The sequence below is a fragment of the Candidatus Limnocylindrales bacterium genome (assembly GCA_035571835.1).
Lineage (GTDB): Bacteria > Desulfobacterota > Binatia > UBA1149 > CAITLU01 > DATNBU01.
The window spans coordinates 1-56,856 of the sequence record DATNBU010000038.1; the positions used below are offsets into that span (position 1 = coordinate 1).

Here is a 56,856-nt window from a genome sequence, read left to right on the forward strand (position 1 = left end):
AACGCTGGAGGCGCGTATTTTGCCAACGCAGACCTTTCCAGCGCGATTTGCACCAATGCTGATTTTGAAAGCACCACGCTCGACGGCGCGAATGTTGCCGGAACCGATTTCACAAATGCCGACTTCTCACTCGTCCACGCGATTGGTATCGTCGGGTGCCCCGCCGCGTTGCCGTCCAATTGGGTTTGTTTATCGGGGATGCTCGTCGGTCCGTTCGCCGGACTGAACTACGCCAACTTGTCGGGGGTCGATTTTTCCGGACTGAACCTCGATTCCATCGTGCTCGTGCACGCCAATCTTACGGGTACGGTGTTTGCCGGCACCAACCTTTCGTACGCGAGGCTTGATCACGCCAACCTCACGAATGCGGACATGAGCACTGCGACGTTGACGCGGGTCTCTGCAAGCTCACTCGCCGGGTGCCCCGCGGCTCTGCCGCCGGGGTGGGCATGCATCGCGAATACTCTCGTCGGTCCGGGTGCGACCATGGAGGACGCCGATTTTACCGGCGTCAACTTTGCAGGTTTCGATCTCACGGGAGCGACCTTCCGTGACTGTAACATCTCGGACGCGACGTTTGCCGGCGCCAACCTGACGGGCGTCGACTGGTACTACAGCATCTGTCCGGATCACGAGCAGTCTTACAACTACATCTCGTGCTGCAGCCATCTCATCGACGTGCCGGCGTCGTGCGGACCTTAGAGCTGGGACTCACGCAGCTGATGTCCACCGGCATCCCTCCACGGCCCTTCTCGTCGTGGAGGTTTCCATCAGCACGGTGGCGCAGGATCGATTGTCGAAGACCCGGATCTACGCCGCTGCAGGAGTGAACAACTACTGGATCGTCAACCCGGCGGAAGAGTGGGTAGAGGTCTATCGCTCAGTGAATCCCGAGCTTCGCGTGTACTCGGATATCCGGCGGTTCGCATCCGGCTCGATTCTCGACCTTGACGCAGCGCCGGACGTAACGGTGCCTGCGGACGCATTGTTCCCCTCCCGCGCGGGGCCGGGCGTAGCCTGACGCTGGCATCCGCCACTTTTCAGGCCGAAACTCCAGCCCCATGAACACGAGGACGACCGACCGCCCCCTCTGGCACAGCAAGCTCAGGATCGAGATGCCGTCGCAGCTCGACCTTTACGAGAAGACCAAGCTCCTTCAGTGGAACGCGACGAGCGAAGTCGACTGGTCGCGCCCGATCGTGAACTTCTCGGAAGCATCCTACGCGCCGTACGCGTCGAGCATCTCGCGCGAGGACTTCGACCGCATGGCCGCCGAGCGCCGCGCGTCCACGTTCACGCAGCTGTTCTTCGGAGAGCAGGCGGCGCTCGCGCTGTCGGCGCAGCTCGTCAACCAGTGCGACGAGCTCGAGGCGCGCATGTGCCTCGCGGGCCAGATCATCGACGAGGCCCGCCACGTGGAAGTGTTCGGCCGCTATCTCGACAAGCTCGGTGTCGACTCGCCGATCGATCCGATGCTCGAAGGCATCGTGCACCGCATCCTCGACAGCGACTTCTACGGCGAGAAGATCGTCGGCATGCAGATCTTTCTCGAGGGCATTGCGGTCGGCCTTTTCCAGATCTTCCAGAACGAAAGTCCCGACCCGCTGCTGCGCGACCTCATGCGCGGCGTGCTGCGCGACGAATCGCGCCACGCAGGCTTCGGCGTGATGTACCTCGCGAACAAGTTCGAGCACGCGACCGAAGCCGAGAAGAAACGCACCGAGGAATTCGTCGGCGACCTTCTGCGAGGATTCGGCGCGCTGATGGGCGGCGGAGCGTTCCTCGGCTCGACCTTCAGCGACATCCGCCACCGGCTGAAGCAGATCGGCCTCGATCCGCGCTAGCGGATCGTTGGAAGGGTCCGCGCTACTCGGCTGCTTTTCCCTTGAAACTCCCGTCCGCATTCTTGCGGACTGTCGTCGAATCGACTTTCGATTCGAAGCACGCGCCGCCCCGGTCGATCGTTGCCTGAATTCGAAGCGGAAGATCGAAGGGAGAAAGCGGAAGGCCGCTGCCGGGAATGCCGTATTCCGGGTCGATCCCGGAGCCGAGACCACCGTTGTATGCAGAGATTTTGAGCTCGCTCTGTTTGTCGGCGCCTGGCTCGATCGATACGCGTTCCTTCTTTAGCTGTCCGCCGGGGGTAAAGACGGTCTGGCTGAACGAAACCCCGTCCCTGGTATCCCACCCGCGATCGTACGGATTCCAGTAGGCCCGGAACAACACATTGGAATTCGCATCGAAGATGCAGACCTGCAGGCCGCTGCCGAGCGAAAGATCCCCGAGCATGCGCGATGGCACGGCGGCCCCGTCCGTCCACTGCCACGTCAGCCGCTGCTTGTCCGGATCTGCTGCAAGGATCTGTAGCTTGCTCCGCGCGGGATCGAGCGAGTGGAGGCAACCCGGACGCGGACCGGGCACGCATCGATTCGGAGCGTTGCCCGTTTGGCACGGCGGGCATTCATCGGGCACAACGAGGCATTCGCCGTCGGCGCATCGATGGGCAGTCTGTGAGAACGCGAAGTCGCCGCCGCACAGACCGGGAAACGCCTGGTGCAGGATGACCTGAATGGTCGTATTGCCCCCGGATCCCGAGCCGCTGAATGTCTGGCCATCGGCACTGACCGTGCCCGCAAGCGACACGTCACAGCTTCCGATCGCTTCGTTGAGGGACGAGTAGAAGTACGGCGCGTCTCCGTAAAGTACTGCGCCGGAGAGCTCGAGACTGCGCGTTGCCTGGTCGAGCGTCCCGACTTCCGCGCCGCCGGTCGTGGGTCGGCTGAATCGAACGATGCCGTCGCGCTGCTCGACGTCGCGCAGGTCTTCGAGGAGAAAACCAGGATTTCCCCCGGAGGTTTCGACTTTCCAGCGGCCAGTCATGTCGATGCAGGAAGGTACGGTGGTGCCGCCGCTGCAGACGCCGGAGCTGCACGTCTCGCCGCTGGTGCAATCGTGGTGATCGCTGCATGCGGCGCCATCTCCGAGCGGCGTGCAGATGCTCGGCTCACCTTCGCAGGAGAAGCACGGCTCGACGCGGCAGCGCGCATCGCAGCCGTCGCTGTTGGTGGTGTTGCCGTCGAAACATTCGCAGCGCGTCGCCACCAGGCGAATATTCCCCGCATTGAATCCGAAGATGAGTGGAAGATTTGCGTCGATTACGCCGTCGCCGGCAAGGACGCGTGCCCGGAACGGGAGGCCTCCGTACTGGCCCGCCAGCGTGCTTCCGCTGAGCGTCGAATCCAGGGTTCCGTAAGGGAACGCACTGTTGAAGGCGGGCATCGGTATCGAGACCGCGTCGCCTGTCTGGGAGATCTCGAACAGCGTTCCGCGGTCGTTAACCCAATGTCCACTCAGGTCCGTCGCCGATGCCTGCGACCGGAACGCCGCGAGGCACACAACCGTGACGAGAAGGCGGAGTCGGTTCACGAAACCCTATACGGGCCTGCCCACGGCCGAGTCAACGACCGCTTCGTCCGAGCGACGTCATCAGCGACCCGGCAACGACCAGCATTGCGCCTGCAATCCCTGCGTGACTGACCGGCTCGGCCGTGAAGATCACCGGATTCACGAGCGACGCGACGTGCACGGCAAGAAGCGTCCCGAGCGGCGTGATCGCAAGAATCGCACTCACGCGCGTGGCCTCGGCGTGCGCGAGCGCCTCGGAAAACGTCGCGTACGATACCACCATGTTGACGATGCAGAACACTACGGCCGCGACCTCGACGTGGTTCATCAGCACCAGCGTCGACGGTGACGAGAGCGGCAGGAAGATCAATGCTCCGGCAGCATAAAGGCAAAGCATGATCTGCGCCGACCCCATGCGCTCGAGCAGCTGCTTTTGCGCAAGCCCGTAGGCTGCCCATGCAATCGCCCCGATCACGATGAAGACGAGACCCGCGTAGTAACGGTCGAGGCCGCTCAGCATGTGCGAGATCTGGTCCGACGAGAACACGCCGAGCCCGACCACGAGCACGAAGAACCCGAGCCACTGCACGACCGAGAAGCGCTCCTTGAAGAACACGATGCCGCCGAGCGTGAACAGCATCGGCGCAATCTGGATGACGACCTGCGCGGTTCCGGCGTTCGTGTACTGGAGCCCGAGCGCGTAGAGCCCGTAATTGCCCGCAAGACCGACGGCGGCAATGCCGAGCAGCACCCAGTGATGCCGCGCGAAGCCGCGAAGCATGGGCATGCTTCCGCGCGCGCGCAGCAGCACGCCGAGAAACGCAGTGGCGGCAAGAAAGCGGATCCACGTAAGCGTCATCGCATCGAGCCGCCCGAGCGCGATCTTGAGCCCGAGCGGCAGGATCGACCACATCGACACGGTGGTGACGGCGAGCGCGAGGCCGTAGGCCGAGCGGCCCGAAGTCTGGTGAAGCTGGCGCGGCGCACGCGGCGCAGGAGCGGAATGTGGCGCAGGAGCGGAGCGTAGCGGAGGAACCGCGCGCGGCGGATGAGATTGCAGGGCTGGCATCGCGGGCTCAGGAAGCCAGCGATTGTCCCATCAGATCCTCGAAGTTCAATCTGTAGAAGCGCTCGACGGCGTTTTGCGATAGCCCCTTCATCGTTCCTTCGAAGCGGCGGATCGGATTGCGGCCGCCTTCGACGTGCGGATAGTCGCTCGAAAACAGGCAGACCTCTTCGCCGGCCTGCTCGATGATCCAGCCGACGTCTTCGGACGGGTAGGGCGTCACACGGACCTGGCGCCGCACGATCTCGCTCGGCAGCGCCGACAGCGCGCGCAGCCGCTCTTCCATCTTCGAGAACGCGGCGACGGCCGAATCCATCATCCGCATCCAGCCCGGAACCCACGACGCGCCCTGCTCGATGACTCCGAACTTGAGATCCGGATGGCGATCGAGCACGCGGTCGAAGATCAGCGTGGCCAGCGTCTGCGCGGGCGGTCCGGGAATGGCCATGTAGTCTACAGAGCGGAAGTTCTCGTCGCCGCCGTGGAAGTCGGGAATCGGCGGCAGGCCGTTGTTGAAATACTCCGGATCGAGAAGCTCGCCGCCGCCCCCGACATGAAACAGGATCGGAACGCCGGCCTCGGCGGCCTGCGCCCACACCGGATACAGGCCGACGTGGCTCGGCGAGTGGCCGACCGGACAGTCCGACGGCACCAGCAGTGCTTTGGCGCCCATCGCGATGGCTTCGCCGGCGGCGCGCTCGGAGAGCTCGAAATCGGCCAGCGGGACGTAGCACGTGGCGATCAGCCGCTTGTCGGTCCCGCAGAAATCGATCATCGCGCGGTTGTGTCCGGTGGCGACTTCGTACGCGAGGTCGACGTCGTCGCTGTGCTCGAGGTCGACGAGGTACTTGCTGAGGAACGTGTTGAACACGAGCTGGCTCGAAAAGCCGAGCAGGTCGAGCGCACGCGGCCGGTCTTCCTTGAGGAACGAGCCGGTGGCGCTCCAGTTCTTGCGAAGCAGGATCTGCTCCTCGTCGAGCGCGCGATAAGCGGGGTCGTGGTGGTCGCGGCGCGCCTTGTCGATCAGCTTGTGCTCGCCGGGCCGCACGGCGGAAAGCCCGAGGCGCGGCATCCTCTGGCGCACGTCGCGCGGAAGAAACGGATCGAGCCAGTCGGGAGTCTCGACGATGTGCGAATCGGCGTCGTGAACGACGCGGCCTTCGACGTACGGCATGACGCGGCCCCTATAGACGATTTCTTCGCCTTACGCACGAGAGTAGGCTCGCGCCCCCACCTCGGTGACGCGGGGCGACGGAGGAAAACGACATGCAACGACTCTCCGGCGTGGACGCGGCTTTCCTCTACATGGAGACGCCGGCCCAGCACATGCACGGGCTCGGCGTCACCATCGTCGATCCGTCGACGATCCCCGGCGGCTACGACTTCGAGGCGGCGCGCGCCGAATACGTGCGCCGGCTGCTCGCGCTTCCGGCCTTCGGCCGCCGCCTCGTCGAGTTTCCGCTCGGTCTCGACCATCCGGCCTGGATCGACGCGCGCGTCGAGCTCGCGTCGCACATCATCCGGGCCGAGCTGCCGGCGCCGGGAACACAGGAGCAGTTCGAAGCGTTCGTCGGCCACTACGCGGGCCAGCAGCTGCGCCGCGACCGGCCGCTGTGGGAGTTCTGCCTGCTCGAAGGTCTCGAAGGTGGCCGCCTTGCGATCCTTGCGAAGGTTCATCACGCGATCGTCGACGGCGTGTCGGGATCGCAGATGCTGCAGGAGATCTACGATCTCGAGGCGATCGCGCCCGAGCGCGACGTCTATCCGGAAGGCTACGGCGAGGACGAAGCCGCGCCGTCCCTCTTCAATCTGGCGGCGGCGTCGATCGCGGCGCGCGTCGGCGATCCGATCCGCGCGGTCAGCGTCGTGACCGATACGCTGATGTCGGCGGCCGAAGCGGTGGTCGCGCTTTCCGAGAGCGAGAACGTCACGCTGCCGATGGCGGCGCCGCTGACGCCGTTCAGCCATTCGCTGACGCCGCGGCGCGCGGTGTCGTTCGCGCGCGCCGCGCTCCCGGACGTCAAGGCGATCAAGAACGCATTCGGTGCGACGGTCAACGACGTCGTGCTCGCGGCCTGCGCGATCGCGATGCGCCGCCGGCTCGACAGCGCGGGCGTGCTGCCCGATCGCCAGCTGATCGCGTCGGTGCCGGTCTCGGCGCGCAAGACCGGCGAAAAGACCGGAGAGGAAGCCGAGAGCTTCAACCGCGTTTCGGCGATGTTCGTCGGGCTTCCGGTGCATCTGTCGGATCCGGCCGAGATCCTGGCCGAGGTCAGCCGCAATGCGGCGACGTCGAAGAAAATGATGGCGTCGATGGGAACGGACCTTCTCGGCGACTGGGTCGAGCTGCTGCCGCCGCTGCTGTTCGCGCAGGCGATGCAGCTGTACTCGGCGCTGCGCATGGCCGAGCGGCATGCGCCGGTGCACAACCTGGTGGTCTCGAACGTGCCGGGACCACCGTTTCCGTTCTATGCCGGCGGCGCGCGCGTGCTCGCAGTGTATCCGCTCGGACCGATCCTCGAGGGCGCGGCGCTCAACGTCACGGTGTTCAGCTACGAGGACGCGCTCGACATCGGCGTGGTCACCTGCCCGGACCTCGCGCCGGAGATTGGCCCGCTATCGGCAGCGATCGTCGAGGCGGTGGCGGAGCTGAAGGCCGCGGCCGACTTCGCGCTGCGGGCACGATAGCTTCAGCGATCGGCCGCTTGCCTCCTCACTGTCATTCCGGGAGCTGAGAAACCGGCTGCGTTTCGACTCCACACTTGCGAACTGCGCATTCGCGGGAAAAGTGGAGCTCACCACCATTCCCGAGAACCGAGGCCTTTTTGGCGTGCTGGCTCCGGTGGCGCGGCCTTTGCATAGTACGCGGCGAGGGACCCCTAACCGGTGTGCCAGCCAGGACGCATCGAGAACCGAACAGGAGATCGACCCGTGAAAGCAACCTACCGAACGAAAGCAATCCTCCAGACCAATGCGATCATCGCCCTGACAGGCCTCTGCGCGCTGCTTGCGCTCCCCGCCATGGGCTTTGCCGGCGAGTCGGCGAAGAGTCTCGAGGCCATTGCGGCAGAGACGGCGACGACCGCCGCACAGCACCAGGCGCTGGCTGCCTATTACCGCGAGAAGGCCGCTGACCAGCGGGCCGTCGTCAAGACCCACAAGGACATGGCGGCATCCTTCGTCAGCAAGGCAGATACCGGCGCATCGAACATGCGCGCTCACTGCGAGAGTCTGGGGAAGGCGGCTGAGCAGCTGGCCGCCGAGTACGATGCGATGGCCGCGGTTCAGGACGAAGAGGCGAAGAAAGCCGGAAAGTAAATCGTGATTCGAGCGGCGCCGTTGCGGAGAACGAACGGCGCCGCTCGCGTCTGTCCGCTCCGCAATTGCCTCTTGCCGTAAGGCCGATTTCCCAATAATGGACCGCGACGCCGGCTGAGCAGCGGGCATTGCGGGAGGAAATCATGCAGAGGCGAGCTCTTGGAGCACACTTAATCTTTGCGATCGGGTTTGTGGTCGTCCTGGCCTCGTCGAGCATCGCAGCTCCGACGGCTTCCGAGAAGTGCAACGGGTCCAAGCTCAAGGCGACCGGCGCGGCCGTCTACGCCGAAGCGAAATGTCACCAGAAGGCGACGCTGTCCGAGACGGCGGTCGACGGTGCGTGCATCACCGGCGCGGAAGGAAAACTGTCTTCGTCGTTTTCGAGCGCGGAGGGCAAAGGCGGCTGCGAGGTCACCGGCAACTACGGCGACGCGAGAGACGGCGTAGAAGCCTGCATCACGAGCTTCGCGTCGGCGATCAGCGGAGACGTCGCCTGCGCGGCCTACAAGATGAAGGCGGTCGGCAAGAAGACCAGCGCCAAGATGAAATGCTGGCAGAAAGGCGTGCTCGGCGGCGGCTCGGCGGCGTCCGACTGCCTTTCGAAGGCCGAGGACAAGTTCGACTCGGCCATCGTCAAGGCCGACAGCCTCGGCAACTGCACCGACACGGGACCGGCGCTCGAAGCCCTGGTCGACGATTGCGTGACGAGCCTCGTCACCACCGCAAACCAGACAACGACCACCACGACGACCACAACCACGACGGCACCCGACTCGTGCACGCTCAACGACAACACGACGGTCATCGGAACGCCGAGCCCGAACGACTGCGGGCTTCTCGACCGCGACACGAGCGCGTGCGATGCGAGCCGCGGCGCGCTCGGCCTGACCGGCTACTGGCTCAAATTCTCGTGCCGCGTCACGCTCGGAAAATCCGGTTCGAACGTAACGGCCCAATCCGACGGCCAGCCGGACTACAAGAGCAACTACTTCGCGAACGCGAATCCGTGCCACGAGACCTACACGGGCGGTATCCAGAACCCGAACACGATCGCGGCGCAGAGCTATTCGCTGACATTCCCGGCTTCGCCGAATACGACCGCCCAGACGATGAACGGAACCGCCGTCGTCGGCCTGTCGATCAACGGTGTGCCGATTTTCGGAAACTTCGCGGCGCCGGGCGACAACATCTTCGACGAGGCTGCGACGTTCGATCGCTGCGGTGCGCATCCGCAGAATACGGGCAAGTACCACTACCACAGCGAGCCGTACGCGATCACGTACGACGACTCGAGCTTCGTCGGCGTGATGCGCGACGGCTATCCGATCTACGGAAGGCGCGATCCCGATAACTCGTTACCGACCGATCTCGATGCGTACGGTGCCCACACCAGCGTGACGGTCGACAGTCCGGGGACGCCCGTCTACCACTACCACGTCAACGAGCAGATCAATCCCGAGAATGCGAGCGACTCGCAGTGGTTCATCACCACCGGCCAGTTCCGCGGGACCCCGGGCGCCTGCACGGGCTGCAACTGACGAAGACAGAAATCGGGGACAGACACCGATTTCCGGAAATCGGTGTCTGTCCCCGATTTCGTAGGCCTAGTGCGAGGACTCGAGCACGTACGCAAACACGAGCGGCGCGACGATCGTCGCGTCCGACTCGATCACGAAGCGCGGCGTGTCGACGCCGAGCTTCTCCCACGTGATCTTCTCGTTCGGCACGGCGCCCGAGTATGAGCCGTAGCTCGTCGTCGAATCGCTGATCTGGCAGAAATATCCCCACAGCTTGATGTGCTCGAGCTGCAGGTCCTGCCGCATCATCGGCACGACGCAGATCGGGAAGTCGCCGGCAATGCCGCCGCCGATCTGGAAGAAGCCGATCGACTTGTCCACGGTGGTCTTCTGGTACCAGTCCGACAGCGACATCATGTACTCGATGCCGGAGCGCACGGTGTGCACGTTCCCCACCGTCCCGCGGATGCAGTGCGACGCGTAGATGTTGCCGAGCGTCGAGTCCTCCCATCCCGGAACGAAGATCGGCAGTTTCTTCTCGCACGCGGCGACCATCCAGCTGTCGGCGGGATCGATCTGGTAGTGCTGCTTCAGCACGCCCGAGTCGATCAGCCGATAGAAGAACTCGTGCGGAAAGTAGCGCTCGCCGCTTTTGTCGGCGGCCATCCATTCGTCGAGCACGACGTGCTCGAGACGGCGGATCGCTTCCTCCTCCGGAATGCACGTGTCCGTCACGCGATTGAGATGCCGCTCGAGCAGCTCGACTTCATCCTGCGGCCCGAGCTGGCGGTAGTGCGGCACGCGAACGTAATGATCGTGCGCCACCAGGTTGAAGATGTCTTCCTCGAGGTTGGCGCCGGTGCACGTGATCGCGTGCACCTTGCCGCGACGGATCATTTCGGCGACGGAGATGCCGAGCTCGGCGGTGCTCATCGCGCCGGCCATCGTCAGCAGCATGTGGTTGCCGCCGGCGAGGAAGTCGACGTAGCCCTGGGCGGCATCGACGACGGTCGCGGCATTGAAGTGCCGGTAGTGGTGGCGGAGAAAGTCGGAAATTCCCTTGGGTGCGACGTACGGCATCGCGCGCTTGTGCGGCGGAACGGCGGGCTTTTCAACTCGAGTCTTTTGCCGGCCGAAATCGGGGACAGACACCGATTTCCAGAAATCAGTGTCTGTCCCCGATTTCGCGGTGCTTGCGCTGCCAGTCGGCGCTGTCGCGGAACGTCTCGGCGACGTCACGGAACGTCACGCCGAGCTCGCGCGCAGCCTTTGACGAATCGAGCGAGATCCGCGCGTGCATGGTGCGCACGGCCAGCGGCGTAACCAGCGGCGCGCCGCCGGTCAGCCGGCCCCAGGCTTCGCAGCCGTACGCGTAGGCGAGCAGCACGACGAACGGAATCTCGAAGCGCGGCGCAGGAACGCCGGTCACCACCGCGAGATGGTCCATGATCTCCTTCATCGAGCAGAAGCAGCCGCCGACGATGTATTTTTCGATGGCGGGCGCAGCACCGGCGGACGTGCCCGATGGTGCGGATGCGCCCGATGAACTCGACGCAGCTGACGCGCCGGGTATCGCGGATGCGGCGCGCGGTGCGCTCGCACGAACGGCAGCAGCGATCATCGCGGCGGCAACGTCGCGCGCATCGACCACGCTGGTTCCGCCGCCGATGTTGGCCGGGATCTTTCCGTCGGTGAACTCGGCGACGAGTTTTCCGGCGCCGGTCGGTGCGGCGTCCCACGGTCCCCAGATCCAGCCGGGCAGGATCTCGACGATCGTGATGCCGTTTTTGCTGCGCCACGCGGCAAGCGCGGCATCGCCCTTCAGCTTGCTGCGGAAATACGGATTCTCGCGCTGCATCGGAAGCGGCGGCGTCGACTCGTCACCTGGGCTGCCGTCGCTCTTGCGGCCGATCGTGCCTCCGGAGCTTACGTGCACGAAGCAGCGCACCGCCGCGGCGTCGGCGGCATCGAGCAGCTTCATCGTTCCGCCGATGTTGATTTCGTCGAGCTCGGCTTCGTCCGATCCGGGCTCGAAGGCTTCGCGGAAATACGCGGCGGTGTGAAAGACGGCGTCGCAGCCGGAGAGTGCGCCGGCAAAGTCCGACACGCGTTTCATGTCGCCGACGACGATCTCCGCAGAGCATCCTGCGAGCACGCGCGACGCCTTGCTCGGATCGCGGGCGAGCGCCACGACCTGATGGCCGGCGGCTTCGAGCGCGCGCACGAGGTTGTTTCCGAGCAGGCCGGTTGCGCCGGTAACGAAGGCTCTCATGCGAACTCCGTGGACGATTCCGTAAGCGTCGGAATCAGGCTTTCGTCAGCGACTTGCGAAGGTTGGCGAGGTAGTCGCGCGCGGCTCCGGCGGTCTCGGCCTCGACGAACGAACGGATCAGCGACTGCAGCAGCCACGGCACGGGAGTGTCGGGAGCGAGCCTCTGCTTGAGCGTGATGCGCGTGTTGGCACCTTCGCCCGCAAGGCGAAGCTGGCCGCGCACGTCGGTGTTGTCGTCGCCGGCGGAGATTCCCTCGAAGGTGATTTCGTCCTTGCCGTTGCCGCGGTAGCGCGCGGTGTAGCGCACGATCATGCTGACCGGGCCGGTCGACCGTTCCTTGTAGATGAAACGGTAGGTCTCGGGCCCGACGCTCTCGCAGCGGTCGATGCCCGGGATGCAGATCGAGGAGCCCACGACGTCCCACAGGAACGCATAGACTTCGTCGACCGGCGCAGGGACGGTCACGGATTCTTCGATTTCGGTCGGAAACTTGGCCATTGCCGCTCAGATTCCCATGCGCGCGAGCTGGTCGGCGACCGCGCCCATCGCGCTCGCAAGGCTCGGATGGCTGGTCTCGAAGCGCTCGATGGCCGCGCTCAGGCGCTCGCTCAACGAATGAGGCGAGGTCCTGTCCATGACGGCGTCGATGTCGGCACGGATCTCGGCGAGCATCTGCTCGAGGTCCGAATCGACGTCACCGACTTCGCCGAGCTCGCGTCGAAGCTCGGTCAGTTTGCGGCGTAGCTCGTGTTCAGACACGTCGGTTCCTCCATCGTTTTTCCATGATTGCGGGGCGGACGACGATAAGGGCCACATCTGCTTCGTTGGATTCCGGCTTCGTTCGGTCGACGCACGGGAAGTGCGACTCCCTCTCTACGCCGGAATCCGCCTCGCATCTGAACCCTTCTCCTCGCCCGCGCTTGACCCGTTTCGTGCGCAGCCTCGGGGACATCGTCAGCCCGTCTGCGCCGACAAATCAAACAGGACGAATTAGCTTGCGGTCAACCGAGCATCGGCTTGTGGCGCGGCTGGCTGCGAACCCGCTCGAGCCACGCGCGGATGTACGGGAACGGGCTCAGGTCGAAGCCGCCCTCGTCGGCAACGTGCGTGTACGCGTACAGCGCGATGTCGGCGATCGTGTAGCGGCCGCCGACGAAGAACGTGTTGGTGCTGAGGTGCTTCTCCATGACCTGCAGAGCGGCGACGCCGTCCTTGATCTTCTCGGCGTAGCGGCGCCGGCGATGCGAATCGAACTCGGTGTGGCGCAGCCAGAACCGCGACGTCGCGATGTTCGGCTCGTGGCTGTACTGCTCGAAGAACATCCACTGGAACACTTCGGCGCGCTCCCATCGTCCGAGGGGAAGAAACGGGGTTCCATCGGCCAGGTAGACCAGGATCGCGTTCGACTCGGCCAGGCGGCGTCCGTCTTCGATCTCGAGCAGCGGGATGCGCCCGTTGATGTTCTTGGCGAGGAACTCCGGCGTGCGCGACTCGCCGGCCAGAATGTCGACCTCGACGTACTCGTACGGAATGTCGAGCTGCGCGAGCAGCAGCCGGACCTTGTAGCCGTTGCCGGAGTCGTGGAAGTCGTAGAGTCGCAGCAAAACATCACCTGCCGCCGCTTCCGGCGGGCCCGGGCGGACTATCGCTCCGGAAAATATCGTTTCGCCAATCCGGCGAGTGCATTGCGGAAGATGCGCTCGACGAACATCCGCATCGCCCATCCCATTCCGGGCACGCGCGATTCGAACCGGCAGCGCCACGTGACGAGCGTGCCGCCGTCGTCGGCGGCGAAGATGGTCTCGCCGAGATGATCCTTCATCGGCAGGCCGCCGCGGATGATCCGGTACGCGAAGCGCTTCTTCGGCTCCCACTCGACGACCTGCTCGTAGACGTTGACGCCGTTCGAGCCGAACCCGCGGATGCAGCCCATCCCGTTCCTGTCGGGCGAGCCCTGCTTTTCGAGCCACGAGTTGGAAAAGCCGGCCCAGTTCTTCCAGTCGGCGTGGTCGGTGTACGCGTCCCAGACCTTGTCGACGGGGGCGTTGAAATGTCTTTTGACTTCGATGTGCTGCATCGGTGCTGCCTCGCCGTTGCCTCTACGATGCCGGCCGGCGCGGCGGCATCGGGACGAGCGCGGAAACGCGCTGCATGTGGTCGCGGTAGCCCGGCCGGCGCGCGGCGCTGCGCTCGTCGAGCAGCGGTACGCTGATGAACACGAACATCACGGTGATGGCGGCCGCTCCGGCAACCGACCACAGGTGCGGATCGGCGGCGAGGCCGAACAGCGCAAGGCCCCACCAGAACGTCGCTTCGCCGAAGTAATTCGGATGCCGCGAGTACTTCCACAGACCGCTCGCGAGGATCTCTTCGTGATTGCGCCGCATCAGCACGTAGCTGCGCAGCTGCTGGTCGGAGACGGCCTCGATGATGGTCGCACCGATGGCGACGAAGAACGCGGCGATGTCGAGCGCGCCGAGCGGGGCAGGCGAGAACATGGCCGAGTAGACCGGCAGCAGCCCGGCGAAGACAATCAGCGTCGGGAAGAAATGCACGCCGGCAAAGCTCGCAAGCGGCCATGCGCGCCCGGTCCTGGCGCGGATGTCGACGTAGCGCCAGTCCTCGTGCTCGAGGCCGCGCCACTGCCGGTACCAGTTCCACGTCAAGCGCGCTCCCCAGAACGCGAGCGCGAACAGCACCAGCCCCTGTCGAACCGGATTGCCGCCGGGCACCTCCCAGTACGACGCGATCGCGAACGGAGCCACGCTCCAGTACGGATCGTAGAAGCTCGAGTTGTCGAACGACATGCTGAATGCGAACACGGCGATCGTCGCAGCGCAGTCGGCGACCAGCGCGACGAGGATCGGATGCGACGCGTCGATCGCGCGCCCCGCAATCATCGCCAGCATGAGAGCCGCTGCGTAGGCGAGAAGAACGAGTGCGGTCGCCCGGCGCATGGGTTCAGTCGGGGTATTCGACGGCGCAGTCGTCGGTGTCGGGCACCGACTGGCACGTAAGGACCCAGCCTTCGGCGAGCTCGGCTTCGCTCAGGAAATCGTTGTGCAGCATGTGCACCTTGCCGCGCACGAGCTTGGCCATGCAGCAGCCGCAGAACCCGCTCTCGCACGACGACGGCGGCTCGAGGCCGGTCCTCTTGGCGGCGTGAAGCACGGTTTCGCCTTCGCGCACTTCGATGGTCTGGCGCGCACCGTCGAGCGTGAGCTCGATCCGCCTGACCGGAGCGCCGCTGCCGGCGACCTCGTCCTCCTCGGCGAGCGACGTGAAGCGCTCGATGTGCACGGCGGTCGCGGGGATGCCCGAGACGAGCAGCGTGCGCTCGATCGTGTCCATGAACGGCCCGGGGCCGCAGATGTAGATCTCGCGATGCCGGCACCCGTCGAGATGGCGCCGCACCGCAGCTTCGTCGAGGAAGCCTTCGCGGATGTCGAGCCGATGCACGACCTCGAGTCTGTCCGGATGGCGCGCGGCAAGCTCGTCGAGCTCGCGGCGGAAAATGATCGAGGCTTCGTCGCGGTTCGCGTAGATGAGCCGCACGCTTCTCTTCCCGCCGGCAAGAGCGGTCTTTACGATCGAGATGACGGGCGTGATGCCGCTGCCTCCGGCAAACATCAGCAGGTCGGCGTCGTCTGCGCCGAGAACGAATTGTCCGGCTGGCGGCAGCACCTTGACGACGTCGCCCGCGGTAATGTGCTCGTTGATCCAGTTGGAGATGCGCCCGTCGGCGACGCGCTTGACCGTAACCTTGTGCTCGGACTCGACGGCCGGCGAGCTCGCCAGCGAATAGCATCGATAGAGGTGCTTGCCGCGGTGCGGAACCTGCAGCGTCAGGAACTGGCCCGACTGGTATTCGAAGACCGGGGCGAGCTCGGGCGGGATTTCGAAGACGATCGAGCTCGAGTCGGGCGTTTCGCGCACCACGCGCAGCACGCGAAGCTCGTGGTAATGATGCCTGGCCTTGGCGATTTCCATCTCGCCTTGCCCGCCGGTCGTGGTGGTGTCGCTCATTTCGGTTCGTCGTTGTGACGCGTCGCGCCGACGCGGCATTCCGCAACGATTGCGGTTGCGGCGCCGTACTTACGGGCTAAGAGTCTCCGTCACAAACCGCCGTAGTCCGGCGGCGCTCGCCTCGCATTCCGGGCGCGCCGACACGCACTATCACGGTGGAGGCGAAGTGTGACGGTCTATCGTCTGGGAAAAACGCTGGCGTTTCCGCCTCCCGAAGAAGCCGAGCCGAACGGCCTGCTCGCGGTCGGCGGCGATCTGACGCCCGACCGCCTGCTGCTCGCCTACGCGATGGGCATCTTCCCCTGGTACACCAACGAGACCCCGATCCTGTGGTTCTCGCCCGATCCGCGCGGCGTGCTGACGCCGAAGACTCTCATCGTGCATCGCTCGCTCGCCCGGCGTGCCCGATCGGATGCGTACGAAGTCACGCTCGACCGGGCGTTCGGTGATGTCATCCGCAGCTGCGCGGCAGTCGTGCGTCGCGGCCAGAACGGCACGTGGATTACCGAGGACATGATCACTGCCTACGACGCCCTGTTCGAGCTCGGCTTCGCGCACAGCGTCGAGGTCTGGAAATCGGGAACGCTCGTGGGCGGTCTCTACGGCGTGTCGCTCGGCGCGGCGTTCTTCGGCGAATCGATGTTCGCGTGCGAGCGCGACGCCTCCAAGGTGGCGCTCGTGCATCTGGTGCGTCAGCTCGACCGCTGGGATTTCGCACTGATCGACTGCCAGGTGCGAAACGACCACCTTGCCAGCCTCGGCGCCGAGCAGTGGCCGCGCGAACGGTTCCTGTCGGCGCTCCAGGCGGCGCTGCACTGCCGCACGCGCCGCGGGCCGTGGCAGTTCGACGAGGATTTCTTCGAGTCCCTTTCGCAGTCGGCGCAATGAATCTCGTCCTCGTCGAGCCCGACGAGCTCGATGGCACGCGCGCGACGATCTGCGGGCGCCGCGCGCGCCACGTTGCGCTGGTCCACCGCGCCGAGCCCGGCCGCACGCTCCGCGTCGGCGTTCTTGGCGGCCGCGTCGGCAGCGGGACTGTCGTGCGTTGCTCCGCCGACCGCGTCGAGCTCGACGTCACGCTCGAGCACGCGCCGCCCGCGGCGCTTGCCTGTACGCTCGTGCTCGCGCTGCCGCGCCCGAAAGTCCTTCGCCGCGTGCTCGCGGCGGTCGCGGCGTTCGGCATCAAGAACGTCGTGCTCACCGGTGCGCAGCGGGTCGAAAAATCGTACTGGCAAAGTCCGGCGCTCGACGACGACGCCATGCGCGATGAATTGCTGCAGGGGCTCGAGCAGGCGGGCGATACGCTGCTGCCGCTCGTCGAGCAGCGGCGCCGCCTGCGGCCGTTCGTCGAAGACGAGCTCGCAGGGCGCGCGCGCGGCTCGCTCGCGATCGTCGCGCATCCCGCGTCGAGCCAGGCATGTCCTCGCGCCGGGGCAGAGCGCGTGACGGTCGTCGTCGGACCCGAAGGCGGCTTCACCGATTTCGAGCTCGACCTGCTGTGCGCGGCGGGAATGCGGCCGGTCACGCTCGGCACGAGACCGCTGCGCGTCGAGCATGCGATCTCTGCGCTCGTCGGCCGACTGTTCTGAGCCTGTGTCTGAGCTTCCTTGACCTCGGCCGGTCGTAACCCTATGCAGCGCCATGCGACGCCGTCCAGGCCCGCTTTCCGGTCTGCGTGTCCTCGAAGTTGCGGCCATCGGACCGGTGCCGTTCGCGGGCATGCTGCTCGGCGATCTCGGCGCCGACGTCGTGCGCATCGATCGCACGCGACCGGATCCGGCCAGCACATGGAGCGATCCGCGCCTCGACGTTCTCGGTCGCGGGCGGCGCTCGATCGCCGTCGACCTCAAGAGCGAGCGCGGCGTCGAGGTCGTGCTGCGGCTCGCCGAGAACGCTGACGTGCTGCTCGAAGGCTTCCGTCCCGGCGTCGCCGAGCGTCTCGGCATCGGCCCGCAGGCGTGCATGATCCGCAACCCGCGCCTCGTCTACGGTCGCATGACCGGCTGGGGCCAGACCGGGCCGCTGGCCACGGCGGCCGGCCACGACATCAACTACGTCGCCCTTACGGGCGCGCTGCACGCGATCGGCGGCGCCGAGGCTCCGCTGCCGCCGCTCAATCTCGTCGGCGATTTCGGCGGTGGTGCGCTCTACCTCGTCACCGGCGTGCTGGCGGCGCTGCTCGAGCGCGTGCGCTCGGGCAAAGGCGACATCGTCGATGCCGCGATGGTCGACGGCGCGGCGTCGCTGATGTCGATCTTCTACGTCATGCAGCAGATCGGGTTCTGGCAGGACCGGCGGTCCGCGAACTTCCTCGACGGCGGCGCACCGTTTTACGGGACCTATGCGACGCTCGACGGCAAGTTCGTCGCGATCGGTGCGATCGAGCCGCAGTTCTGGTCGGAGCTGCTCGCCCGCCTCGGGATCGAAGCAGATCAGATCGGCGGTCAGCACGATCGCGATGCGTGGCCGCTCATGCGCGAGACGCTGGCGGCGGTGTTTCGCACGAAGACGCGCGACCAGTGGTGCGAGCTGCTCGAAGGCAGTGACGCATGCTTCGCGCCGGTGCTGTCGATCGGCGAGGCGGCGTCCCATCCGCACATGGCGGCGCGCGGCACGTTCGTGGACTCCGCCGGCATCAGCCGACCGGGTCCGGCGCCGCGCTTCGACCGTTGCCGCGTCGAGGTCGGCGCGATCGCCCCGGTGATCGGTGCGAATACGCGCGAGGTGCTCGCCGAGGCCGGTTATGGTCCCGGACAGATCGAGTCGCTGCTCGAGTCGGGCACGATCGCCGTCGAGGCAACCTAGCATGCGCCTTGCGCTCGCCGCCGGCCGCATCGCCGCTTTGCTGATCTGTGTCGCCGTCGCGACCGGCGTGCACGCCGACGGCGAGCAGCTGCTTCGCGACGAGACGAGCGGGCTCCAGTATCTCGAAGTGCTGACGGGAGGAGCGGCAACCGCCGACCCGGTGCCGATCGTGGTCGCGATGCACGGTCTCGGGGATCATCCGGAGACGTTTCGCCTGCTCCTCGACGATCTTCCGGCGAAAGCGCGCGTGATCTTCCCGCGCGGGCCGATGCCGCACGGCGACGACGGCTTCTCGTGGTTCGACTTCCAGCCGGATGACGACGAAGGGCAGGCTGCGCTCGGCGACGGCATCAAGGCGGCCGCGGAACGCATCACGCAGCTCGTCGAATCGCTGAAGAAACAGCGCGGCGGACCGGGGCGCGTCGTCGTCTGCGGTTTCTCGCAAGGCGGAATTCTCTCATTCGAGATGGCGGCGCTCCATCCCGACCTGATCGCAGAGGCGATTCCCGTCAGCGGCTACCTGCCGTCGCCGCTGTGGCCGGCCGAGCGTCCGAAGACGCGGCCGCTTCCGAAGATCATCGCGCTGCACGGCGAAGCCGACCGGCTCATTCCGCTGCAGTGGGCCAACTGGACGGTCGAGGCGCTGCGCAGCAACGGCTACGACATTTCGCTGCGCTCGTGGCCGAAGGTATCGCACGCGCTGTCGCCCGAAATGCGCGCCACTTTGATCAGCGCAGTCGTCAGCGCCGTCGAAGCGCTCTCGCCGCACGATGCATCGGTGGGTCCGCCCGAGAAGGACGCACCCGCGCCGCCGCCCGAAGTCCCTGCATCGCCGGCAAGATAACGACGCTCACTTTGTCCGGCACGCCGATTGCTCCGCGTGATTGCCGTCTCTCGGGCTCCAGCGATCGCATGCCGCGCTGCGCACGCGTCTGTGTCGTGCAGTACGAAGTACGCTCGACAACGCGTCGTGCGGGGCTATTCTGCCCGTTGCGATGAGCTGCGGGGGTCTACAGTTCGATTGCGATCTACGACGCCGGATCAGCGCTAATCTCGATACGTTCGAGCGCCGGGCATATCCGCGTTCGTGCCTGAAAGCGGCGGCCGTTGCCGTGACGATCCTTTCCGACGACGAGCAGCGTCCGTGCTTCGTGCTCACGCGTCGCGCCGCGCGCATGCGTTCGCACAGCCGGCAGTGGGCGCTTCCGGGCGGACGCATCGATCATGGCGAAACCGCAGCGCAGGCTGCTCTGCGTGAGCTCGAGGAAGAAGTCGGGCTGGTTCTTTCCGCGGATCGCGTGCTCGGCCTGCTCGACGACTATCCGACGCGCTCCGGTTACGTGATCACGCCGGTCGTTTTGTGGGCGCGGCGCGATTGCCAGCTGATTCCCAATCCGGCCGAAGTGGCCGAAGTCTACCGCATACCGCTCGCCGAGCTCGAGCATCCCGAAGTTCCCCAGGTCCGCAATATTCCCGAGAGCTCCCGCCCCGTGATTTCGATTCCGCTGATGGGAACGAACGTTCATGCACCGACCGCGGCGGTTCTGTATCAGCTTCGCGAGGTCGCGATCTGGGGACGCAAGACCCGCGTCGCCCATTTCGAGCAGCCGGTTTTTGCGTGGAGCTGACCAGCTCCTTCCGATGGAGCTGAATGCTCCGGCAGCCGCTACTCACACTGCTCGCCGCCTATCGGCCGTTCGACGAGCACGATGCCCGCGCGCGTGATCGCATCGTGCGCTTCGTCGAGTCGCATGCCGACTGCTTCGAGCGCTCGCTGGCGATCGGCCACGTGACCGGCTCGGCATGGATCGTCGATCCGTCGCGGTCGCGCTGCCTTCTGACTCACCACCGCAAGCTCGACCGCTGGCTGCAGCTCGGCGGGCACGCCGATGGAGAGTGCGACGTGCTTGCGGTCGCGATGCGCGAGGCCCGCGAAGAGTCGGGCCTTACGTCGCTGCGTGCGGTTTCCGACGCAATCTTCGATTGCGACGTGCATCCGATCCCGGAGCGCAAGTCCGAGGCCGAACATCATCACTACGACGTCCGTTTCCTCGTCGAGGCCGATCCGGACGAGCCGCTGGTCGTCAGCGACGAGTCGCACGAGCTCGCGTGGATCGCGCTCGAAGACGTCGCGAGCCTCTCCGGCGACTGGTCAGTCGAGCGCATGGCGGCAAAGACCGCGCGCTAGCGCGGTCGGTCAGAAGCCCCGCGCGCTAGCGCGGTCGGTCAAAAGGATCCGCGCGCTAGCAGCGGTCGGTCAGAAGCCCCGCGCGCTAGCTGGTAAACCTCGCCCGCTGTGCATAAAGTCCGCCGCCGGGTTCGCAAAACGGACCCGACCTGGGTCGCCGCTCCGCCTGAGCCGCGACGACGGCAGGCGCCGCCCAGACTCCACCGGCCCCAAGCTCCACAGGTTCCAGAGGATCCCGCAATGTCCGAAACAAATGATTCCACGCGGCGGCCGGCAAAGGGTCCCCGAATCGGTCTGGCGCAGATCGCGCCCGCGCTCGGCGACACCGAGGCCAATCTCGAGCGGCATCGCGCTGCGGTCGAGAAGGCCGTTGCTGCCGGCTGCGACGTCCTCGTCTTTCCCGAGCTCGGCCTGGCCGGTTATCGGCTGAAGGATTCGGTTCCCGACGTCGCCGTGCAGCAGGGCGGCGAGACGTGGAAGCAGCTCGAGGAGCTTTCCACCGGCATCACGCTGTTCGTCGGGCTCGTCGAGGAATCGGCCGATCATCTCTTTTTCAATTCCGTCGCATGCTTCGAGGGCGGCCGCACGCTCGCGGTGCATCGCAAGACGTACCTGCCGACCTACGGCATGTTCGACGAGCAGCGCTACTTCGCGCGCGGGCGCAGCATCGCGGCGTTCGACACGAAGCACGGCCGCGTCGCGATGCTGATCTGCGAAGACATGCTGCATCCGAGCGCGGCGACGATTGCCGCGTGCGACGGCGCGACGCTTCTGATCGTTCCATCGGCGAGCCCGGCGCGGGGCGTTACCGGCGAAGGCGAAGCCGACGGCAATGCGCGTTCGTGGGAAGCCTACCTGCAGGTCATGGCACGTTCGTTCGGCGTCTGGATCGCCTACTGCAACCGCGTCGGCGTCGAAGACGGCGTATCGTTCTGGGGCGGCTCGGAGATCCTCTCGCCCGCCGGCGACCGCGTTGCCAAGGCTGCCTACTACGACGAAGACTTCGTCAGCGGCGTGGTTTCGGATGATGCGGTGCGCCGCCGGCGCATCGCCAATCCGCTCGTGCGCGACGAAGACCTCGATCTTACGATCAACGAGCTTTCGCGCATTCGCGGCCGCGCTGTCGAGAGCGCGGCGCAAGCCGCAAGCGGCGACAGCGACAAGCGAAAGGCCGCAAAGGGCAGCGACTTCGCCGACGGCGAGAAGCCTCCGCGGCGTTTTGACCGCAAGGAGCCGCGCCAGGATCGCGAGGATCGGCCGCGTCGCGACGACGGCGGCTTTGCGCCGCCGCGGCGCGCCCGCGACGACGACGATCGCCCGCGCTTTCAGAAACCGCGCTTCGACGAGCCGCGCGACCGTTTCGCGCCGCGCTTCGGCGGCGGTGCACGCGACGAAGGCGATCGCCCGCGCTTCCAGAGGCAGGACTCGGACGGTCCGCCGCGCGACCGCTTCGCGCCGCGTTTCGGCGGCGGTGCGCGCGACGAAGGCGATCGCCCGCGCTTTCAGAAGCCGGGATTTTCGAAACCGGGATTCGGCGGTGCGCGCCGCGACGATCGCGACGAAGGCGATCGCCCGCGTTTTCAGAAGCCGGGCTTTCAGAAGCCGGGATTTGCGGGTCCGCCGCGCGGCCGCTTCGGCGGCGGAGCACGCGATCGCGACGACGCTCCGCGTGGACGCTTCGGCGGTGGTGACCGGCCGGGCGACGACAAGCCGCGCGGTCGCGGCAGCTTCGGTGGCGCAGCCGGCTTCGGTCCGCCGCGCGGAGGCGAGGGCGGAGGATTCGCGGGCAAGGGACGCTTTGCGGCGTCCGCGCCGCGCGAACGCCAGCGCCCCGATCCGGCGCGCAAACCGTTTCACAAGGGCGCCAAGCCGCGCGGCCGCGGCCGAAGGGACGACTGATTGGCAACGACGAGGAAAAAACCCGCGGCGTCTTCCGTGAAGCCGCCGGCCGCGAAGAAGCGCGCGACGACGAAGAAGGCCGCGGCGACGAAGGCCGCGGCGAAGCTCGAGCCGGAAGCGGCCGCCGAGAAGCCCGTGCGCAAAGCGCGCGCGCGCAAGGCTGCGCCGGCCGAAGAGCGGAGCTCAGGCAGTTCGGCCGCCAGCGCGGCGAGCGATGCAGCCGTTCCTGCGGGCGATGCCGCTCAGCTTGCCGGTCCGCCGTTTCCCGAAACCGAATATTCCGTCGTCGAGAAGCTGCTCGTCGGCTTCGTCAAGCACGAGGTACGCAAGGTCGGCGTCGAGCGCGCCGTGCTCGGCCTTTCGGGCGGCGTCGACTCGGCGGTTTCGGCCGCGATCGCAGCGCGCGCGCTCGGCGCCGAGAATGTGCTCGGCGTCTTCATGCCGTATCGTTCGTCGGTTCCCGAAAGCGAAGCGGATGCGCTCGAAGTCGCCCGCTCGCTCGGCATCGAAACGCTGACGGTCGAGATCACGCCGCAGGTCGACGCGTACTTCGAGCGTTTTCCGGACGCCTCGCGCCTTCGTCGCGGCAACAAGATGGCCCGCGAGCGCATGACGATCCTGTACGACCACTCCGCGGCGCGCTCGGCGCTCGTGATCGGCACGTCGAACAAGACCGAGCTTCTGCTCGGCTACGGAACGCTCTACGGCGACATGGCCTCGGCGCTCAATCCGATCGGTGATCTCTACAAGACGCAGGTCTGGGGCATTGCGCGCCATCTCGCTCTTCCGGCGTCGGTCATCGACAAGGCGCCGACGGCGGACCTGTGGAGCGGGCAGACCGATGAGACCGAGCTCGGGTTTTCCTACCACCAGGTCGACCGGCTGCTCTATCGCATGATCGACGAACGTTCGGACACTGCCGAGCTCGTCGAGATGGGTTTCGGCGAAGCATTCGTCGAGCGCATCTCGCGGATGGTGCGCTCGTCGCAGTTCAAGCGCCGGCTTCCGATCATCGCGAAGCTTTCGGCGCGAAGCATCGACACCGATTTCCGGTATTCCCGCGACTGGGGACTGTAAGCCATGGCCGGTCGGCTCTACGTCGTTGCGACGCCGATCGGCAACATGGGAGATCTGTCGCCGCGCGCGGCCGAAGTGCTCGCGAAGGTCGACATGGTTGCCGCCGAGGACACGCGCGTGACCGGCAAGCTGCTCGCGCGCATCGATGCGAAGAACCGCATGGTGAGCTACCGCGAGCAGACCGAGCGCCGGCTGTCGGAAGATCTCGTCGAACGGATGCTCGCCGGCGAGAGCGTCGCGCTGGTGTCGGATGCGGGCACTCCGACGATCTCCGATCCGGGCTACCGGCTGGTGCATGCGGCGGCGGAGGCGGGGCTCGAAGTGGTTTCCATCCCGGGGCCGTCGGCTGCGATCGCGCTGCTTTCGGTGAGCGGCCTTCCGACCGACCGCTTTCGCTTCGAAGGATTTCCGCCGTCACGAGTGTCCGCGCGGAGGCGCCTGCTGGAAAGTCTGCGCGGCGCCGGCACGACGGTGATCTTCTACGAATCACCGCATCGGGTCGTCGAGTTCCTCGGCGAGGTCGCCGATGCGCTCGGCGATCCGCCGGTCGCGGCCGGACGCGAGCTTACGAAGATGTACGAGGAAGTGGTGCGCGGGAAGGCGTCCGAAGTCGCGGCCCGGTTTTCAACCCGCGAGCCGCGCGGCGAGTTCGTGCTTGCCGTTCGCGTGGAAGCCGATGACGACGAGCTGGCAGGCGAGGCTCTCGATCGCGAAGTGGCGGCGCTCGCCGACTCCGGTGTGCCTGCGCGCGAGATTGCGCGGCGATTGAAGCCGCGCGGCGCGCATAGGCGCGACGTGTACGATGCGCTTCGCCGGCTCGGCGCGGCCGACGCCGATGACGAAGAGCAGGTCGTCGAGGAAGAAGCCGACGACGACGGGCCGGCGACCTGATCGGGCGGACCGTCTACTTGATCAGATAGCCGGCGGCCTTCCACGCGCCGTCTTTTTCTTCCACGAAGGTCACGGTCTCGACCGCGGACGCTTTCTTCTCGAAGCTCGCGTCGAACTGCATCACGACGTAGTTGCCGTCGGGCGCGCCGGGCAGCGACTTCATCGCATCCGCGCTCTTCAGCTTGCGCCACGACTTCCTGCCCAGCGGCGTGCGAACGCCTTCGAGCGAGCCGACCCACGATTTCTCCGGGACTGCGCCCCGGAAGTACGCCGACGCGTCCTTCCAGCTGGCGGCGTAATCGCCTGCGTCGATCTTGCCAAGCCACGTCGAGGCCGCAGCCTGCGCCTTCGATTGCGACGCATCGTCGGCAAGCACGGCCGGCGATGCGAGACAGATGCCGAGCAGCGCGGCGCCGAATGCCTGAAACAGTCTCATGGTTCCTCCCCCGGTTGTCGTGCGTAGCTTACCGTCAGGATTTCCCACTGGTGACCTTCGGGATCATTCCAGTACAGCATCCTGCCGCCGTAGCTCGTGTTGATCTTTCTGTCGACGGGCCCGTGCACGACGCTTCGATAGTCGATTCCGGCCGCTTCGATCCTCCCGAGGATCGCATCGAACTCGGCTTCGCTTACGCGAAAACAGAAATGCTCGATCGGAAACGGTTCGTCGGTCTCGATGAAGTCGAGTGTGAGTCCATCGTTGACGTAGACCGCGAAGAACGGACCCTCTTTCGCCGGACCGCAGGCAACCCCGAGAAGATCGGCGAGCCGCGTTGCCGATGCGTCGCGAGTGCGCGCCGATATGATGACGTGGTCGAGCTCAATCGTCATAGCCACTCGTACCCTTTTGCAAGCGCCTCGCTCCCTCCCGACTCGAGCACCGTGCCGTGGGCGACGATGACGCGTTCGAACGGCCACGCGAGGATGCGTTCGAACGAAGCCCGGAACTGCGCGCGGTCGCGGATGATGATGCGCTCGAGAAATGTCGGAGCAAGTCTTCCGTATGCACCCGACAGTCGAAATGCGATTCTCGTCAGCGCCGGGCTTTCCGGTCCGATGTGGAATGCGAGATCGGTGGCGATCAGCGTGCGGCTTGCCGGGTGGAAGAACACCACCTCGTTGGTCAAAGGCAGACCGCGAAGGACGACCTGCTCGAGGACGCCGCTCCACATCGGATCGGGCTGGTCCGAAAGAATTGCGGTGACGGCAAGGTCGGGCCGCTTCGTGTCGAGGCCGGGCGCGACGAACAGGCCGGCGTCGGGAAAGGCTTCGCGCCAGTCGGCTGCGAACAGATGGTGGAAGCGGTTGGGCGCGACGAGCGCGCCGACGCCGCCGAGTGCGCGGGCTTCACGGACGAGCTCGCTCGTCGGCCGGATCGGCGAATGAAGCAGCAGCCGGCCGCTCGCGAGGCGCACGACGGTCATGCGCGCGCCGAGCTCCACTCCGGCAACGCGAAGCGGCTGATCGGCTATCCACAGGCCGGCATCGATCTGTTTCATATCTGCCTCACGCGGCTTCCCGTTGATTGCAAAGGACTTACGACGGCGCGGGCGTCGACGGAAATCTCCGTAGCAATTCGGTTAGCGGATTGCGACAGCTGCACGGTTCGTGGTGTTTCCGTGGATTGCGTGGCCGGGCAGTGCTACTCGGATCTCGTGTCCAGGCCGACCCATCTGCATCCAGCCGACATCCACGGTATCGCGCGGCTTGCGACCGACGCGACGAGCGCGGTGACCGACATCGTCGAGGCCATGCACGAAGTGATCGCGTCGCCATGGCTGCGCGGAATCCCCGGCGCCTCCGCGTTGGCCGGGCTCGCGTACTCGAGCGTACGCGGCGTCGCGAAGATCGTCGGTGGCGGTTTCGACATGGCCGCTGTGCCGCTGGTGCCGATGCTCGGCGAACGCCAGTCGTCGCCGCAGCGCGATGCGCTGGTCTCCGTGCTGAACGGTGTCATCGGAGATCATCTGCTCGCAACCGGAAATCCCCTCGCGATACGAATGGGGTTCCGCCGTCGCGGCAAAGCGCTGATCCTCGAGAGCGAACAGCTTGCCGCCGCGCTGCCGGGCATATCGCCGCGCGTGGCCGTAATGATTCACGGACTGTGCGGTACCGACGCGCAGTGGAAACGCGGAGAGACCGATTACGCGGCCATGCTCGAGCGCGATTTCGGATTCACGCCTGTCTACCTGCGCTACAACAGCGGCCTTCACATCTCGACGAACGGTCGCGCGCTGGCGGGTCAGCTCGAAGAGCTCGTGCGCGCGTGGCCTGTTCCCGTCGAGGAGCTGCTGCTGATCGGCCACAGCCTCGGCGGACTGGTTGCACGCAGTGCGTTCCATTACGGGCTTCAGCTCGGCTGCGAATGGCCGTCGCTCGTCCGGCGCATGGCGTTTCTCGGCAGCCCGCACCACGGCGCGCCGCTCGAGCGCGGCGGGCACTGGTTCGAGCAGCTCGTCGGCTCGATCCCGCTTGCCGCGCCGCTGTCACGCCTCGGCCGCCTGCGAAGCGCGGGCGTCACCGATCTGCGTCACGGAAATCTCGTCGACGACGACTGGGGCAACCGCGACCGCTTCAGCCATCCGGAGGATTGCCGCACGCCGGTTCCGCTTCCCGTCGGCGTCGACTGCCTCGCCGTGGCCGCGACGACCGGTGCGCGCAGCGGCGATGCGCGTGATCGCCTCGTCGGTGACGGGCTGGTGCCGGTTGCGAGCGCGCTCGGTCATCACGCGGACGCCGGACGCGAGCTGGCGTTTACGGCGCCGCGACAGGTCGTCATCTACCGGACGCATCACATGGGACTGCTCAGCGATCCGGAGGTCGGCGGAATTCTGTCGGACTGGCTGCGCGACCCGGTCGGCTCGCGTCATCTCTAGCGCAGCTACTTGTAAGCGACGCCCGCGCTTGCCGGACCGGCAAGCGCAATCACCTCCGTCCTCGCAAAGCCGACCTCACGGCACCAGCCGGCGAAATCAGCGCCGGTAAAATCGAACGCGTCGCCGAACTCGATCAGCATATTGAGCGACATCAGCAGCCCGAATGTGTTCTCGCGGCGCGCGTCGTCGATCAGGTTCTCGATCACGACGAACGCCCCTCCGGCCGGCAGTGCGTCGTAGGCCGCACGGACGAGGTGCATCTTCTTTTCGAGATTCCAGTCGTGAAGGATCATGCCCATCGTGATCACGTCGGCTTTCGGAAACGGCTCGGCGAAGAAATCGAGCGGCTTTGCCGTGACACGGTCCGCGAGTCCGGCGGCTGCGATCTTCCGCTCGGCGATCGAGGTGACGGCGGGCAGATCCGCCGAAATGCATCGAAGGTGCGGATGCTTTTCCGCGACGAACATCGACAGCTGGCCGGTCGCCCCGCCTACGTCGCAGACCGTCCGATAGCTCGAGAAATCGAACTTGTCGGCAAAAGCCCGGAAGTTGGCCGCGGATATTCCGCTCATCGCGTCCATGAACAGCTCGAGCCGCTCGGGCTTGCTGTACAGCTCGGCGAACATCGACGCGCCCGTTTGCTTGATCTCGTTCTGCGGTTTGCCGGTCTTGAGGCCTTCGCTGAGGTCGCCCCAGAAGGGATAGAGACGAGCGTTCGCCATTTCGAGGAAGCCGCCCATGAACTGCGGACTGCTGCGGTCGAGGAACAGCGCAGTCTCCGCCGTGTTGCGATAACGGGCGTCCGCACCGTTGCCGTCGCGCTCGAGGAACTGGAGCGCAACCAGCGTGTCGAAGAAGTCCGGGTTGGCGCGCGCGTGCAGTCGAAGCGCGTCCTGCAGCTCGCGACCGGTCATCGACCCCGCGCCGAGCGCGGTGAACACTCCGAGCTCGACGGCGGAAAGCAGGACTTTTGCCGGCCAGAAGGCCATGCCGACTTCCATGATTCGGGCGGGGGAGAGCTGGGTCATGACGGTTTCCTCATTGCTGTGCCGGGCGCGGCACGAATTTCCAGACCGCCGCCTTTTGAACGTAGTGGAATATGTCGTTCTTTCGCAAGCCGGATGTACCGCAGTGAAATTGAACTCCCATGTTCAGGGCGGCCTGGTCTCCATTCAGCAGATAGGTGTGATCCACGAAGCATTCCGGATAGGACGACGCGAAGTCCGACTGCAGTTGCGCGAGTGTTGGAGGAGTCAGGATGTCGGGTTCGACCTGCGGGATGTGCGGTACCGGCGCGTCAGGATCGCCGTACGCGCCGCAGTTCGACTCGATGGACGTTCGGGTCGCAGTTCCATTGCGAATCCTCCATTCGGCATCATACGAACCTGCGCCGTCGCCGAAATGCCCTTTGAGGAGATACGATTCTTCCTCTTCCTGACGCGCCAGGCTGAATAGCGAACCGTATGTCCCGGGGCTGTCCGGGTCGTACATGCCTTTTACGTCCAGACTGACCGTTCTTCCGTCCCGAAAGATCACCTTCGCCCCGGCGACCTCGCGCGTCGGCAGATTCCCGTCCGTTCCAAAGAACGAAATCCCATCAATGGAACGGACGTTTTCGAAACCGTTTTTCTCGAGATCGCTTTCAACAACATGCGCCTTTCGATCAAAGCGTACACTGACGAGCTCGAGCGATGCATCCGGACCAAGCTCGAATATTTGAGTGGCGCGCTCCCGGTCGTGAGGTGTGATATTGCGGTAGGTGCCGCACGCCGTAACGCCGAGGCCAAGCGAAACGGACGCAAGAACCGCAAAGCCGATGTGGAGTAGAAGTCTCACTGTCTCACAACGAGCGTTACGCCAATGCCGAGCCACATCAGGTTTCCCGGATCGTGCGCCCGTCGTCAACGATCAGGCCAGTGAGTAGAAGTCTCACTCCCCGGCAGCATGGACAACAGATGCTTGTGGGGGATGCACACTGGGCCTTCGCTACCAGGACCGTCCACCTCAACAAGATCCGAACACCGACGACGTCGTTCATGGAGCGGCCGCCATCCCCTCGCGGTCGACGGCACGACATTCCGCGGGGAATGTTCGCGCATCGGCGAAATTGCCGCGCTTCGCGTCCATGAAGGCGCGGCCGAAGTCGAGGTCCGCCTGATACTGGTTGTGTGCAGCGCAGCGCAGCTCGATGTTCTGCGACGTTGGAGGTCCGCCCATGGCGAAGGGAGCTCTATGGTGGAACTCGATGTTGCCCGTCTCGCGGCAGCGACGTCCTCGGCCGTCTACGTAGCAGCAGCGTCCCGAATCGCGTCGCCATACCTCGCGCCGCACGGCCGCCGGGATGGTCCGGGATTGCTGTGCTCGCTGCGAGGCCGCCGCATCGGCTGTCGGCATTGCGCCCGGTCGACCGGTGCATTCCGCGTGCGTCGACGTCGTCGACTTCGGTCGATCGGTGCAACCGGCCTTGCGCGCGAGTGTCCGGACGAGCAGGACGTCGATCGCACGGCTGATGATCGCGGCCGCGTCGCGACCGGTCGCCGATCGGCCGAGCAGATCCTGTAGCGACCGAAGCTTGTCGTGCGTGTCTTGGTCTACGGTGATCTCGATCTTGTAGCGGCGCGGGCTGAGAGCAACGATCGGCTTCGTCACTTTTGCCGGCTGCGCTGACCGTGGAGTGATCGCGACGCCGACGACCTCGGAGTCTGTGGAGGCCGGCGAGTCCGGCCGATTACTCGAGCAACCGGCGGACTCGCGGTCTGCCCAAGCGCGCGGATCGCTCGCACCGACGGCCTGCTCGTGACCCGGCGAACAACCGCCGGCCGATGTTGGCGCTGCCACCGCAGGCCCACGGTTCGCCGCGTCCGCACCACGAGGCCCGGGCATCGCACGAACACGCGACGCCACGTCCGCTCGCGGCGCCAGCTCGGCAACCAGCCGCTCGACCTCGCGCGAGCTCTTGTGCCTGGCGCGCTCGAGTACTCGCAGGTGGTTCTCGGTGGTCAGATGCCTGGCCAGCAGATGAATGGCGCTGAGATGCAGCTCGCCGCGTGCGACCAGGTCCAGCACGACCGGAAAGCGGCGCGCCGTACGCGCAGCCCAGATCCGCTTGGCCGTTACCTGCTCTGACATGTGGAACCGCTCCATGCAGAAGCTGAACATGGAGGAGCAGGCATGCCTGGCCCAGAGCTTGCGCTCGTCGATCTCGGCGATCGCGACGAGTAGCGCCGCCGTCGTACGGCGGTCGCGGGCGACGAGGTGCTCGAAGTGATCGAGCAGTTCCTGTTCGGAGAGCTTTGCAATGCTGTTGAAGGATGTCGTCATGACGACCCTTGTAACACGGGTTTTTCAGGCGTCGTTCTCGGTAAGGACGCGACCGCCGTCAAGCATGGGTCTGTGGCAGCGAAGCGCGAGATCCGAGCGGCGTAACGCGCGAAGTCGGCGAGAAAAGCGGTGCGCCGTGTTTCGCTTCGCTATAGGCGACCTCAAGCGGCGAAACTTCGCGTCAAGCGAAATCGACATCGCGACGACGCTTCCATAACAAAAGCGGCATAGCCCGCCGTGATCCACGTCCGACGCCGCGCGTATTATCCGACGAAAGCTTTCGGACTCGCCGCCATCGCCGACATTCCCCGGGGAATGTTGACTGAACAATGGAAAGGCTGCAGTTCAGACCGCCACCTTCAACCCGTGGCGCCCGCCGACTTCCGCGAGCTGTTTCAGGTCGGGATTTACCGGCGCGATTTCTCTCGCGAAATCCGCGAACATCTTCGATGCGCCAAGCCGCGACGTCATCGAAATCATCTCCGCGCCGCCTTTGCCGAAACGGAACCAGTGGGTCGTACCTGCCGGGAGATGCACGAGCGTTCCGGCCGACACCGTCGTGGTCTCGCCATCGATACCGAACTCGATCTCACCTTTGATGACAAAGAAGGACTCGTCCCACGGATGATTGTGCGGCGGCGGGCCGCTGCCCTCGGGCCCGCGCTGCAGGAAAATCTCGTAGCCCTGCGTTGCTTCGCCGGACGCCAGCACGGTGACGTGCTCACCGACGATGTTGAGCGTGGGCGCGTAATCTTTCGGGGTGACGACGAACGGGCGTGCAGACATCTCGGTCTCCTGTTCGAGTGGTTCAACAGGTCGACATTATCAGCAGCGTGGACCGAAAATAACCGGGAACGCGGGCCAGCACGGTCGCAGGAAGACCGGCAGGCAGGTGGGCGGTTGTTATTTCGGCACTGCGGTCCCGGCAATGCTGGCCGAGAGCAGGAAGTCTTTCACCTCTCCGCCCGCAACCGTCACGGCGAGTGAAACCTTCACGACCTTCGGATCCGTGGAAGCAAAGTCGTAGAGCAACGTCTGCTGCGACGGATAGCGGATGATCTGCGTCGGCTCGCCGTAAATTTTGCGCACGCGCGACTCCGGGTCTCCGATCGCGAGCCCGCGTGGCGTCGCAGCGGGGCGCGGAACGTCGGGCAGCGCTCCCGTCTCGTCGCGGCAGGTCGAGACCGGCGCCCGTCGCACCCAGATCTTCGTGACGTATCCGCGCGACCAGGGTTCTTCGGTGAACGTGAAAACGTCCAGGGTCTTCTGGTTGCAGACTTCGTACAGGACCTCTCCGCCCGCCAGGCGATGCGAATAGAAGCCGGGATAGGCATCGTAAAGTGAAGAGATCGGGCCGCCTATCCTCACCAGCGCGAGACTCAGGTCAGCCTCGGAAGCGACAGCGTTTGCCGCACCCAGCGCGAACAGCGTGACCATGGAGAAGGCGATCGATCGTTTCATCCTTTGCTTCGCTCCACGCTTCGCAATCACGCGAGCTCACGCACCGCATGCTCGCGGAACAGCCGCACGCTGCGGTCCACCGAATGCGCATACAGCACGAGCTGCGACAACCGGACTCGGGGCTCACCGATATCCACCGACCGGGCCCACTGCATCGCATTCCTCAGCACGGGCCCCTTCGCCGAGCGCCGCGGCCGTGCGATCGTCACATGCGGTCGCGGCTCGCGCTCGTCGAGCCGAGCACCGGCCCGCTCGCACATCTCGTCACGCACGACGAGGATTGCATCACGCAGCACGTCGGCGCCCTCACGCACGATCGCGGAGAACGCATTCGGCCGCCGCGGATTTCCCATCGGCTCGACGCGCCCCAGCGTCACGTCGAGCGCAAGCGTCGGCCACTTCGGCGCGATCGCGAATGCAGCTTCGGCAGCCTGCTCACCGCACGCTCCAAGGAACGCGACCGTGATGTGAAGGTCGTCCAGATGAAACAGCCGCACGCCGTCCGGAGGCTCGGCGACGCGCGAGAACCACGGCTCGCCCGGCACGGCGAGCGCAACGAACCAGTTCCCCGCCATGCTGCCTTACGGAAGCGGAGGCGGCGTCTCGCCCGCGAAGAACCGGCGCGGGTTCTCGACGAGCATCATCTCGATCTGCTCGGTGGTTGCGCCGCCTTCGATCAGCTTCGGGACGATCCCGGTGAAGAAATGGGACGGGGTCCAGACGGCGAGCATCTCGGCGAACGCTTCGGTGTTCGGAATCGGCTGGCCGCGCCAGCACCACACCGAATCGTGCGAGATGACGACGCGCGATGCGGCGCCCTTCTTCAGCACGGCAAGCAGCGACGCGACGCGCTTCGCATCCGGCTGCAGCACTTCGATTCCGAAGCGGTCGAAGCCGAGATACGAGCCGCCTTCGACGAGCTTCATGTGGTACGCGTTGTCGTCGGTGCCGCACGAATGACCGATGATGATCCGGTGCGCGGGAACGCCGCCGTCGGTCAGGATCTTCTGCTGCTCGTCGCCGAGCGAGCCGTGGTCGGTGTGGGTCGTGATCGGAGCGCCGGTCGCAACCGACGCCTTCGCGGCGGCCTCGAGGATCTTGCGCTCGTAGTCGCTGATCTTCGGCGCGCCGGTGGCGACCTTGATGATGCCGGCCCGGATTCCACTCTCGCCGATCCCGTCGGTCAGCTCCTTGATGAACAGCTCGGCCATCGAATCGGAGCTGTCACCGAAGTTGCCGCGGAATCTCCAGTACGCCACGCCGCCTTCGTCTTCCTTGTAGAGACCGGTCGCGCAGATCACGTTGAAGCCGGTGCGCGCGGCCATCTCGGCGGCAAACTCGACGTCGCGCCCGAGGTCGTTCGGGCACGGATCGAGCATCGTCGCCACGCCGTGTGCCTTCATCTCGGCGATGCGGTCGCTGCACATCGCGACCATCTCGCTCTTTTTCGGACCGGGCCGCACGGTGTCGGACTCCCAGCCGGGATAGCCGATGAGCATGTGCTCGTGCATCAGCGTTCGCCCGAGGTCCTTGATGTCGATCGGGCCGGTGACGGTCTGGATCTGGGTCATGACGGGGCTTGCTCCTTGCGTGCAGGCGAGGTCATCGCCGCACCTGAAACGTCTTTTCTCCGGCCGGCGGCTCCGGATTCGATTTCACCTCGATGACGCGCGCGGATGGCGGTCCGTGGTGGCACCACGATTCCATCTCGCGAACGGCGTCCGGCGGTCCTTCTAGGACGGCTTCGACGCTACCATCGGGGCAGTTCCTCACCCAGCCCGAAACGCCGATGCGTTCGGCTTCGATGCGCGTGGCTTCGCGAAACCACACCCCCTGCACACGGCCGGATATCTGCAGCCGCAGCCTCAGCACTTCCGGCACGTGCGGCTACGCCTCGCGCCCGAGCATGCGGAACAGCTCGGTTTCGTCGATCACGGTGACGCCGAGCTTCTCTGCCTTCGTGAGCTTGCTGCCGGGATCGGCACCGGCGACGAGGTAGTCGACCTTCGCGCTCACCGAGGATGCGACGTTGCCGCCGGCCTCCTGGATGAGATCCTTCGCGCGGCTTCGCGGAATCGAGATCGAGCCGGTCAGCACGAACGACTTTCCGGACAACGCGCCGCCTGTCGCGACCGAAGGCGGACGCGGACGCAGGCCGACTTCGGCAAGCTCGCCGATCATCTTGCGGTTGGCCGGATCTGAAAAGAACAGCCGGATCGACGACGCCATCTCCTTGCCGATCCCGTGCAGATCGACGAGGTCTTCTTCGGTCGCGTCGGCGAGCGCTTCGAGCGATTCGAAACGGCGCGCGAGAAGACGCGCCGCCGTCTCTCCGACGTGCCGGATCCCGAGCGCGATGATCAGGCGGTCGAGGCCGCGCTCGCGGCTGCCGTCGATGGCGGCATGGATCTTTTCCGCATTCTTGCGGCCGACCTTGATCGCCTTGCGCGCGCGCTTCGGTGCATCCTCGCTTTCCTCGTCGCCGCCGGCTTCGCGTTCCGGCGTGCGCTCGAGATCGGCGAGCGCATCGACGTCGAGCCGGTACAGACCGGAAAAGCTGCTTACGAGCCCCTGGTCGACGAGCTGCGAGACCAGACGATCGCCGAGGCCGTCGATGTCCATCGCACCTTTTCCGGCGAAATGGCGCAGCGATTCCTTGAACTGCCGCGGACATTGCCGGTCGGTGCAGCGCCACGCCGATTCGCCTTCGATGCGTCCGACCGGCGAGCCGCATGCCGGACATTCGGTCGGCATCTCGAACTTGCGCTCGCTGCCGTCGCGCCGATCAAGAAGAGGCCCGACGACATACGGGATCACGTCGCCTGCCCGCTCGATCGTGACCCAGTCGCCGATGCGCACGTCCTTGCGCTCGATCTCGTCCATGTTGTGCAGCGACGCGCGCGAAACGGTCACGCCGCCGACGACCACTGGTTCGAGCTCGGCAATCGGAGTGAGCGAGCCGAGGCGGCCGACCGACGCCCAGATCTCGTTGACGCGCGTGACGGCCTGGCGGGGTTTGAACTTGAACGCGACGGCCCAGCGCGGCGAGCGCGCCACTTCGCCGAGCACGTCCTGCTGCGCGACCGAGTTGACCTTGACGACGACGCCGTCGATGTCGATGTCGAGCGCGTCGCGCCCGGCTTCGAGCCGTCCGTGATACGCCTCGACGTCTTCGATCGTGTGCAGCGTGTCGGCCTCGGAGCGAACGGTGAATCCCCACGCCTCCGCGGTTTCGAGGAATGCCGAGTGCGTCGGGAAATCACGCGGGATCGCGGCGCCGTGGCTGTGCACGAAGAACATGAGAGGGCGCGACGCGGTGATCGACGCATCGAGCTGGCGCAGCGAACCGGCGGCGGCGTTGCGCGGATTGGCGAACACGCTCTCGCCCTGCTCCTCGCGCTCGCTGTTCAGGCGCGCAAAATCCTTCTTGCGGATCACGACCTCGCCGCGGATCTCGATGCGCTCGGGCGGTTTTTTGCCATCCCGGACGGCGAGCCGTGGCGGAATGCTCTTCAGCGTACGCGCGTTGACGGTGACGTCTTCGCCCGTGGTCCCGTCGCCGCGCGTCGCGGCCCGCACGAAAACCCCGTCTTCGTACAGCACGTTGAGCGCCAGGCCGTCGAGCTTCGGTTCGACGGCATACTCGACGTCGGCGGCCGGCAGCGCCTTCTTCACGCGCGCGGCGAACTCCTCGAGGCTTTCGCGATCGAAGACGTTCGCGAGCGACAGCATCGGGCGCACGTGCGGCGACGGCGCGAAGCGCGCGGACGGCGTGGCCCCGGGCTTCTGCGTCGGCGAAGCCGGATCGTAAAGGTCGGGATTGGCCGACTCGAGCTCTTCGAGCTCACGATAGAGCGCGTCGTATTCAGCGTCGCTCACCGTCGGCGCGTCGCGGCGGTAATACGCGTCGTTGTGCTCGGCGACGATGCGCCGAAGCTCGAGCACGCGCTGCCTGGCCGCCTGTTTCGCGGGGTCCTTCGAGACGTCCTGCTCGACTTCCTCGACGTTCCGCTCGACGTCCGGCGCGACGTTCGGCTCGACCTTTCTGGCCATGCGGATTTCCTAACACAGCAGGCGGCGCAGACCACCGCACGCGGTTCGCCCGCTATCACAGCTATGTTCTGCGACAGCCGACATCACATGCATGTCGTTGAGAGTAACCGGCTCACTGCTCCATGGTGCGTCCTGAAGCCGACGCGCCGGCCATGGACGAGCGGACAACAGGACACGCCGACAGCCGGATAGCCGGACAGGCAGTGGAGCAGACAGAAGGGCAGGCGGGCGGCAATTCAACAGGCCAACAGGAGGACGAAAAAATGTACGGATACACGAACAGGATGCAGCTCGTCAGGGCTGCGCTCGGCGCAGCGGTGATGTCGGCGGTGGTGCTGGTCGCAAGCGGCACGGCAATGGCGGCGACCGCCGGCGGTCCGGCTGCGCAGGCAGCGGCGGCCGAGGTTTCCGGACGCGTCGACGTGAACACGGCGACCGCTGCCGAGCTCGCGAGCCTTCCCGGCATCGGAGCGAGCAAGGCCGCCGCAATCATCGCCGAGCGCGAAAAGAAACCGTTCGGATCGGTGGAAGATCTCGAGCGCGTGCGCGGCATCGGCGCGCGCACCGTCGAAGATCTTCGCGGCAAGGTCTCGGTCGGCGCACGCTGACTCCGATCTGCTGGCGTGCCGTGCACGCCGGTGCTGCTGGCGGCCGTCTGACACGCGTGTTCCTCCCCTCACGCGTGGGGCGGCGGCGCGGACGATCGACATGGGCAACGATCTCCGCGCCGCCGCCGGATCAGGCATCGCCGAATGGTGCGCCGGCAGGAAGACAGAAGAGTCGTGTGGAGAGCGCGCGTCAGTCGTCGAGAGCGAGAATCGCCGCGACGGTCTCGATGAGCTGGCGCGGCCGGAATGGTTTGGCGAGCACGGGGCATCCGAAACGTTCGGCTTCGTGCCTTCCGGGAATGCTCATCAGATCGCCGGTGACCACTGCGCTTCGCCGCAGCAGCCCCGGATGCCGGTCGCGAAGCTTTTCGAGCAGCGCGCTTCCGGTCTCTCCGGCGAGGTTCCAGTCGAGAACGATCGCGTCGACATCGTCGCGGTCGATGCGTGACATCGCTTCGGCAGCCGATGCGGCTTCGTAGACGATCGCTCCGGCAACCTGCAGGATCGTCGCGGTCATCGAGCGAATGTCCTCGTCGTCTTCGACGACGAGCACGGCCCCCTGGAGGCGGGGTTTGGGCGTCATCGGCCGTTCGCTTGGCAGGCTGTATTGACTTCTGTGCATGACGTTCCGGTTTCGCGGCATCCCTTACTTGCGTCCCGATCAACGTCATCATGCCGACACGCTTGAAAGTGAGCCAGCACGTCGGCCATCAAATGCCCGAATCGGCCCCGGCCGGGAAACATGCGATTCTTTGATTCGACGGCAAATTCAAGGTTTTGCACACGTTGCCAGTCGGAGGTCGCTGCGGCATAACCGGCCGCCTGCTTGCCGGCAATACGCCCGCTGGGCGGCTACAGGGACTCTCTTTTGGATTTCGACGACCGTTTACAGCGCTTTCTCGCCAGGACAACCGGCGACACGAAAGCCGTCGTTCGGGATCTGAAGCGCCATACGGAAGGTTTCTCACTCGAGACGATCTCGTTCACCGGAGAGTGGAGCGACCGGGGGCAACCCCGGATTCGCCGCAGGCTGGTCCTTCGGCGCCAGCCGCCGGCCGGCCTGCTCGAGCCGTACGACCTTGCGCCGCAGGTCATGGCGATGCGCGCGGTTCACGGCCACCTCGCGGTACCGCTGGTTCGCTGGTTCGAGGAAGACGCGGATGTCCTTGGCGCTCCTTTCTATGTGATGGATTTTGTCGATGGCGACGTCCCGTTGCCGGTTCCGGGCAGCGCAGGGCAGCCTTCGATTGCCGATGCGGCCGAGCGCGGCGCACTTGCCCGCGACCTGACGGCCAACCTCGCACGCCTGCACCGGTTCGACTGGAAGAGCTCGCCGCTCGCGAGCTTCGATGCTCCGGCAGGCGTGCGCAGCGCTGCCGAGAGGCAGCTCGAGTGCTGGCGCGGATATTTCGAGCGAGCGTCGCCGGAGCCGTCGCCGATGCTCGAGCGCGCGTTTCGAGAGCTCGATCGCCGCATCGCCGGGCTTCCCGAGGACGGTCCGGTCACCGTCGTGCACGGCGATTTTCGCACCGGCAATTTTCTTCGCGAAGGGCGCGAGGTGCGCGCGGTGCTCGATTGGGAGATGGTGCATCTCGGAGACCCGCTCGAAGATGTTGCCTGGGCCACCAGCCGGCTCTGGCGCGGGCAGACGAAGCTCGCGGGCGTGCTCGTTCCGATCCCCGAGTTCCATCGATTCTATGAAGAAGCCGGCGGCTTCCCCGTCGACGACCGCAGGCTCGCGTTCTACGACCTGCTGGCGGGAGTGAAGATGGCAGCGATCATGCTCACCGGGCTTCGTGCGTTCGCCGACCGGCGAACCGACGACATGCGAATGCTCATCTTCCGTCATCAGCTCGTCGGCATGAACCTGATCATCGGTGAATCGCTCGGAATCGTCCCGGGTCTCGACGCATGACGGCCGCAATGAACACGATGAACGAAGCGATGATCGCGACCGATCGCATCCTGGAAGGCGTTGCGAAGACGCTCGAGGAGATCGTGCTGCCCGCGCTGCCGCCGGGTTACGCGCGCGGACAGCTCTACGCCGTGCTCGAAGTGATCGGCAGTCTTCACGGCCAGCTGCTTTTTGGCGGACCGATGCTGGAGAATGAAGCGGCGATGATCGATGCGCTGCTCGCCGAAGCCGCGCAGTCGGTTGCCGGCGGCCTCGGCGAACGCTGCGGCGCGTACGCGACGCGAGCTTCTTCGACGCTCGCCGAGCGCGTGCGCGACGGCCGCTCGCTCGTCTGCGAGCTCATCGCGGGCGGCCACGGCGACGGTGGCACGCTCGGCGCGGCGATCGACAGCTATCTCGCCAACGATGCGATCTCGAGGGCCATGGCGCTGCGTCCCGGACGTCTCGCGGAGATCTCGCAAGGATGATCGTCGGGCGGCATGCGGCGTCTGCGCTCGTGATGGCGCTCGCGATCTCGACTGGCGGCTTGCGCGCGGCGGCGCAGGAAGCACGAGATCTGAACGCCGCACAGGAAGCTCCGGAAGCCGCACCGGCGGACGCGCCGATCGCAGAACCGGCGGATGCGGTGGTCGTCGAACCGGCGGATGCAGCGATCGCAGAACCGGTGGACGCAGCAGTCGTCGAACCGGCGGCGGCCACTGCCGAGGCCGTTGACGCCGAGCCGGCCGCTGCCGAGGCGGTCGATGCCGCGCCCGCCGACGTCCCGAAACCATCCGGGCCGCAGGTGCAGACGCTCGGGCCCGACGATCAGCGCCTGTACCTGGTCGATCACGGCGGCACGTGGTCGATGCACGCCGAGTCGGTCGTTGCCGGCTCGCTGCTGCACTCGTGGCACGAGGCCGGCGGTCCGCTGGTGACGTCGAAGGTGATTCTGGACTATCCGTTCACGCTTTCGGTGCACCGCACGAGCGCCGAGCGGATCCTCGAGCACATTCTCGAAGGCTGGAGCTACACGCTGCACTACGATGCGAAGGGCCGGCTCGAGGCCGTGCGGGTCTACAGTCCGGAGCCGCAGCGCATGTTCAAGACCCCGCGATTGACGGAAAGCTTCTCGGCGTGGCGCCTGCTCGAGAATGGCGCGCCCGCGGCCGCGTCGCCGCAGAACGCCGCGCCGGCTCCTTCACCGGCAAACTAGCAATTGCGAAGAGTCTGCCCGCGCGGCGGTCAGTTCAGATCGTAAAGCGCGATGTCGAGCGGAAACGACGGGTCGGGTCCGCGCTTCGTGCTGCTGGTGGGAAAGTTCGGGGGAACGCCCGACTCGTCGAGCACGTACGCATCGATCCGGTTGATGCCGGCCTGCGAGACGTAAAGGATCCCGTCCTTGATCTCCATCTTCGACGGATATGTCTCCGGATCTTCCTCGGTCCTGCTGAACGGAGTGTTGTGATTGAGCATTCCGTCGGACTCGATGTGGTAGAGGTCGATGCGGCCTGCGTTGTACGCGGCAGCGTAAAGCAGGCCGTTCTCGATCAGGATGTCCTCGTAGTACTCCTCGGTCTCGGTGCGCGAGCTCTGGTCGGTCGGCAGGAATCCACCGGCGACGAGCTTGTACGCGCGGATCGACTTGTCGCCCGCCGACGTGACGTAAATGATGTTGTTGTGAAAGACGAGGTCGTCGGGAAGCGCGATGCCGTCCTGCGGGCTCTGGTTCTCGGCATCGATCGGAACGTCGCCGTTCGGCTTCAGCAGGAACAGGTCGATGACTTCGCTGCTGCGCGCGCCGGCGTAAAGCGACGTGCCGTTGAATGCGAGTGATACGTAATCGCCCGGGATGCGGGCTTCGCCGCTGCCGGTGAACGATGGCGGAAGATCGCCGTCTTCGTCGAGCCGGAACGACTGGACCCGGTTCAGGCCGGCGTCGGCCGAATAGACGACGTTGTTCTGCACTGCGATCTGGATCGGATCGGAGTTCTGATTGAGGATCGTCTCGGAAGTCGGGGAGTCCGGCAGCGAGCCGTCGGCGCCGAGCCGCATGGCGATGAGCTGCTTGTCGAGCGACGCGTAAAGGACACCGTTGGCAATCGCGAGACGCCGCGGGTTGCGCACGGAGATCGAGTCGAACGGCTTGCCCGGAAGCAGTCCGTCGGTGCCGAGCCGGTATGCATCGATGCGGTTGCCGCGCGACATCGCGGCGTAGAGCACGACGTTTCCCGGAGGAGCCGTGGTCTGCGGTCCGGGAGTAAGAAAGGCCGACGTGCCGCTGCCGCTCGACCCTCCGCCGCACGCCGCAAGCCAGGCTGCCGAGACGAACAGGGCAGCGAATGTCGAAAAGCGAAGGACGCGGGAGCGGAGCGTGGAATACGGCATGGCGCCGACGCTTAACCAAGGGAACGTCGGCTGTCCAGCCGCATGGGGACGTCGGCTGTCCAGCCGCAGGCGCAGACAGGCTGTCCGCCACAGCGGCATTGCCCTCACGGCGACTGCCGTCATAATCCGCCGATGCGCACCCGCGACGATGAAAGCTGGAACGTGCTCGCCATCGGTGCACGTGGCGAGACCGGCAAGGCGCTCGGGCTGCTCGGCGAAGTCGGGCGTTTCCGTACCGGCGGATATCCGCAGGTTCTGATCGGCAGCGTCGCGCGTCCGCGCGGTGACGCCGCGCTTCTCGACGGCATCGACGGCCTCGTCGGCAATCCGGAACGCACAGCCGGCATCATCGACCGCATCGTTCCCGTCGAGGAAGCCGTCTCGTTCGCGGGCGACGACGTGACCGAAACGCTGTGCGAAGCGCTCGAGTCGCGTGCCTCGCGACTGTGCGGAAAGTCGTTCTACGTGCGCGTCCATCTGCGAGGGCTCAAGGGCCGCATCGAGCATCCCGCCGTCGAGCGCGCGCTCGGCGATTTCCTGTCGGAGTTTGCGGCCCGCGCCGGCGAGCCGCCGAACGTCTCGTTTCGCGATCCCGACGTGGTCGTGGTTGCCGAAGTCGTCGGACGCCGCGTCGGCTACGCGTTCCTCGGACGAGACGAGCGCAATACCGATCTGGTGCGCGTGAAATAATCGGCTTTCCGAGTCGCGGGCCGCGTGTCAGTCGGGCTCGGGGGCGAGCATGACCTTGATCGCACCACTTTTCTTGTCCGACGCGGTTTCGAACGCCGCCTGCACATCGGTAAGCGGAAAGGTATGCGTCAGAAGGCCGCGCAGCGCAGTGGCATGGGCCTCGATGCATTCGAGGCCCAGCTCGAAGTCGGCAATTCCGGTCGGCGGGCGGTTGTAGACCATCGAGCCGACGATTCGCACTTCCTTGATCAGCAGCACGCCGGGATCGAACACCGGCGTCTTCTCGAAGACACCGATGACGACGATCGTGCCGCCGCGCGCGACGGCGAGCATGCCGTCGGCGACAGTCGTCGCGTCGCCGCCGACGGTTTCGAGCACGACGTCCGGCTTCTCACCGGACAGCTTGAGGCGTGCCGGATCGAGCACCTCGTCGACGCCGATCGCTTCGGCGACTTTCTTCTGCTGCGGATGACGGGCGCTGATCGCGACGTACGAGGCGCCCAGATGTCGCGCAGCCGCAGCGGCAACCAGCCCGATCGTTCCGGCGCCGAGCACGAGCACGCGCGAATGCTCGCCCACGCCGCCGAGCCGCGCGGCATGCACGGCGACGGCCATCGGCTCGGCCAGCGCGCCGAGCGCGTAGTCGAGCGAATCCGGAAGCGGAAACAGCGCGTAGTCGGGCACGACGAGCGAAGACGCCATGCCGCCCTGGAGCGTCACGCCATGCACCGCGAGCCGGCCGCACAGATGGTAATTGCCGGACACGCAGTGCCGGCACTCTCCGCAGCGCCTGATCGGCTCGATGGCGACGCGGTCGCCTTCGCGAACGCTGGTCACGCCAGGGCCGATCGAATCGACGACACCGCTCATTTCATGACCGGGACATACGGGCGGCAGCGGCGCGTGGCCCCGGAACGCGTGCAGGTCGCTGCCGCAGATCCCGCAGCGCCGGATGCGGACGCGCGCTTCTCCGGCGGCCGGCGCGGTCTCGGCAACCTCGTGAACGTGGATCGTGCCGGCGGACAGGTATCGTGCTTCGATCACGGCGTTGGTTCCTATCGGTGAGGGTGTCTCCACGCAATGTCCCGGGGCCTCAGCGCCCGCAGAATGCGTCCGGACTCACAGCCGGATTGCAGGGCCGACGCCTGCAGCGTTGCGAATACTTTGCCCTCGCCAGAGCCCGTGCGGTAGTTTAGGATCCCCCCGCGCTTTTCAACACGGGCCACGGAGAGGAAGGGCGGACTTCCTCGAGCGGCCGTGCAAGACAAAGGAGAGATCGAATGACAGGTTTTTGTCGTCGCTTCGGATCGTTCGCGATGGTTCTGGCGTTTGGGGCAATGCTGCTGAGCTGCAGTGGAAGCGGGGACGGTGACGGCGGAGGCGGCGGCGACGACCGGGTTCGGCTCTTCTTCGGCATCAACAACGACGGCGGCTGCAAGAGCCTGGTTTTCGACGTCGATGTCGCCGACGCCCAGGCCGTCATCGAGCGCAACGGAAACGCCGTCGATTGCACGCTCAATGCGGCGCTGACCAACGACGGCTGCGACGCGACGTTCACGCTCATCAACAATAACGACACGCTTCGCGTATCGATCACGGGATGCACGATTCCCGCGGTCACCAATGTGTTCCTCTGCGACTTCGTCGACGCCGACATCTCCGAGCTGACCGACCAGACGGTGGCTACGTGCAGCTGCAAGAACAACGGCTGCGACACCACGCCTCCGGTCTGCATCAGCGAAGTGCAGGACCCGGGGTCCTGCGAAGACTGCGACAACCACATCGACGACGACGGCAACGATCTCATCGATTGCGCCGATCCGAACTGCGAGCATTCGCCGCTGTGCGGCAACGTCGGGGAGACGTCCACGACGACGTCTTCGACGTTCATCGACGTCATCACGTCGTCGACGACGACGACGACGCTCGAGCCCACGGAAACCTGCACGCTGACGTACCGGATGACGACGGACGTTACGGCAGGAGGCCTGTCGTGGGAGACGGACTACGCGGGCACCGACGGCGGTTTCCGCGGCAAGGGCAGTGCCGTCAAGTGCGACAGCATCGTCCCGGGCGCACTCGCGGCGTTCTCGGACAACGACCATGCCCGGGTGCTTTCGTCGGGGCTCGTCAGCCTCAGCGGCATTGACGGGCCGGCCGATCTCGTCGAGTGCAAGTTCGACGTGGTCACCGAGCCGCTGATCTCGGACTTCGACATCACGGTCACCGAAGCGACCGACGTCGACGTGAATCCGATCCGGCCTTTCCCCGCGATCATCATCAAGAGCCTGGACTGTGTGCCGGTCACGACGACGACCACCGAAGGAAATACGACGACGACGATCGACGGCGGCGGCACCACCACGACGATCCCCGGCGGCGGCACGACCACGACGATTCCCGGCGGCACCACGACGACGACGCTTCCCGGCCCGACCGACACGTACTCGATCACGTTCCGTCTCAATAGCGCGAGCGCGCCGGTCGGTGCGCTGCAGTTCAGCGTCAACTACGCGGGTGCGCCGGGTGAGTTCGAAGGCACCGGCGGCGACGTGACGTGCACGGGCGGCATCGAAGGCGCGCTGTTCGCGCCCAACGACATCGATGCCAGCCGCAAGCTGTCGCTCGGCATCATTGCGCTCGACGCGTTCAGCGCGCCGGTCAACGTGGCCACGTGCAAGTTCGTCGCGAACGATGAGATCGACGTGCCGACTCCGGCCGACTTCATCATCACGATCGACGACGCGACCGATGCGGACGGAGCCGACGTGACGGTCGGGGTCGGCGCGGTGGTGACACCGGTGCACTGACGCCTCCGATGGGACACAGCCGGGAGGCCGGTCCGGGAAACCGGACAGCCTCCCGGTGCCGTCCCGCCGCCGTTTGTGATTCGCTGCGGATGGAAATGCTCGTCTACATTCATCCGCTGATTGCCACGCTTGCGCTCGCGCTACTCGCGCACACCGCGTCCTTTGCGGTGCGCTCGCGCAATAACCGCCGCTATCGCTCGCTGTTTCTGGTGCGGCACTCGTACATCGCGCCGACGATGTACGTGACGATCCTGGTCGCATGGGCAAGCGGGCTCATCTCGACGTGGGCGCTGCGGCCGCCGAATGAGGTCGCGGCCAGCGGTCACTTCAAGGTCGGAAGCGCGTTCGTCGTGGTGCTGACGCTGTCGGCGATTTCGTCACGCTGGATCGACAACCCGCGGATCCGCGCGATTCATCCATGGATCGGCGCGCTGGCACTGCTGCTGTCGGCTGCGCAGGCGTTCTTCGGCCTCGAGATGCTGCCGTAGTCAGGACGCACCCGGCGAAAGGCACGCGCACGGAGACGTGATGGCATAGTCGGCGCCGGCCCAGGCCTTTGCGAAGGCCGCACCGGCGCGCGCAGCCTCGGCGTTCCTGTGCTCGAGCCGCAGGCTTTTCTCCAGCCCGAACAGGCTCCAGCCGTTGTCCGGATGATGGACGAGGTCGTCGCGAAAGACTGCTTCGGCCTCGCGCCCTTTTCCTGAATCGAGCAGGGCCGCTCCGAGCGTGTGGCGCGCCGGCAGGATCCATGACGGAGGCTCGTCGTATTTGAGCTTCGATTCGTTCTCGACGGCATTGCGAAGCGACGCGAAGGCCTGCTCGCGCTTGCCCTCGCGGTAGGCGATCTCGCCGTCGAGAACGCGGTCGGCGACCGCAAGCAGGTCGGCCGCAGAGTTGTTGCCGAAGATCGCCTCGGCCGGCACCGCCGCACGCGCCGTCGCGAACTCGGCCTGCTCGGCTCGCGCCGATGCGGTGTCGCCTTTGGCCGAGAACGCGACGCCGCGCGCATAGTGCCGCATCGCGCGCGCGATCGGGAAGATCGCTTCGAGATCCGGTGCCGCGAGAATCTCGTCCCAGCGTGCGAAGCGCACGCGCACCTCGAGCGGCATCGCGAGATAGCCGTCGGCGATCGGCGAATACTGTTTTGCCCACTCCGGAGGAATGGCCGCGACCATCGTGTCGATGGCGTCGATGGCCTGCTTCTCGCGGCCGATCATCATCGCGGCAAACGCGAGCATGTGATGGTTGTGGGCCATGTAGAGCGCATAGAAGCCCTGCTTCGGCGTGATCGCCCGGTAGCGGTCGTCGGCGCGGATCGCCTTGGCGTTGGCCGTGACGGCGTCGCGCCAGCGACCGCGGCGGACGTCGATATGGCTCGGCATGTGCACCAGATGACCGAGCCCGGGCTGCAGGTCGCGCAGGCGGTTGGCGGCGACGTCGGCGCGTCCGGGATCGCGCGAGGCTTCGGTTGCGTGGATGTAAAGGTGCAGCGCCAGCGGATGATCGGCGCGAAGCTTCATGACGGCATCGAGCGTCCCGAGAACTTCCTCGGTACCGGGCTGGGCCTTGCCCTCGGGCGTCCACTGGTTCCACGGGCGCAGATCCATCATGGCTTCGGCGAACAGCGCACCGACATCGGCATCGCGGGGATGGCGCTGCCAGACGCCGCGCATCGCATTGGCGTACGCAAGATCGAGCGGTGCGCGATCGGCGGCCGAAGCGGCCTGCGCGCCGGCCGGCGAAGGTTTGGTGTAACGCGCGGCGAGCGCGTCGATGAGCTCGCGCTCGACCGCGTCGGCACCGCCGGCCGCGGCTTCCTTCTGCGCGCGCCCGAGCGCATCCCACGCGACCACCGTGGATTCGGGCAGCATCATCGGGAAATTGATGTGCGGGCCACTCGCGATCGCGATTCCCCACCATGCCATCGCGGCATGCGGATCGAGCTCGGCGGCCTTGCGAAACGACCGGATCGCCTCGTCGTGGTTGAACGCGAACAGAAAGCTCAGCCCCTGGTCGAAGTAGCGCTGCGCTTCGCGTGACGACGTGGTGATCTTGCGTCCGTTGCTGCCGAGGCCTTCGTACAGCGGAACCGGGCCGACGCCGGCATCGTGCGGGGACGCTGTCCGGTTGCCGGTCGAGCAAGCGCTCGAAACGATCACGGCTGCGGCGAGCAGCGTCGATGCGATTGGTCGAAACATGATCGGACCCTCCGAAGCGCGGGAATCGCCGGGACCAGAAGTATGAAGTCTTTTATTCGCGGGCGCCGTGTTCGCGCAACACGTTGACGACTTCGTTGGCGTCGCCGACGGCCTTGACGTTGCCGTCGAGAGCAAGCTCGGACGCCGACATCTTCGCGAGATGCAGCGGCGTCGAGCCGTCCGTCGCGCGCGCGTTCGGCCTGGCGCCGGCGTCGAGAAGCACCCGTGCGACTGCAGCATAGCCGGAAAGCGGGGGAACGCGGCGGCTTGCCACCAGATGAAGCGGAGTCTGCTGGCGCGCGTCGGTCGCGTTGGCATTGGCCCCCGCGGAAAGCAGTACGCGCGCGAGCTCGACGTGTCCCCAGGCGGCGGCCGAATGAAGCGGAGTCAGGCCGTATTCGTCGCGCGCGTTGACGTCGGCGCCGGCCGCAAGCAGCACCTGGGCGACGTTCATACGGCCTCGTGTCGCCGCGGTATGCAGCGGGGTCTCTCGCGCGTTGTCGGTCGCGTTGACCTTCGCACCGGCGGCGATCAAGAGCCTGGCGATCGCCGGGTTGCTCGCGGTCGCGGCGATCCGCAGGTCCTTGTCGAGGTCGCAGCTTCCGTCCTTCTTGCACGAGGCCATGTGCTGCTTGACGGCCTGCACGTCGTTCTTTGCGACGGCGTCTTCAATGGAGATTCGAGGATGCTCGACGGCAACCGGTGCGCTGGTCGCCGCGGATTCGGTCAGGGCATTGTGGATGATCGCGCGAGGACGGCTCGTTACCGCATACATCACCGCGAGGTTCACGCCCGAGGCGAGAATGACCGCGATCGCGAACAGGCTGGCGATATGAGGACGGTCCGTCACGCGCCCCATCGTCTACTCGAGGCCGACCCCTAGCAACGGGGTTGGAAACAGAATCGCACGGCGAGAGTCCGCTGCGCGACTCCTGTGCCGCAAGCGAAAACACGGGCTTCGGGACCCGGCCGGGGCAAAAGATTGACACGGTCACAGCCGGCGTCGGATAGTCGCTCCCGGCTGGCGGCCGGAGGGGCCGCCGAGGAGGGGCGCCAATGCGTGCAGCCCGGGCCCGTTTCTTTCTTGGTTCCTGTCGTTCGACCGCTCTTTTCGGCTTGCTCTCGGTGGCCCTTGCACCATCGGCGGCGCAGGCGTCCGAAGCGGGCCAGGGTTCATTCTCCGGCACGCTGACGCCCGGAGTCGGCTGCGGGCCCGGTGCTCCGGCGCTGCTCGAGTTCACGTCGGCGTTCTCGTTCGACGACAAGACGTTCCAGATCAACATGCCGCCCGGCAACAACACGTTCGACGTCAACTTCTCCGAGCTCGGCACATTCCACACCGAGGGCGAGATCAACTGCGTGTTCGACGTCGGCGGCGAGTTCGTCGGCGAAGCCGTCAACGAAGCCGGCGACTTCCGCTGGGTCGACATGCGCGGCGAGTATCTCGATCACAAACCGGGCATCAGCGAGGGCGATCCGTTCCCGTGGGTCGCCGGAGCACGCTGCGAGACGACGCGCACCGACAATTTCAAGACGCTCTGCGACAATTTCGAGCTGAGCTGGAACGGCCTCAGCAGGATGCTCGCACCGAATCCGGGCTACAACGACTTCGCGGGCGATCTCAACATCCGTACGGCAAATCGCGGACACGTTGCGCCGAACGGCAACAACGCCGTCGATACGACGGCGGAAGTCGACGGCCCGGGCGGCGACGTTCCCGAAGTCGTCGTCACGTTCCACAACGGCGTGATGTCCGAGGGCGATGTCAGCGTCAGCACGCTGGCCGATGCGCACGGGAGCATTCCGGGCAGCGTCAGCATTGCGCCGCGCGGCACGACCGAGATCGACCATGGCGACGGCGCGGTGCCGTTCTTCGAAAACGGTGACGAGTCGTTCCTCGAAATCAGCACGGATGCGGAGCTTCCGACCGGACCCGACATCGAAGTCTGCCTGCCGATGCCGGCGGTTGCTTCACCGTCCGACGCGCGGCCGGTGCACGTGCTGCACGGCGAAGGTGCAGATTTCCTGACGCGGAGGTTCGTCGACCGCACGTCGGACGTCGACCCGTCCACAGGCAAAGCTTGCGCGTCCGTATCGAGCTTCTCGCGCTTCGCGGTGGTCACGTCGGACCTTTGCGGCAAGGGCAGGAAGAGCTCCGACGGCATCCTTACTGTGGCCGGCGGCCTGACCGGCAAGAAGAGCGTCGTCGTCGACGGCGTCACCGACTGCACGGAGCTGCCGGCGGACTTCCCGGCTTCGCTCGCGAAACTGTGTGTTCCGGACGCCGACGGCTACAACGGCCAGTGCACGCTGTCGCTCAAGCTCGGGGTCGATCGCGCAGGATGCAACGAGGTCGCGGCCGGCATCGATGCGAGCGCGTCGGATGTCGACGTGTACTCCTACGACGGAACCATCCACGGCAAGACGGCGAACGTCGATCTCGGAATGCTTTTCCACGACGCGCTTTACGGCCTCGTCGATCGCACCGAAGCAATTGTCGGTCCGGTTGCGATCTCGCTTCCCGCCAACGGCTCCGTTGCCAAGTACAAGCTGTCGCACCACATGAACGGCGGCGAGCCGGGAAGCGGCGAGTACGTGCTCGACAAGGACGTCGCGACGATCCTCTGTATCGAGCCATAACCGCGGAAAATCGGGGTCAGACACCGATTTCGGAAAATCAGTGTCTGACCCCGATTTCGTCACGAACAAGAAAGGGGCAGGTTCGCATGAACCTGCCCCTTTTTTTCGGGCCGCGCATGCGGCCGCGTGATCGTCTCGTCAGTTCAGCTCGGCCGAAGTGTACCCGAGCACTGCGCGCGCGATGATCAGCAGATTGATCTGCTGCGTGCCTTCGTAGATGTCGGTGATCTTCGCGTCGCGCATCCACTTCTCGAGCAGGTGTTTGCGCGAGTATCCCATCGCGCCGGCGAGCTCGACGCACTTCTGCGTGACGCGGGTGACGGCCAGGCCCGCTTTCGCCTTGGCCATCGACGCTTCCTTCGAGTTGCGCTTGCCGTGATCCATCATGTTGCAGGCTTTCCAGGTGAGCAGGCGCGAGGCCTGCAGCTGGGCTTCCATGTTCATGATCTCGCGCTCGAGCACGGTCTGGTCGAACGGGCTCGCCTCGTAACGGATCTTGATGCCGGCTTCGTCGAGCATCTGCTTGAGGAACTCGAGCGATGCACGGGCAACGCCGATGCCGCTCGCGGCAACGATCGGCCGCGTGCTGTCGAACGTGGCCATGACGCCGCCGAAGCCGGCGCGCGAGCCGTTTTCGTTGACCTCGGCGGTGCCGAGGATGTTGTCGGCGGGGATGCGAGCGTTGTCGAAGACGATCATCGCGGTATCCGACGCGCGGATGCCCATCTTGTCTTCGACCTTGCTGACGGTCACTCCCGGCGTGCCGGCCGGAACGATGAACGACTTGATGGCCGGACGGCCCTTCTTCTTGTCGAGCGTCGCCCAGACGACGACGAAGCCGTCGGACTTCTCGAGCGCGCGATGCCCTGACGTACAGAAGATCTTTGTGCCGTTGAGCACCCACTCGTCGCCGTCGCGCACGGCCGTGGTCGCGACCTGCTTGGAATCCGAACCGAAGTGCGGCTCGGTAATCGCCATCGCCGCCCAGCGCGGCTTGCCCTCATAGAAGTGCCCGAGGAAGCGCTGTTTCTGTTCGGCCGTGCCGACCGCCTGCACGGCCGCGCCGCCGAGCCCGGGGTTCGGAATCGACAGGTAGAGGCCGGCGTCGCCCCACGCGAGCTCTTCGATCTGCATGCACGCGAGCAGCGTGTTCTCGGACGGTCCGGAACCGTTCTTCTTGCCGCCCATGCTCGTCGCGTCGCGGTTGCCGCGGCTGACGTCCCACATCTGCTGGAAGAACTCCCACGGATCGGTGTGTTCTTCTTCGTCGTACTGGCGTGCGATCGGACGCATCATCCCTTCGGCCGCCATGCGCGACATCGCGATTCTCGCCTCGGCCGCTTTCGAAAGAGAAAAGTCCATCTTGATACCTCCCTGCTGTTCCTGCCTGTGGAGCGGACGCCTGCTCATGACGTCCGTTCCATTTCATGCTCGACTCGTCAGACGCCAGCTTCTGAACGCTGGCTCCAAACGCTCTCTCCAAACGCTCTACACGCTCGCGATGCCCTCGAAGATTGCGAAGCCGCGCGCGTTGCGGGCCCACATCTCGACGGGATGATCGCGAATGAATCCGTGACCGCCGAGCACCTGCAGCCCGTTGTCGGTGACGGCCATCGCCATGTCGGCGCTGTATCGATGCGCGATCGCCACTTCGCGCGAGCCTTCCTGGCCCTGGTCGAGGTTCCACGCGGCTTCGTAGTTCAGGAGCCGCGCGGCTTCGGTCTCGGTGGCCATGTCGGCGATCATGAATGCGATGGCCTGCTTCTGCGCGATCTTGACGCCGAACGCATCGCGCTCCTTGGCGTACGCGATGGCGTAGTCGAGCGACGCCTTGGCAAGCCCGACGGCCATTGCCGACTGCGCGACGCGCGAGCGGCGAAGGAGCGCGGTGGCGTCGCCGCCGAGGCGCGCCGAAGCCGGCACGCGGCAGCCGTCGAAGCGCACCTCGTAGGTTTCGAGCCCGCGCAGGCCGAGATTCTTCTCGCGCTCGCCGATCGTCATGCCGGCGGTGCCGGCCGGAACGACGAACGCGCCGATGCCGCCGTCGACGGCGGCATAGACGACGATGTGCGGCGCCGACGCGGCCAGCACCGCCTGGCACTTCTCGCCGTCGATGACCCAGTCGCCGCCGTCCTGGCGCGCGGTCGTGCGCATCTTCGAGAAGTGGAAACCGAGCCACGGCTCGACCACGGCCGACGAGCCGGGCGTGAAGACATCGGAAAGATAGGTGGGAAGGATCGCGTTCTTCTGTTCCTCGCTGCCGAGGCGGAGCACCGCATCGACGACCAGCCGCGGCGAGAGCAGGTGCAGCGCAATCGCGAGGTCGCCCTCGGCGAGGCCCTCGGCAACGATCGCACCGGTGATCGCCGACGGGTCGGCGCTGGCGTAGCCGCCGTAGCTCTCGGGCACCGAGCCCTGGATCAGCCCGAGATCCCACGCGGCCTTGACGATCGCGGCCGGGATCACGCCGGTCTCATCGGCCTCGCGCGCGGCGGGCCGCAGCTGCTCGGCGGCGAACGACGAGACGGTGTCGCGGATGAGCTGCTGTTCTTCGTCGAGTTCGAAATCGATCACGGCTGAATTCCCCCTGCGGTCGTGTTTTCCATCGGAAGGCCAGGCGGCGAGTCGGCGGCTCGCAGATCGGCAAAAAGCTGCGCGAGAAACGTCCCGAGCGTCTGCTCGAGGCGGAAGCGTTCGGGATCGAGGTAGTACTGGGTCTCGGCGCCGATGACGGCGCTCGTGAGCGTGGCCGCGACCTGGTCGGCGTCGGCGTCGCGCCGGAACGCGCCGGACTCCTGGCCTGCCCGGACGATGTTGCGCAGGAACGCGCGGAAGCGGCGCATCATGCCGCGCATCGCGTCGAGCAGCGGATCGTGGGTGTCGATCGCCTCGACCATCAGCTTGATGGCAAAGCGGGGCCGGTCGTTCGACACCGCGTGCTCGGTACAGACGGCAACGATGCGGCGGATGCTGTCTTCGGGCTCAGCCCCCTGGCAGGCGCTCTGGACGCGATCCTCGAACTCGGCGACGCGATCGGCGACCGCGGCGGCGAGCAGGTCGTTCTTGTCCTTGTAGTGGTAGTAGATCGCGCCCTTGGTGACGCCCGATTCGCGCGCGATGCGGTCGATCGACGTTCCCTGGTAGCCGTACTTCGCGAAGCAGTCGATGGCGGTCTCTTTCAGATCGACGCGCGCATCATCGCCGCGGCGGGCTCGCTCGGGCTTGAACATACCGAGCGTTTAGTAGGTTTTGACAATCGCGTCAAGAGTATTTGACGTTGATGTCAATATCGGCAGGCCCTCGCTGGCGTTTGACTGACAGGCTAAGCGTAAAGGATGCTGCGCCCGCCGATGGCCTACATCCGACACATCGCTCCCTCGCAAGCGGGCGGACGACTGGCGCAGGTCTATCGGGAGGTCCGCGGAGAGGTGCCGCGGGTGCCGAATCTGCTGCAGGTGTTCAGCCTGCGCCCGGAGACGATGGAAGGCGTCTACCGGCACTGGATCGCGCTCATGTGGAGCCGCAGGGTTCCACGCCAACTCAAGGAAATGCTTGCGGTAACGGTTTCGGTGGCAGCCCGCTGCGACTACTGCGCCGACGCCCATATGATCTACCTGCTGGCAAGCGGAATGGACGGCGACCGCGCGCGCGACCTCCAGACGCGCCTGGCCGATGCCGATGGGCTTTCCGACGCGGAGAGCGAGGCGATCCGCGCCGCGATCCGCCTGACGACCGACCCGCGCAGCATGAAAGCGGCACAGCGCGAGGCACTTGTCCGCGCGTGGCCGAAGCTCGAGGAACGCATCGAGATCGTCGCCGTGGTCGCGTCGTTCAACAGCGTCTGCCGGCTGGCCAATGCGCTCGGCGTCGACTCGGAGATCCCGTCGCCGCTTCGCCGCTTCGAAGTCGGCAAGCGAGGCGCCATCGGGCTGCTCGCGCGCCTCGCATCCTTCAGCATGGACATGGACGAGAAGTCGCTTCCGGGCGAGCCGCCGGAGGTCGACCGCGCCGCGCTGCGCGAGCTCTTCCTGCATCAGATCGGGTTCTCGTCGCTGCCGCCCGGCTTCGACCTGCTCGAGGCCTGTCCGGAGGTCTTCGATGCGCAGCTTCGCGTGATCCGCACCGCGGCGGCGGTGATGCCGCGCGACCGCTGGGTACGCGTGGGTCTGGTGGTCGCGCGCCTGACCGGCTGCGACTACTTCTCGACCAACTGCGGCGACTGGCTGCGTCAGCGCGCCGAGAACCCTTCGGATGTCATTGCGGCAGCCGAAGGCTCGGCCTCGAGCCTTCCGGACGTCGAGCACGCCTGCGTCCGCTTCGCCCGCGACTTCACGCTGCACTCGCATACGATCACCAGGGAGCGCATCCACGAGCTGCGCCGCTGCGGCCTGAGCGACGGCGCAATCCTCGACCTCGCGTACGTGACGGCTGTGTTCAACGGGCTGGTTCGCTTGGTGCTGGGTCTCGCCCCCAACTAAGATGAACCATCCTTCGCTAGGGGCCTAAGCAACGTGGAATCCGCCCAGATCTCCGGAAAAGTCTTTCGCTTCCTGTCGACGATGCATCCGTCGCTGTCCAAGCCGGAGCGCAAGCGCTACGCCGAGTTCGATCCCGACAAATGGTATCCGTGGACGCCTGATATCGCGGGCGAGTTTACCGACCTCATGCGCCGGTCACCGCGCGACACCAGTTTTGCACGCGGCCTCGCCTACGCGGCCACCAAGGGTCTTCCCGAGGATTCGAAGCTGTCTGCGACCGACGTCGTTGCCGGTCTTGCATCGCTTCCGGCAGCGTTCGTCGGTCCGGCCGGCAGCGGTTTCGAAGTCAGCATGGAACGGCCGGGCTACGCGGAGGTTTTCTACCGGGGCATGCCCGGGTTCTCGAACGTCTGCATCGCGATCGCCGGAGAGCTCACGCAAAGGCTGCAGGCCGTCGGCGCGCGCGGTCTCGACGTGCGTCACGGCGAAGGCTGCCGGCTGCAGGGTGCAGACGCGTGCCGCTTCGAAGTGCGCTGGTCGGCCGATCCCGGCGACCGGCACGCACCGGTGAACCCGCCCGAAGCCGCCGAAGCGCGCCGCCCCGAGCGGCCGGTCGAGCGTCCTTCGTTCGAACGATCCGCCGAGCCCGCGCCTGCGCGTGCCGCAGCCGCAACGATGCTGCGCACCGAGGATGTCTCGTCGCGAGCGGTCCCGAGCGGACGCCCCGTCGCTCCTCCGCCAAGGCCGATCTCGGCTGCACCGGTGATGCCGCAGGCGTCCGCCGGAGGCTCGGCCGAAGATCTCTTCGAGCAGCTTCGCTCGCGCCTCGTCGATGCCGAGCGCCAGAGCGCACGGCATTCGGAGCTGGAGTCGCACATTGCAGCACTCGACGCGCGTGCCGGAGAGCTCGAAGCGGCGCTCGCGCATGCCGAAGCCGAAGCGAATGCCGCACGCGGCGAGCTCGAGGAGCTGAAGCGCCGCATTCGCGATCTGGTCGGCTAGTCTTCTACGGTACGGCGCAGACGTCGCTGATCGCGGACGAGTACGCGCCGTTCGAGAAGCAGTCGGCGGTTGAGAACGCCAGTTCGCCGCAGTCTCCATCGGCGGCGCCCTCCGCACCGAACGCCAGCGTCATTTTCATCGGGATGTAGGCCGGCGAGGTGCCGTAGCCGCCGCCCGCGGTGCCAGGAAAAAGAAAGGCAAAACCGGCGATCGCGAGAAGAGCGGACAGCGGTCGCTTCATACCAGAGCCCTCCTTTTGTTCGCCTCGAAGCGCAGCCCGTGCCGCCTTTTCCGGCGCAACACAGTCGGCCGGGGGCGTATCAGGCAGCCAGGCAATGGGCGATCGCGACCGCCCCTGTGACATCTGTCGCTGTCCGGACGTGGGCCAGGGGGTTTCCCGGTCGCCGTCGACGCGATGTGACCAAGTGCTGTCCGGTCATTGCCGCGACACCGCGCGGCGTGGTACTCGACGGTCGATGCACCTCGTATCCCGGACCGTAATCGCGTCGGCCGCTGCTCTCCTCGTCTTCTCGACGACACCGGCCGAAGCCTGGATGAAGCGGATCGATCCGACCGGACTTGCCAAAGGAGGCCGCGGCTGGTCGGCCCCGCGAGTGTCGGGGATCGATAACGCTGGCGACCTGATCCTCGTCGGCGAGCCGTTCCGGCTCGCCAAGTACTCGGGTGTCAGCGGCGCGCTGCTCTGGCAGACGACCTCGCCGGCGAACGCTTTCGGACACACGCTCGAGATCGATGCGGCGAACGACATCTTCCTCGTCAACGGAGTGAAGATCGCCAAGTTCGACGGAGCGAGCGGCGCCGAGCTCTGGGAGCTCACGCTTCCGAACTACACGTCTTTCTACTCGGTCGCTCTCGATCCATCCGGGGACCTTTTCGCACTTTCCGGCGTATGGGATGGTCACGAGTCGCTAATCTCGATCCGCAAGCTCGACGGGACGAGCGGAAGCGAGGTCTGGAGCACGAGCCTTCCCGGCCTTCGCGCACCCGGATACCGGTATTGCTGCGGGGCGCCGTTCGATGTGCACGATCTCTCCGTCACGCCCGACGGGAACGTCATCGTCGCCATGTACAAAGAGCGGATCACGCCGGAGTACGATCTCGAGTATTCGCCGCTCTTCCAGGGTTTCGACGGTGACGACGGAACGCAGGAGTGGCAGTACGATCTCGACGCATTCAACACCGCCGATCCTCCAACCGTGATGGGTCTCGTCGGTCCGTCCAATCGCTTCTTCGTCCGGCTTTATTCGAACGGTTCTCGTCTGCTCGCCATCGATGCGGCGACCGGTGCGCCGGTGTGGAACACGCCCATCGTCTCGCCGACGACCGTGTTCCAGTATCTTTCGGAGATTCTCCTCGACCCTTCGGGCGACGTCGTCCTCGTCGGCGAGTCGTACTCGTATGACGGCTACGGGACGAATTATCTCTACGCTGCGAAGTACGCGGCGAACGACGGCACGCGAACCTGGCTGAGCGAGATTCGAGGCGACGATCTGCGACCGGGCCTTACCGAGGCCGACAGCAATTCGCGCGAGCGCGCGGTCACAGCGGCAGCCGATGCCGCCGGCAACATCTATGTCGGAGGCTCGCTCTGGGACGGCGAGGATGACCTCGCGGTGCTTCGCCTGCGGGCGGCCGACGGCGCCACCGAATGGTGGAGACTGGCGGATGGCTCGACGCCGCCTCCCTACGGCGGCTGCGACATCGTCAGGGACATCTTCGCAGGAGCCGACGGCCACGTCCGCTTCATTGGAGAGATCGGCTACGCCGACATCGGCATCTGCTCGACGGTCGTCTCTTCGCTCGACTCGGCAAACGGCGCGCTCGACGACATGCCGATCGGGATCGATCGCCTGACGATCCAGAACTCCGCCAATCCCGCCGCGACGAGGATCTCGCTTCTGTCCTCCGGCATCAGCACGTTCCCGCCCGGTCCGGACAACATCGGCGATCC

Annotated in this window: 59 protein-coding genes (1 of these 59 only partly in view); 27 read left to right on the top strand and 32 right to left on the bottom strand. The window is 65.9% G+C overall.

Translation table 11 applies throughout. The annotated features are described in order from the left end of the window. The 3 genes from VN634_16750 to VN634_16760 all read left to right on the top strand — a co-directional run. A partial coding sequence (locus VN634_16750; GenBank protein ID HXC52533.1) for a pentapeptide repeat-containing protein occupies nt 1-702 on the top strand: 702 nt, incomplete at its 5' end. Continuing rightward, a complete protein-coding gene (locus VN634_16755; protein ID HXC52534.1) occupies nt 668-1,021 on the top strand; it encodes a Uma2 family endonuclease in 354 nt (117 codons plus the stop codon). The genes VN634_16750 and VN634_16755, both read left to right, overlap by 35 nt. A gap of 40 nt (nt 1,022-1,061) precedes the next feature. Beyond that, a complete protein-coding gene (locus VN634_16760) occupies nt 1,062-1,844 on the top strand; it encodes a ferritin-like domain-containing protein (protein ID HXC52535.1) in 783 nt (260 codons plus the stop codon). 22 nt (nt 1,845-1,866) lie between these two features. On the opposite strand, the gene VN634_16765 is transcribed toward VN634_16760, so the two are convergent. From VN634_16765 to VN634_16775, 3 genes are read right to left on the bottom strand one after another with little or no spacing between them, the layout of a single operon-like run. Further along, a complete protein-coding gene (locus VN634_16765) occupies nt 1,867-3,426 on the bottom strand; it encodes a hypothetical protein (GenBank protein HXC52536.1) in 1,560 nt (519 codons plus the stop codon). 31 nt (nt 3,427-3,457) lie between these two features. After that, nucleotides 3,458-4,474, bottom strand: a complete 1,017-nt coding sequence (locus VN634_16770) for a DMT family transporter (protein ID HXC52537.1) — start codon at nt 4,472-4,474, stop codon at nt 3,458-3,460. A 7-nt stretch (nt 4,475-4,481) separates the two neighbouring features. Further along, nucleotides 4,482-5,645, bottom strand: coding sequence for an amidohydrolase family protein (locus VN634_16775; protein HXC52538.1), 1,164 nt, complete (start codon nt 5,643-5,645; stop codon nt 4,482-4,484). Between the two features lie 92 nt (nt 5,646-5,737). Here VN634_16775 and VN634_16780 point away from each other — a divergent pair, with 92 nt between their 5' ends. The 3 genes from VN634_16780 (at nt 5,738) to VN634_16790 (ending at nt 9,327) form a co-directional block, all read left to right on the top strand. After that, nucleotides 5,738-7,159 (top strand): wax ester/triacylglycerol synthase family O-acyltransferase, encoded by a 1,422-nt coding sequence (locus tag VN634_16780; GenBank protein HXC52539.1) that lies wholly within the window; start codon nt 5,738-5,740, stop codon nt 7,157-7,159. A gap of 243 nt (nt 7,160-7,402) precedes the next feature. After that, the gene (locus VN634_16785) at nt 7,403-7,789 is read left to right on the top strand and encodes a hypothetical protein (protein HXC52540.1); all 387 of its coding nucleotides are present in this window, start codon (nt 7,403-7,405) and stop codon (nt 7,787-7,789) included. Between the two features lie 191 nt (nt 7,790-7,980). Then, a complete protein-coding gene (locus tag VN634_16790; protein ID HXC52541.1) occupies nt 7,981-9,327 on the top strand; it encodes a YHYH protein in 1,347 nt (448 codons plus the stop codon). A gap of 66 nt (nt 9,328-9,393) precedes the next feature. Here the strand turns inward: VN634_16790 and VN634_16795 are convergent, their stop codons facing one another. The 8 genes from VN634_16795 to VN634_16830 form a co-directional block, all read right to left on the bottom strand. Continuing rightward, the gene (locus VN634_16795) at nt 9,394-10,386 is read right to left on the bottom strand and encodes a deoxyhypusine synthase family protein (protein ID HXC52542.1); all 993 of its coding nucleotides are present in this window, start codon (nt 10,384-10,386) and stop codon (nt 9,394-9,396) included. Nucleotides 10,387-10,471: 85 nt separating this feature from the next. Further along, entirely contained in the window at nt 10,472-11,578 is a 1,107-nt protein-coding gene (locus VN634_16800; GenBank protein HXC52543.1) for an NAD-dependent epimerase/dehydratase family protein, read from the bottom strand. A gap of 34 nt (nt 11,579-11,612) precedes the next feature. Beyond that, entirely contained in the window at nt 11,613-12,077 is a 465-nt protein-coding gene (locus VN634_16805; protein ID HXC52544.1) for an SRPBCC family protein, read from the bottom strand. Nucleotides 12,078-12,083: 6 nt separating this feature from the next. Beyond that, nucleotides 12,084-12,338, bottom strand: coding sequence for a DUF4404 family protein (locus tag VN634_16810; protein ID HXC52545.1), 255 nt, complete (start codon nt 12,336-12,338; stop codon nt 12,084-12,086). 242 nt (nt 12,339-12,580) lie between these two features. Beyond that, complete coding sequence (locus VN634_16815) at nt 12,581-13,183, bottom strand: glutathione S-transferase family protein (GenBank protein ID HXC52546.1); 603 nt, start codon at nt 13,181-13,183, stop codon at nt 12,581-12,583. A 38-nt stretch (nt 13,184-13,221) separates the two neighbouring features. Further along, nucleotides 13,222-13,656, bottom strand: coding sequence for an SRPBCC family protein (locus tag VN634_16820; protein HXC52547.1), 435 nt, complete (start codon nt 13,654-13,656; stop codon nt 13,222-13,224). A 22-nt stretch (nt 13,657-13,678) separates the two neighbouring features. Continuing rightward, nucleotides 13,679-14,536 carry a DUF1295 domain-containing protein gene (locus VN634_16825; GenBank protein HXC52548.1) on the bottom strand — a complete coding sequence of 286 codons (858 nt, stop codon included), beginning with the start codon at nt 14,534-14,536 and terminating at the stop codon, nt 13,679-13,681. A 4-nt stretch (nt 14,537-14,540) separates the two neighbouring features. Then, nucleotides 14,541-15,605 carry a ferredoxin--NADP reductase gene (locus VN634_16830; protein HXC52549.1) on the bottom strand — a complete coding sequence of 355 codons (1,065 nt, stop codon included), beginning with the start codon at nt 15,603-15,605 and terminating at the stop codon, nt 14,541-14,543. 168 nt (nt 15,606-15,773) lie between these two features. Here VN634_16830 and aat point away from each other — a divergent pair, with 168 nt between their 5' ends. From aat to rsmI, 9 genes are all read left to right on the top strand, one after another. Continuing rightward, complete coding sequence (aat, locus tag VN634_16835) at nt 15,774-16,493, top strand: leucyl/phenylalanyl-tRNA--protein transferase (GenBank protein ID HXC52550.1); 720 nt, start codon at nt 15,774-15,776, stop codon at nt 16,491-16,493. Further along, on the top strand, nt 16,490-17,194 hold the full coding sequence (locus tag VN634_16840; protein ID HXC52551.1) for a 16S rRNA (uracil(1498)-N(3))-methyltransferase: 705 nt from the start codon (nt 16,490-16,492) through the stop codon (nt 17,192-17,194). The genes aat and VN634_16840 overlap by 4 nt, the downstream gene beginning before the upstream one ends. Nucleotides 17,195-17,246: 52 nt before the next feature. Beyond that, nucleotides 17,247-18,410 carry a CaiB/BaiF CoA-transferase family protein gene (locus VN634_16845; GenBank protein HXC52552.1) on the top strand — a complete coding sequence of 388 codons (1,164 nt, stop codon included), beginning with the start codon at nt 17,247-17,249 and terminating at the stop codon, nt 18,408-18,410. 1 nt (nt 18,411) lies between these two features. After that, entirely contained in the window at nt 18,412-19,254 is an 843-nt protein-coding gene (locus tag VN634_16850; protein HXC52553.1) for an alpha/beta fold hydrolase, read from the top strand. 268 nt (nt 19,255-19,522) lie between these two features. Next, nucleotides 19,523-20,038: a CoA pyrophosphatase gene (locus VN634_16855; GenBank protein ID HXC52554.1), complete on the top strand. Its 516-nt coding sequence runs from the start codon at nt 19,523-19,525 to the stop codon at nt 20,036-20,038. 23 nt (nt 20,039-20,061) lie between these two features. Further along, nucleotides 20,062-20,598 carry an NUDIX hydrolase gene (locus VN634_16860; GenBank protein HXC52555.1) on the top strand — a complete coding sequence of 179 codons (537 nt, stop codon included), beginning with the start codon at nt 20,062-20,064 and terminating at the stop codon, nt 20,596-20,598. Nucleotides 20,599-20,838: 240 nt separating this feature from the next. After that, complete coding sequence (locus VN634_16865) at nt 20,839-22,497, top strand: nitrilase-related carbon-nitrogen hydrolase (protein HXC52556.1); 1,659 nt, start codon at nt 20,839-20,841, stop codon at nt 22,495-22,497. Nucleotides 22,498-22,533: 36 nt separating this feature from the next. Beyond that, nucleotides 22,534-23,574: an NAD+ synthase gene (locus VN634_16870; protein HXC52557.1), complete on the top strand. Its 1,041-nt coding sequence runs from the start codon at nt 22,534-22,536 to the stop codon at nt 23,572-23,574. Between the two features lie 3 nt (nt 23,575-23,577). Next, nucleotides 23,578-24,465, top strand: coding sequence for a 16S rRNA (cytidine(1402)-2'-O)-methyltransferase (gene rsmI, locus VN634_16875; GenBank protein HXC52558.1), 888 nt, complete (start codon nt 23,578-23,580; stop codon nt 24,463-24,465). A 13-nt stretch (nt 24,466-24,478) separates the two neighbouring features. On the opposite strand, the gene VN634_16880 is transcribed toward rsmI, so the two are convergent. The 3 genes from VN634_16880 to VN634_16890 are packed head-to-tail and all read right to left on the bottom strand — an operon-like array spanning nt 24,479 to nt 25,964. Further along, nucleotides 24,479-24,901 (bottom strand): DUF4019 domain-containing protein, encoded by a 423-nt coding sequence (locus VN634_16880; GenBank protein HXC52559.1) that lies wholly within the window; start codon nt 24,899-24,901, stop codon nt 24,479-24,481. Next, nucleotides 24,898-25,296 carry a VOC family protein gene (locus VN634_16885; GenBank protein HXC52560.1) on the bottom strand — a complete coding sequence of 133 codons (399 nt, stop codon included), beginning with the start codon at nt 25,294-25,296 and terminating at the stop codon, nt 24,898-24,900. Before VN634_16885 ends, VN634_16880 begins: the two co-directional genes overlap by 4 nt. Further along, entirely contained in the window at nt 25,293-25,964 is a 672-nt protein-coding gene (locus tag VN634_16890; GenBank protein HXC52561.1) for a DUF4336 domain-containing protein, read from the bottom strand. The genes VN634_16885 and VN634_16890 overlap by 4 nt, the downstream gene beginning before the upstream one ends. Before the next feature lie 156 nt (nt 25,965-26,120). Here VN634_16890 and VN634_16895 point away from each other — a divergent pair, with 156 nt between their 5' ends. Beyond that, nucleotides 26,121-27,341, top strand: coding sequence for a hypothetical protein (locus VN634_16895; protein HXC52562.1), 1,221 nt, complete (start codon nt 26,121-26,123; stop codon nt 27,339-27,341). Nucleotides 27,342-27,346: 5 nt separating this feature from the next. Here the strand turns inward: VN634_16895 and VN634_16900 are convergent, their stop codons facing one another. The 9 genes from VN634_16900 to ligA form a co-directional block, all read right to left on the bottom strand. Beyond that, nucleotides 27,347-28,369: a methyltransferase gene (locus tag VN634_16900; protein HXC52563.1), complete on the bottom strand. Its 1,023-nt coding sequence runs from the start codon at nt 28,367-28,369 to the stop codon at nt 27,347-27,349. Between the two features lie 10 nt (nt 28,370-28,379). Beyond that, on the bottom strand, nt 28,380-29,177 hold the full coding sequence (locus VN634_16905) for a hypothetical protein (protein ID HXC52564.1): 798 nt from the start codon (nt 29,175-29,177) through the stop codon (nt 28,380-28,382). A gap of 198 nt (nt 29,178-29,375) precedes the next feature. Beyond that, a complete protein-coding gene (locus VN634_16910) occupies nt 29,376-30,662 on the bottom strand; it encodes a hypothetical protein (GenBank protein HXC52565.1) in 1,287 nt (428 codons plus the stop codon). A gap of 345 nt (nt 30,663-31,007) precedes the next feature. Beyond that, entirely contained in the window at nt 31,008-31,448 is a 441-nt protein-coding gene (locus VN634_16915; protein HXC52566.1) for a cupin domain-containing protein, read from the bottom strand. Nucleotides 31,449-31,565: 117 nt separating this feature from the next. Further along, nucleotides 31,566-32,123, bottom strand: coding sequence for a hypothetical protein (locus tag VN634_16920; GenBank protein ID HXC52567.1), 558 nt, complete (start codon nt 32,121-32,123; stop codon nt 31,566-31,568). Between the two features lie 26 nt (nt 32,124-32,149). Then, nucleotides 32,150-32,698, bottom strand: coding sequence for a hypothetical protein (locus VN634_16925; protein ID HXC52568.1), 549 nt, complete (start codon nt 32,696-32,698; stop codon nt 32,150-32,152). A 6-nt stretch (nt 32,699-32,704) separates the two neighbouring features. Then, on the bottom strand, nt 32,705-33,694 hold the full coding sequence (locus VN634_16930; GenBank protein ID HXC52569.1) for a hypothetical protein: 990 nt from the start codon (nt 33,692-33,694) through the stop codon (nt 32,705-32,707). Between the two features lie 31 nt (nt 33,695-33,725). Then, nucleotides 33,726-34,004, bottom strand: coding sequence for an acylphosphatase (locus tag VN634_16935; protein ID HXC52570.1), 279 nt, complete (start codon nt 34,002-34,004; stop codon nt 33,726-33,728). Between the two features lie 6 nt (nt 34,005-34,010). Continuing rightward, a complete protein-coding gene (gene ligA / locus VN634_16940) occupies nt 34,011-36,176 on the bottom strand; it encodes an NAD-dependent DNA ligase LigA (GenBank protein HXC52571.1) in 2,166 nt (721 codons plus the stop codon). A gap of 263 nt (nt 36,177-36,439) precedes the next feature. Here ligA and VN634_16945 point away from each other — a divergent pair, with 263 nt between their 5' ends. Then, nucleotides 36,440-36,784, top strand: coding sequence for a ComEA family DNA-binding protein (locus tag VN634_16945; protein HXC52572.1), 345 nt, complete (start codon nt 36,440-36,442; stop codon nt 36,782-36,784). Between the two features lie 190 nt (nt 36,785-36,974). On the opposite strand, the gene VN634_16950 is transcribed toward VN634_16945, so the two are convergent. Beyond that, entirely contained in the window at nt 36,975-37,367 is a 393-nt protein-coding gene (locus VN634_16950) for a response regulator (protein HXC52573.1), read from the bottom strand. A gap of 285 nt (nt 37,368-37,652) precedes the next feature. Here VN634_16950 and VN634_16955 point away from each other — a divergent pair, with 285 nt between their 5' ends. From VN634_16955 to VN634_16965, 3 genes are read left to right on the top strand one after another with little or no spacing between them, the layout of a single operon-like run. Further along, complete coding sequence (locus VN634_16955; protein HXC52574.1) at nt 37,653-38,699, top strand: phosphotransferase family protein; 1,047 nt, start codon at nt 37,653-37,655, stop codon at nt 38,697-38,699. Between the two features lie 8 nt (nt 38,700-38,707). Beyond that, nucleotides 38,708-39,166 carry a hypothetical protein gene (locus VN634_16960; protein ID HXC52575.1) on the top strand — a complete coding sequence of 153 codons (459 nt, stop codon included), beginning with the start codon at nt 38,708-38,710 and terminating at the stop codon, nt 39,164-39,166. Beyond that, nucleotides 39,163-39,894: a hypothetical protein gene (locus VN634_16965; protein ID HXC52576.1), complete on the top strand. Its 732-nt coding sequence runs from the start codon at nt 39,163-39,165 to the stop codon at nt 39,892-39,894. The genes VN634_16960 and VN634_16965 overlap by 4 nt, the downstream gene beginning before the upstream one ends. Before the next feature lie 29 nt (nt 39,895-39,923). Here the strand turns inward: VN634_16965 and VN634_16970 are convergent, their stop codons facing one another. Next, nucleotides 39,924-41,066, bottom strand: a complete 1,143-nt coding sequence (locus tag VN634_16970) for a hypothetical protein (GenBank protein HXC52577.1) — start codon at nt 41,064-41,066, stop codon at nt 39,924-39,926. 132 nt (nt 41,067-41,198) lie between these two features. Between VN634_16970 and VN634_16975 the strand changes: the two genes are divergently transcribed. Continuing rightward, the gene (locus VN634_16975; protein HXC52578.1) at nt 41,199-41,756 is read left to right on the top strand and encodes a THUMP domain-containing protein; all 558 of its coding nucleotides are present in this window, start codon (nt 41,199-41,201) and stop codon (nt 41,754-41,756) included. Between the two features lie 27 nt (nt 41,757-41,783). Here VN634_16975 and VN634_16980 read toward each other — a convergent pair whose 3' ends face one another. Next, complete coding sequence (locus tag VN634_16980) at nt 41,784-42,800, bottom strand: alcohol dehydrogenase catalytic domain-containing protein (protein ID HXC52579.1); 1,017 nt, start codon at nt 42,798-42,800, stop codon at nt 41,784-41,786. 272 nt (nt 42,801-43,072) lie between these two features. On the opposite strand from VN634_16980, the gene VN634_16985 reads away from it, so the two are divergent. Continuing rightward, nucleotides 43,073-44,566: a hypothetical protein gene (locus tag VN634_16985; GenBank protein HXC52580.1), complete on the top strand. Its 1,494-nt coding sequence runs from the start codon at nt 43,073-43,075 to the stop codon at nt 44,564-44,566. A gap of 95 nt (nt 44,567-44,661) precedes the next feature. Next, the gene (locus VN634_16990; protein HXC52581.1) at nt 44,662-45,054 is read left to right on the top strand and encodes a DUF4079 family protein; all 393 of its coding nucleotides are present in this window, start codon (nt 44,662-44,664) and stop codon (nt 45,052-45,054) included. Here VN634_16990 and VN634_16995 read toward each other — a convergent pair whose 3' ends face one another. Together VN634_16995 and VN634_17000 are read right to left on the bottom strand one after the other, a co-directional pair. Then, nucleotides 45,055-46,764, bottom strand: a complete 1,710-nt coding sequence (locus tag VN634_16995) for a hypothetical protein (protein HXC52582.1) — start codon at nt 46,762-46,764, stop codon at nt 45,055-45,057. Nucleotides 46,765-46,816: 52 nt separating this feature from the next. Then, nucleotides 46,817-47,614 carry an ankyrin repeat domain-containing protein gene (locus VN634_17000; GenBank protein HXC52583.1) on the bottom strand — a complete coding sequence of 266 codons (798 nt, stop codon included), beginning with the start codon at nt 47,612-47,614 and terminating at the stop codon, nt 46,817-46,819. Nucleotides 47,615-47,889: 275 nt separating this feature from the next. Here VN634_17000 and VN634_17005 point away from each other — a divergent pair, with 275 nt between their 5' ends. Continuing rightward, the gene (locus VN634_17005; GenBank protein HXC52584.1) at nt 47,890-49,404 is read left to right on the top strand and encodes a hypothetical protein; all 1,515 of its coding nucleotides are present in this window, start codon (nt 47,890-47,892) and stop codon (nt 49,402-49,404) included. A gap of 138 nt (nt 49,405-49,542) precedes the next feature. Here VN634_17005 and VN634_17010 read toward each other — a convergent pair whose 3' ends face one another. The 3 genes from VN634_17010 to VN634_17020 all read right to left on the bottom strand — a co-directional run bounded on the left by VN634_17010 (nt 49,543) and on the right by VN634_17020 (nt 52,634). Continuing rightward, nucleotides 49,543-50,766 carry an acyl-CoA dehydrogenase family protein gene (locus VN634_17010; GenBank protein ID HXC52585.1) on the bottom strand — a complete coding sequence of 408 codons (1,224 nt, stop codon included), beginning with the start codon at nt 50,764-50,766 and terminating at the stop codon, nt 49,543-49,545. A gap of 126 nt (nt 50,767-50,892) precedes the next feature. Next, complete coding sequence (locus VN634_17015) at nt 50,893-51,978, bottom strand: acyl-CoA dehydrogenase family protein (GenBank protein HXC52586.1); 1,086 nt, start codon at nt 51,976-51,978, stop codon at nt 50,893-50,895. Next, nucleotides 51,975-52,634: a TetR/AcrR family transcriptional regulator gene (locus tag VN634_17020; protein HXC52587.1), complete on the bottom strand. Its 660-nt coding sequence runs from the start codon at nt 52,632-52,634 to the stop codon at nt 51,975-51,977. Before VN634_17020 ends, VN634_17015 begins: the two co-directional genes overlap by 4 nt. A 207-nt stretch (nt 52,635-52,841) precedes the next feature. Here VN634_17020 and VN634_17025 point away from each other — a divergent pair, with 207 nt between their 5' ends. Together VN634_17025 and VN634_17030 are read left to right on the top strand one after the other, a co-directional pair. Further along, on the top strand, nt 52,842-53,882 hold the full coding sequence (locus tag VN634_17025; protein ID HXC52588.1) for a carboxymuconolactone decarboxylase family protein: 1,041 nt from the start codon (nt 52,842-52,844) through the stop codon (nt 53,880-53,882). Nucleotides 53,883-53,915: 33 nt separating this feature from the next. Next, nucleotides 53,916-54,884: a hypothetical protein gene (locus VN634_17030; protein HXC52589.1), complete on the top strand. Its 969-nt coding sequence runs from the start codon at nt 53,916-53,918 to the stop codon at nt 54,882-54,884. Between the two features lie 4 nt (nt 54,885-54,888). Here VN634_17030 and VN634_17035 read toward each other — a convergent pair whose 3' ends face one another. Continuing rightward, nucleotides 54,889-55,125, bottom strand: coding sequence for a hypothetical protein (locus tag VN634_17035; protein HXC52590.1), 237 nt, complete (start codon nt 55,123-55,125; stop codon nt 54,889-54,891). A gap of 235 nt (nt 55,126-55,360) precedes the next feature. Here VN634_17035 and VN634_17040 point away from each other — a divergent pair, with 235 nt between their 5' ends. Beyond that, a protein-coding gene (locus tag VN634_17040; GenBank protein ID HXC52591.1) for a PQQ-binding-like beta-propeller repeat protein crosses the window boundary here: on the top strand, nt 55,361-56,856 show its 5' portion. Its footprint extends 424 nt past the window's final position; only the first 1,496 of its 1,920 coding nucleotides appear in the window; the start codon lies at nt 55,361-55,363; the stop codon falls past the right edge of the window.

Bases quoted from the DNA above. Each gene is read 5' to 3' on its own strand.
- VN634_16760 (HXC52535.1), top strand. From the start codon at position 1,062: ATGAACACGAGGACGACCGACCGCCCCCTCTGGCACAGCAAGCTCAGG.
- VN634_16770 (HXC52537.1), bottom strand. From the start codon at position 4,474: ATGCCAGCCCTGCAATCTCATCCGCCGCGCGCGGTTCCTCCGCTACGC.
- VN634_16775 (HXC52538.1), bottom strand. From the start codon at position 5,645: ATGCCGTACGTCGAAGGCCGCGTCGTTCACGACGCCGATTCGCACATC.
- VN634_16780 (HXC52539.1), top strand. From the start codon at position 5,738: ATGCAACGACTCTCCGGCGTGGACGCGGCTTTCCTCTACATGGAGACG.
- VN634_16795 (HXC52542.1), bottom strand. From the start codon at position 10,386: ATGCCGTACGTCGCACCCAAGGGAATTTCCGACTTTCTCCGCCACCAC.
- VN634_16800 (HXC52543.1), bottom strand. From the start codon at position 11,578: ATGAGAGCCTTCGTTACCGGCGCAACCGGCCTGCTCGGAAACAACCTC.
- VN634_16805 (HXC52544.1), bottom strand. From the start codon at position 12,077: ATGGCCAAGTTTCCGACCGAAATCGAAGAATCCGTGACCGTCCCTGCG.
- VN634_16820 (HXC52547.1), bottom strand. From the start codon at position 13,656: ATGCAGCACATCGAAGTCAAAAGACATTTCAACGCCCCCGTCGACAAG.
- VN634_16825 (HXC52548.1), bottom strand. From the start codon at position 14,536: ATGCGCCGGGCGACCGCACTCGTTCTTCTCGCCTACGCAGCGGCTCTC.
- VN634_16830 (HXC52549.1), bottom strand. From the start codon at position 15,605: ATGAGCGACACCACCACGACCGGCGGGCAAGGCGAGATGGAAATCGCC.
- VN634_16840 (HXC52551.1), top strand. From the start codon at position 16,490: ATGAATCTCGTCCTCGTCGAGCCCGACGAGCTCGATGGCACGCGCGCG.
- VN634_16845 (HXC52552.1), top strand. From the start codon at position 17,247: ATGCGACGCCGTCCAGGCCCGCTTTCCGGTCTGCGTGTCCTCGAAGTT.
- VN634_16850 (HXC52553.1), top strand. From the start codon at position 18,412: ATGCGCCTTGCGCTCGCCGCCGGCCGCATCGCCGCTTTGCTGATCTGT.
- VN634_16860 (HXC52555.1), top strand. From the start codon at position 20,062: ATGCTCCGGCAGCCGCTACTCACACTGCTCGCCGCCTATCGGCCGTTC.
- VN634_16865 (HXC52556.1), top strand. From the start codon at position 20,839: ATGTCCGAAACAAATGATTCCACGCGGCGGCCGGCAAAGGGTCCCCGA.
- rsmI (HXC52558.1), top strand. From the start codon at position 23,578: ATGGCCGGTCGGCTCTACGTCGTTGCGACGCCGATCGGCAACATGGGA.
- VN634_16880 (HXC52559.1), bottom strand. From the start codon at position 24,901: ATGAGACTGTTTCAGGCATTCGGCGCCGCGCTGCTCGGCATCTGTCTC.
- VN634_16885 (HXC52560.1), bottom strand. From the start codon at position 25,296: ATGACGATTGAGCTCGACCACGTCATCATATCGGCGCGCACTCGCGAC.
- VN634_16890 (HXC52561.1), bottom strand. From the start codon at position 25,964: ATGAAACAGATCGATGCCGGCCTGTGGATAGCCGATCAGCCGCTTCGC.
- VN634_16900 (HXC52563.1), bottom strand. From the start codon at position 28,369: ATGACCCAGCTCTCCCCCGCCCGAATCATGGAAGTCGGCATGGCCTTC.
- VN634_16910 (HXC52565.1), bottom strand. From the start codon at position 30,662: ATGACGACATCCTTCAACAGCATTGCAAAGCTCTCCGAACAGGAACTG.
- VN634_16915 (HXC52566.1), bottom strand. From the start codon at position 31,448: ATGTCTGCACGCCCGTTCGTCGTCACCCCGAAAGATTACGCGCCCACG.
- VN634_16920 (HXC52567.1), bottom strand. From the start codon at position 32,123: ATGAAACGATCGATCGCCTTCTCCATGGTCACGCTGTTCGCGCTGGGT.
- VN634_16925 (HXC52568.1), bottom strand. From the start codon at position 32,698: ATGGCGGGGAACTGGTTCGTTGCGCTCGCCGTGCCGGGCGAGCCGTGG.
- VN634_16930 (HXC52569.1), bottom strand. From the start codon at position 33,694: ATGACCCAGATCCAGACCGTCACCGGCCCGATCGACATCAAGGACCTC.
- ligA (HXC52571.1), bottom strand. From the start codon at position 36,176: ATGGCCAGAAAGGTCGAGCCGAACGTCGCGCCGGACGTCGAGCGGAAC.
- VN634_16945 (HXC52572.1), top strand. From the start codon at position 36,440: ATGTACGGATACACGAACAGGATGCAGCTCGTCAGGGCTGCGCTCGGC.
- VN634_16950 (HXC52573.1), bottom strand. From the start codon at position 37,367: ATGACGCCCAAACCCCGCCTCCAGGGGGCCGTGCTCGTCGTCGAAGAC.
- VN634_16960 (HXC52575.1), top strand. From the start codon at position 38,708: ATGAACACGATGAACGAAGCGATGATCGCGACCGATCGCATCCTGGAA.
- VN634_16965 (HXC52576.1), top strand. From the start codon at position 39,163: ATGATCGTCGGGCGGCATGCGGCGTCTGCGCTCGTGATGGCGCTCGCG.
- VN634_16970 (HXC52577.1), bottom strand. From the start codon at position 41,066: ATGCCGTATTCCACGCTCCGCTCCCGCGTCCTTCGCTTTTCGACATTC.
- VN634_16975 (HXC52578.1), top strand. From the start codon at position 41,199: ATGCGCACCCGCGACGATGAAAGCTGGAACGTGCTCGCCATCGGTGCA.
- VN634_16985 (HXC52580.1), top strand. From the start codon at position 43,073: ATGGTTCTGGCGTTTGGGGCAATGCTGCTGAGCTGCAGTGGAAGCGGG.
- VN634_16990 (HXC52581.1), top strand. From the start codon at position 44,662: ATGCTCGTCTACATTCATCCGCTGATTGCCACGCTTGCGCTCGCGCTA.
- VN634_16995 (HXC52582.1), bottom strand. From the start codon at position 46,764: ATGTTTCGACCAATCGCATCGACGCTGCTCGCCGCAGCCGTGATCGTT.
- VN634_17010 (HXC52585.1), bottom strand. From the start codon at position 50,766: ATGGACTTTTCTCTTTCGAAAGCGGCCGAGGCGAGAATCGCGATGTCG.
- VN634_17020 (HXC52587.1), bottom strand. From the start codon at position 52,634: ATGTTCAAGCCCGAGCGAGCCCGCCGCGGCGATGATGCGCGCGTCGAT.
- VN634_17035 (HXC52590.1), bottom strand. From the start codon at position 55,125: ATGAAGCGACCGCTGTCCGCTCTTCTCGCGATCGCCGGTTTTGCCTTT.